The sequence below is a fragment of the Microcoleus sp. AT9b-C3 genome, assembly GCF_036705485.1.
Classification (GTDB): domain Bacteria; phylum Cyanobacteriota; class Cyanobacteriia; order Cyanobacteriales; family Microcoleaceae; genus Microcoleus.
The window spans coordinates 14,401-72,071 of sequence record NZ_JAUBUR010000002.1; the positions used below are offsets into that span (position 1 = coordinate 14,401).

Consider the following 57,671-nt stretch of genomic DNA (forward strand, 5'->3'; position numbering starts at 1 on the left):
GGAGTCGGAGTTGGAGTTACTACCGGAGTTGGAGTGACAACTGGAGTCGGAGTTGGAGTTACTACCGGAGTTGGAGTTGGTGTTGGCGTCGGATCGATCGCGTCATCAGTGAAAAACGCAATATTACCAACACTACTAGAACGCGGAAACGACTGCGATGTAATGGTAGATTGTCCCGTTGTAATTGCACCCGCCGTACCGTTGCTAGCAGCATCGCCCACCACAAACGGTTGAATTGGCGTCCCTCCATCTCCCCCAGCGTGTGTAATTGCGATATTTCCGCCACCTGTGCCGCCAGCAGTAGAAATACTAGCAAATCCCGTCGGCGAAAAAGGTGTTGAAAAACCACCCGTAGCCCGGAAAAAATTGCCTGTTATTGCTGTGACATCGCCACCGGTGCCGCCTGTACCGCCTTGGGCATTGATAAACTCTACTTGAATATCGCCGATCGGATCTAAGAAGACATTGCCGGCATTTCCGACTATAGCGCTAGAGTTAATTTGTCCGGTGGTAATTGAAGTTATCGCCTTAACAGTTATGTTGCCGCCGCTGTTGGCCGATGTATTCAAATTGCCTGCGGTGAAATTGTTACCGCTTGTAAATAGAATTTCTCCGCCATTAGTAGTAATATTTTTAACGCTTATATCGCCCTTGGCAGTAATATCGACTTTGGCGGCGGTGACATCTCCCGATAAGTTGACTTTTTCCGTGTTAAGTGCTGTCAATTGTTGCGCGTTAATTGTCGAGTTGCCTGTTACATTGCCAGCATTATCGATCGCAAGATTTCCTAACTTGCTCGTAGCGCCAACCGGACCGTTGAAAGTGATGCTGCCGCTACCTGCATCCAGATTTAGGCTGCGGGCCGCATCAATACTGTCGATCGCACCTCCAAAGGCAATATTCCCCCCGGCCGTACTCAATATCGCATCTTTCGTCAACCCGAGAACACCGTTAATATTGATATTGCCATTATTAGTAGTAACATTGCCACCCAACTTAGTGCTGGCCGCAGCAATATTAAAACCAGAATTGCTCGCAATATTACCGTTAGTGAATTCCGCCTGCGTTGCCGTAACATTCACAACAGAAAGTGGTGCTGTTCCTCCGATATTTCCTTGTACCAGCACATTGCCTGTAGCCGCATCTAAGTTCAACAAATGATTACCGTCTATCGCACCTGTTATCTTAATATCTCCGCCGCCGGTACGGAGATTAATATCGTTGCCGAGGTTGACAGTGCCGTTGAGAGCGATCGGATTTTTATTGGTATTGATGCCATAATTCAAATTAATTGTGGCAGCGTTGAGAGCAATGCTGCTGTTGTCATTGCCGGTAAGAGTGCCATCAAGTGCGATCGTACCAGTACCCGTTTGAATATTTACTGGGTCTAAAAATGTAAGATTATAGGGAATACTAATATTGGCACTGCTATCCGATCGCCCGATCGCGATCGAGCTAAATCCATTTTGAATCAAATTAAGTTCCGATGCCGTCAAATCTAAACCGCTAGTATTGTTATCAATTCCGCCAACAGCAATGTTTTGTCCGGCTGTTGCGGGTTGCAGCGTTAACGCGCCCGTACCCGAAACATTCCCAGAAAAATCAATTTCACCTGCAGTTAAATTCAGCGGGTTACTACCTGCCGATAAACTCGAACCGAAAGCAATAGTTGCATCTCCGAGTGTAAAATTTACAGGAGCTTTTAATGTCACCGGACCGCTAAAACTAATGTTATCATTAGTTGTGGCGATATTTCCCTTAACCGCCACAGTTCCCACGCCATTTTGAATAAATTCACCGTCTAAATTCAGGTTTTTCTCAATATTGAGATTTACCTTATTGGTGATTGTGAGCGCGCCGTCATTGGTGGTTGTTACAGTTTCTTTGAGATTGACAGTATCAGCCACAATACCCAGATTGCCAGCTACGTCAACTGTCTTGTTGAAAGTAATCCCGCTGCCTGAAATAATCGAGTTTGGGGCAACAGTGACAGCATCTGCATAAGTTTGACTGCCAGTTGTAGTGACATTGCCCCCTAAAGATATCTTGCTGTTGGCAGTTAAATTAGTGAGAGGAGTTGTTTCGCCGATCGTACTTTTGAAGGTAAGATTACCGCTAGCCGCCTTCACAGTCAAATCGCTGGTACCATCAACAGTCTTATTGAAAGTAATGCTGTCGCCTGAAAGAATCGGATTCTTGGCAACAGTGACAGCATCTCCATAAGTTTGACTGCCAGTTGTAGTGACATTGCCATTGAGTTGAGTTGTGCCGCCATCTGTAGTCAAACTCGCGGCCTTGACTGTTTGATTAAATGTGGTTTTTCCTGTAGAGTTAGCTTTTAAATTGCCCATCCCACCAGCACCAACTGCACCATTGAAGGTAACATTACCGTTAACCGCTTTCACAGTCAAATCGCTGGTACCATCAACAGTATTATTAAAAGTAATGCTGTCACCTAAAAGAATTGGATTCTTGGCAATTGTAACTGCATCTCCATAAGTTTGACTGCCAGTTGTAGTGACATTGCCATTGAGTTGAGTTGTGCCGCCATCGGTAGTCAAACTCGCGGCCTTGACTGTTTGATTAAATGCGGTTATTCCTGTAGAGTTAGTGGTAATTTTTCCTAAAGCTTTGGTATTGCCAAGTGTACCATTGAATGTAATATTACCTGCACCCCCATTTACAGTCAAGTCGCTGCCAATGTTATTGGCATCAACAGTCTCGTTGAAAGTAATGTCACTGCCTGCGAGACTCGGATTGTTGGCAATTGTAACTGCATCTCCATAAGTTTGAGTGCCAGTTGTAGTGACATCGCCCTTAAGTTCGGTTGTACCGCCAGCATTGGTGGTGAAACTGGTAGCCTTGACAGCATTAAATGTAGTGGAACCAGCACTGTTGACGGTGAGATTTCCTAATACTGTCGCGTCGCCGATCAAACCTTTAATCTCAATTTTTCCAGTACCTGTTTCTAACGTGAGATTACCAGTGCCATCAATGTTATTGTTAAACAGAATATTGCCACCTGCAGCAGCGCCATTGCTGACTAACACGCTATCTCCAACTAGGGTATTGCCGTTAATTGTGATATCTTGAGATTTGGTGGTAATATTGCCATTCAGCTTATTAGTTGTAGCAGTCAGAGTAATTGAAGCATTATCAGTTCCCGAAATCGATTGATTGGGATTTACAGAAATAGTGCCTTGAGTATTGAAACTCACAGGATCGGGAAAAGATACCGGCAAATTCTCTACAGTGATATTGCCTGTAGTAGTCTTCCCTCCGAAAACAATGGCACTAAAGCCATTACGCAATGAGGATAAAAACGGTGATCCTATATCGATCGCCTGCGGATCGTCAGGAAGTCCAGCCTGGAAGCGAATTCCTACATTGGGCGAAAAAGGCTGAATTGAAAAAGTGCCTTTACCCTGCGCGGAACCTGCTCCCGAAAAGCCAATCTCATTGCCGATAATGCTAATATTTCCAGTAGTGGGCAACCCATTAGCATCAATGCTATTTATCCCAACTTCATTGGGAGTGGCGATCGCGATATCTCCACCTGCACCGGAACTAGAGCTAGAATTAATTACTCCTGAGTATGCAAAAATGTTGCCTGTTTGACTCGTGAGTGTGATTTTTCCGCCATTACCACCAGTGGAACTGGAGTTAAGATTACTAGCGTTAATCGTATTGTTAGCACTGAGTGTAATCGGGCCACCATTTCCGGTACTGGGTGTCGTATCAATTGCCCCTGCACTCGTATTAATATCACCGTTAGTGCTGGTAAGAGCGATCGCCCGTCCGGGATTTGTGATATCGCCAGCAGTAATATCGCCTGTAGTTGTAATTGCGATCGGGTTCGGACTGGTAACATTGAGAGAATTTTCTATTTTCAGGGAACGCAATTGCTGCAAAGGAGGCGTCCCAATTGGCCCACTGAGATTAATAACGCCTGTTCCCGTAGTCAAAAATAGGTCGCCATCTCCCTCAACCGTTCCCCCAAAATTAATGTCGCCTGCTGCCTTTAACCCAGTATCGAGAGTGACATTAGAACCCGTACCGAGAGAGACGTTGCCATTAAAGGTAATCTTCTGTTCGTTGGTAAGAATATTTGCGTTTAAGTTAGTGGTTGGAGCATTAAAAGTAATTGAAGCGTCGTCTACACCTGTAATGTTTCCATCGACTGCAATTGTGCCAGCTTGCATTGTGACGGGGAAATTAAAAGTAACACCAGCGGGGTCAATTGCGATATTCCCCGTCCCATCCGTGCGCCCGATAATCATTTGGAAAAACCCATCATTTAAAAACTGAGGTGCGAGTTCAGCACTGCTGAGATTCAAACGATCGTCCTCAGTATCACCCCCCACAGTAATATCTAAACTGGGAGTAAGCGGCTCCAACTGGATAATTTTAGTACCTTTAACTTGAATTGTTCCTGACAATTGAATTTCATCGCCCGTCAAAGTGACATCGCCGCCTTTAGTCGCGTGAATCACACCTTCGGTGAGGTTAATTGGAATGGAATTGTTGTTAGCCTTTCCCGTGAGACTAATATTACCCGTTTCCATAGCTTGCACGCTGCTACTACCCTCGAACGTGAGGAAGTGAATGCCGTAGTTGCTAAGTGCTGCACCTACACCCGTACCGCTTAAAACAATATCTCCATTCTCCGATCGTACACTGCCTGAGTTGAGTCTGATCCCGGAATTACTGTCCGTGCCTGCACTGCCCGTCCCCGTCAACGTCACCTTTCCCAAGCCTGCGGTTTGGATAAAACCGTAATATATCTCTATACCCTCGTTGCTAAACCCAGTGCCACCACCTGTACCAGTCAGACTGACATTTCCAGAGAGCGCTTTCACTGTGCCGGCGATTAATATCCCTTCATTCTCATTAGTCCCATTGCCCCCAACACCGCTCAGAGTCACATTCCCGGTGCCTGTGGACTCCACCACCCCATCCACCAAAATACCCCTGTTGTTGTCCGCGCTCCCCTGACCTGTTCCAATCAGGGCGATATCTCCATTCTGGGATTGTACCGTACTGCCCAAATCCCTTATCCCTTGATTGTCACTCGTCCCATCTCCCCCTTTCCCGGTGATGGTGACAGTCCCGTTCCCCGCCGTTGACTCCACTGTAGCGTTGTTTAGATTAACGCCTCTATTTTGGATTCCTGTCCCCGCACCTGTTCCAGTCAGGCTGACATTTCCCCCAGCCGATTGCACTGTGCTTTTGTTAATAGATATCCCTTGATTACCATCTGTCCCGTTCCCGCCAGTACCCTTGAAAGTAATACTTCCTGTTCCGGTCGATCCTACTGTACTGCTGTCAATAGATATCCCTATATTATTAAATGTCTCGTTCCCGCCAGTACCGTTGAAAGTAATACTTCCTGTCCCTACCGATCGCACTATGCTGTTGGTATTAATGTTAATCCCGTTGTGGTCGCTTCCAGTTTTGTTACTATTTCCAATCCCAGTCAGGCTAATATTTCCATTAGCTGAAGTCACCTTAGACTCGCCTGTAACAACAATACCTTCATTGGGCGTGAATGCGCTGGTTCCGCCAGTACCGTTGAGAGTAATATTCCCGCTGCCAATAGTTTGTAGTGTGGCACCCGAAATCAAAATACCATTATTGTTTGCGGTCGCCTTTCCTCCAATACCATTCAGGTCAATGTTTCCACCCCCGGCATTAATTGTGCTGTTATTGATATTGATTCCCGGCCCCAACCCCAAATTCCCCTGACCATTACCCAGGAAATTACCACCATTAGTATCGATCGTCGAACCTACGATACTGACAGCACCACCCTTTAGATTATCACTATCAGCATTCAGAGTAATATTGCCTCCCTGAGTGGTGATATTGGTATTATTAATATTAATATTATTATTAGCAGTGAGAGTCAGGGAATTACTATTAGCCCAAGCAATGGGGGCGCTGACGGTAATATTACCTTGATTCGGAAAATCCGACGCAGTGGAAATAGTCACATTTCCCAAACCTAGCTGTGTTTGCAGCGTCCCATTATTAATTGTAGAAGTAGCAGCAGAGGGCGTAAATGCTCCCTCTGCTAAAGTGCCGCCTGTATCCGCACCTGTACTAATAGTAATATCAGTAGGATCTAATAATAAGGTGCCAGCAATCCCAAAGGTCGATCGCAAATCAACTAATCCTTGAAAATCCAGCGATTGCTTTCCCGACACTTCCACAAAGCCGCCATTCCCAGAAAATAAGCCACCTCGGGCCGTAATATTCCCGTTAAAGCGAGTAGTTTCATCAGCCCAAACTATTACTCGCCCGCCATTCCCGTTACTAATAGCATCAGCATTAATCGTCGAATCGCTGCTGACAAAAGTCCGCGAAGCATTGGGCACAGTCCCCAAACCCTGATAATCTCCCCCAATCAGTACATTACCGCCACCGTTAATCCCAGAAGCATCGATCGTGCCTGCAATAACTCCTACTTTGTCGCCTAAAATATTTACAGTACCGCCAGTGTTGCCAGAGACATTGAGACTGCCAGAGGCGATCGCAGTTCCCGCAGTTACCGGCACAGCAACATTCCCCGTCAACACAACTTCGCCATTAGGATTTACCGTCAAACCCGTCGCCTGTGCCACACCTTGTCCAGTCAGCAACTCCGGCAAAGATAACACTGGCTGCGTCCAATTGTTGGGCAGCGAACTTTGATTTGCTGTCGGCCCAATTTCCAAGCTCAATAAATTTCCCGCTTGACTAATTCGCACCAAATTGTTACCCGGTACGGCGGTGATGAGAATATTGCCCCCCGGCGCATTTACCTGACCATTATTGACAACCGTACCCCCGATCAAACTTAAACTTTGACCTGGTGTCACCGTCAGATTGCCTGCATTAACAATGCTTCCCCCTGGCAAATTTGTAAACGCAAAACTATTCGGTGTCCCGATTAATGTTGCCCAATTGTTATTGCCGATCGCACTAAACCACTGATTATTCCCAAAACCAATCCCTGTCGCCGTATTAGCATTAAAAGATCCAGGCACGTTGAGACTGGCATTCGGCCCGAAAATTATGCCGGCCGGATTCATCAAAAATAAATTGGAATTGCCGCCCGTAACTTGAATTAAGCCATTGATTAAAGAAGGATTACCTCCAGTAATCCTTCCCAAAATATTTTGAATATTGGGATTAGTCAAAAAGTTAGCCGTTTGAGCCTCGCTGAGCCCAAACTGAGTAAAACTATGAAAAAGATTAGCCCCATCTCCGCTGAAAGAGCCCCCGGAAATGTCGTAGCGGTTGCCGTTGGGAGTAACAACTGTGTTAGTGCCGTCTGGTGCGGGGACGATGGGTTGCGCGTTTGCCGAACCCGCCGCTGCACTCAGCCAGCTAACAATGAATAACCATCCGAGCAAATGTAGTCTGTTGGCTGTCATTGTGTTTAAAGATTGTGCTTAAAGGGCGATCGTATTTCTTTCTACTATTTTTACTCATAAAATTTTTTCATGTCAATAGGAGCAGCCTATTTTTGCTGGTAGAATAATTAGAACTGAAAAAGGAAATGTATATTTTTAATTACTATGATTTACTTAAAAACATTTTTTTTACTAGAAGTCAGGCGCGGGAAATGAAACTTAGTTTCTTTTTTGACCTTCATCATGCAGGATACAAGCCCCCGGATTCATTCCAACGCGCAGACTCAGTATCCAGAAATAAAAAACCTGTATCCGATGAAACTTGCCCCCCGAATTTATCCGTGGGGTCAATTCTAAAATCTAAAATCTAAAATCTAAAATCTAAAATCGATTGACACAATTATCTTTAAAAACCGGGTTGATGCGTCCGGGAATGTGGGGGAAAATATGGCGCGGAATGCGACGGTTAGGGGTTTAAAAAACTCGGAATTTTAGTCAAAATTACGTAAGTACCAAATGCCTGTTAGACAGCTTGCTTAGAGTGGCAAAAAACTCGATCTAGTCCCTACTCGCGGTCGCCGCCGCTGCTTTCTCCATAGGCAGAGCACCTTGCAGCCCGCTTTCAGGATAACGAACCGACCAGCAGACTTTCTCTCCAAAACTTTATATTTTATGGATGAACTTTACCAAAACTTTATAAAGGTCGAGTAAAATTTTTATGTATTTTTGATGAAAGCCAATATTTGCAAGTCTTGCACTCAACTTTAGACCGTTACCGAAACCAAGTAAATGTAGTAGGTTGGAAGTCTAGGCAGGATGAAAATCTTGCTCTGACAGATTAAACTGTGTCAATCTGGTGTCAGTGAAAACTCTTAGAAGAAGCACTCATTTACTCCAAAACACCCTTAAGTAAGATCTGTATATAGATTCACTGGTGTGGAGCCTCTTCTTTAGGTTTGACGATCGCCCTAAATATAGCAGGCTCGCGATCGTCGATTCGCGTCACGGCAACATGGCATTTAGGGCATTTTCCGCCTTACTACCTAACAATACTGGAGGAATCAGGGTTATGACTACCTTAACGCTAGTCAAAAAAACATCTTTTACAATCGTCAGCTTGGCAACCACAATGTTGCTCAGTATCTGCACCCCCGTCCGAGCTTTCATGTTTGGCACCAACGGCATCCAGTTCGATAAAGATACAAAGATCAACTTTAGATTCAATAACTCTCGCAGCCGTTACCAGTCAAGCTTGTGGGTGGCCCAAGCTGAGTCAGGAAACAATGGCTACACTAACGTCGCCAAACTGTTTGAGGAGACTAAACCCTCAGATAACGGCTCTGCCAACAACTGGGAAGCAACCTTCGGCAACGCAGTCACGTCGGACAACGGCTCCATCACCCAAACCTTCACATTTTTGCAGGATCAAATTTATGCCCTGCTGCTGTGGAGCGACACGGGCAGCGGCAAGCCTCTCGAGCAATACGTCTCGTCGAGTACCTTCATGAACAGCACCCTATGGTGGACCCCCGAAACCCAGTTCCGAAGAGATGAATGTGGGGTGGAGGGATGTCAGCTTGCTGTGTTTGGTAACTTTATGCTCAACCCCAACTCCAACGACTCATTTACAAACATCAACGGCGGTAAAGGCCCAGAGCAATTTTCATCCCTCACAATGGCCGAACTGGCTAATGGCACACCAATCTCCTTCGACGATTTCGACAATGCCAAACCAGGAACCGAGCTTGATTTCAAAGCCTTCACCGTGTCGGCTGAGTTAGTCCCCGAACCAGGCCCCGAACCAGTCCCCGAACCAGTCCCCGAACCAGTCACAGTGTTCGGGACGATGCTGGGGATTGGGGCTTTGGCTGCAGCTCGCAGGAAAAAAAAGCGAGGGCAGTAACCATAAAAATGACTATTAACCAGCCCCATACAAATCTAAATAGTGCGTCTGTTCAGTGGTACTCTGAGAAATAGCATTTCTAAATGTTAAGACTTTTTCCATAACGGGAAAAATAGCATCCTAACAAAGGCACTATTCATGGTATCCACCGCAGAAAAAACGAACGTAGGCTACATCACCCAAATCATCGGGCCAGTTGTAGACGTAAAATTCCCAGGCGGCAAACTGCCCCAAATCTATAACGCTCTCACAATTTCCGGCAAAAACGAAGCAGGTCAAGACGTTGCCGTTACCTGCGAAGTTCAACAACTGCTCGGAGACAGCCAAGTGCGCGCCGTTTCCATGAGTACCACCGACGGCTTGGTGCGTGGCATGGAAGTAGTAGATACCGGGGAAGCGATCCAAGTTCCCGTCGGAATCCCAACTCTCGGCCGGATTTTTAACGTCATCGGTCAACCCGTAGACAACCTCGGCCCGGTCAATACTTCCGAAAGTATGCCCATCCACCGCGACCCGCCGGCTTTCACCGAACTGGAAACCAAGCCTTCGGTGTTTGAAACTGGGATCAAGGTGATTGACCTGCTCGCGCCCTACCGTCGCGGTGGCAAAATCGGTTTGTTCGGCGGCGCAGGCGTCGGCAAAACCGTGATTATGATGGAACTCGTGAACAACATCGCTAAGGCTCACGGTGGCGTGTCCGTGTTCGGTGGTGTGGGCGAGCGCACCCGCGAAGGTAATGACCTCTACAAAGAAATGATCGAGTCGGGGGTTATTGACGAAGAAGACCGCAGCAAGTCGAAAATTGCTCTGGTTTACGGTCAAATGAACGAGCCGCCTGGTGCTCGGATGCGCGTGGGCCTGTCGGCTCTGGCGATGGCCGAATACTTCCGTGATGTCAGCAAGCAAGACGTGCTGCTGTTCATTGACAATATCTTCCGGTTTGTGCAAGCGGGTTCTGAGGTATCGGCTCTGTTGGGTCGGATGCCTTCGGCTGTGGGATATCAGCCGACTCTCGGTACAGACATGGGCGACTTGCAAGAACGGATTACTTCGACTACCGAAGGTTCGATTACTTCGGTTCAAGCTGTGTACGTACCTGCGGATGACTTGACTGACCCCGCACCGGCTACGACTTTTGCTCACTTGGACGCTACAACTGTGTTGTCTCGCGGTTTGGCTGCGAAGGGGATTTATCCTGCGGTTGACCCGCTGGATTCTACGTCTACGATGTTGCAAGTTAGCGTTGTCGGCGAAGAGCACTATGGTGTTGCTCGTCAGGTGCAGTCTACTCTGCAACGCTATAAGGAATTGCAAGACATTATTGCAATTTTGGGCTTGGACGAGCTGTCTGAAGATGACCGCTTGACCGTTTCTCGCGCTCGCAAAATTGAACGGTTCTTGTCTCAACCGTTCTTTGTGGCTGAAGTGTTCACTGGTTCCCCCGGCAAGTACGTCAAGCTGGCAGACACCATTAAGGGTTTCCAGATGATTTTGGCTGGCGAACTTGATGAATTACCTGAACAAGCTTTCTATTTGGTGGGCGATATCAACGAGGCGATCGCCAAAGCTGAAAAAATGAAAGCTGAGGCCAAGTAATTTTAGTCATGAGTCAGTAGTCAGTAGTCATGAGTCATGAGTCAGTAGTTATTAGTTATTTGTTATTAGTTATTGGTTATTGGTAACAACTGACAACTGACAACTGACAACTGACAACTGATAACTGACAACTGACAACTGACAACTGACAACTGACAACTGACAACCGACAACTGACACTTTATGACATTAACTGTGCGCGTAGTGGCCCCAGACAAAACTGTTTGGGATTCTAATGCTGAAGAAGTAATTCTGCCGAGCACCACAGGCCAACTGGGTATCTTGAGCGGTCACGCTCCAATGTTGACAGCTTTGGATACCGGAGTGATGCGCGTCCGTCCCGGCAAGGAATGGGTGTCTATTGCTCTGATGGGTGGCTTTGCAGAAATCCAAGAAAACAAAGTTACTATTCTTGTCAACGGCGCTGAAAAAGGCGAAACCATTGATAAAGAAGCTGCTCGTACTGCTTACACCGAAGCAGAAGCTCGTTTGGAAAAGGCTACTAGCGGCACTTTGCAAGAGCAAATTCAAGCTAAGCAAGCAATCAAACGCGCGAGAGCTCGTTTCCAAGCTGCCGGCGGCACGCTCTAGCTCTCAGGGTAAGGACATAGTGCTTTTGTAGTAGCGACACAACAATGTTGTGTCCCTACTCTTTTGCTCGCGTTGTGTCCCTAATGTTTTGCTAAACTCCCGCCTCGGACAATAGAGACTGCATTGTTTCCCAAGATAACCCTTGCTGAAGATAGCGGGGGTTATTTGGATTGTAGGGGCTCTCCACGCGATCGACACTGACAATTGTTGCTTCCTCCGGCAAAACAGGAACCTCTGGATCGAAAGCGGTCGATCGCGTCAGGGAGCTAGAAAAGCCTTTAAAAATAGCAATTTCATCGAATTCGCCGTCAATTTCGGCCTTGACGATTAAAACTTCGTGCGATCGTTTTACCGTGTATTTTTCCAAACGGCGAGCAATAGAGTCAGCCATAGCAAATCTCACTTTCCTGAAATCTGCTATAATATAGCTTAATTTTCTGGCTAATTTCAGGGACAGACAGCTAATTTTTTATTGTTAATTCAACCGTTTTTAATAGCAGCAAGTAAGCGCACATAATATAATTTATCTAAATAAAACCAACCATTTGAATCAGGAAAAGCCTACTTTTCCGATATTTGGTGAGCCACAGAAAGACTATGTTTTAATTATCGTTGTCCCGTAAAAATTTGATGAAACAGCGTTTTGCTTGGGATATACGCTGCTATTTATGCTAGTTTTTTGTTGGAAATCAGCTCTGGTAAGTTGTAACTCAAAGCTAATAAATAACTGTTTAAGCTGTTCTGTATTTAAATTGTATGTCAAAAAAAATCAAAGTCTTGTGGGGAGTAGGGGTTGGGCGTCCCGCCCGCCCTGAATATACAATTTAAATGCGCGATAGCTTAGGGGGCGGGCATTTTAGTTAGTGACTCAATTCTAGAGCGTTTGGGCGATCGAGAAAAATATATGTGCCGATTTGTCGATTCAGTCACAGTAAAAGGCAAAAAATCTGCCGTGTCGGTGTTGGAAATTTATGATGCAGAAACAGAACAAAGCATTGAACTAAAACAGGAAACTGCTGCTGAATTTCAAAAAACTCTGGACTTTTATTTCGAGCAAAATTTTACTGAATCGCAAAAATTATTCACTAAGATTTGCGAAACCAATCCTCAACCTAACTTAGCAGCAATTTACTGCCAGCGTTCTCTAAAGAATGGAATGTATGGAGTGCCTGAAGGATGGTCGAGGATAGAAGCTTTGGATGAAAAGTAGGAATAGGGGAAGGCTTGGCATGGCGCGGGGACAGGGCGAACGCATCTAAACTTTATGTTAACAGAATCTGATATCTTGGAGAAGAATTATTGAGTACCTAAAAAACATTTAATTATAGTTTACCCTGCAGGAGACTCAAACCTAAGATCAGTATTGCTGACCATTTTTTTGACTGAGAAGAGCCAAGAATTGAGCGGACGAAACAGCATCAATTAATTGATATTATCACCAACCATCTCAATTTGTGCCGTGATTTGCAGTGCTGATACATGGGTGGATATCGAAAGTTAGGGGTGCAGCTCAATACGAATGGTTAAAGAAAAATTTAGAATTGCCGAAGGGCATCCCGACCCATAACACAATTGGGCGAGTATTTTTTCCCCTAAAACCCGAGGAATTTCAGAAATATTTTTTGATTTAGATTCAATCTATTAGTGGCTTCAATCCCGGAGAAGTAATCGCAATTGATGGCAAAAGAATTCGCCATTCTTACGAGCGGAAGGAGATAACCAAAAAATTTATATGGTCAGTGCTTTGGCGACCCGTAAAAGATTAGTTGTAGGTTCAAGTTGAGGTCTATAAAAAATTAACTGAAATCACAGCTATTGCGGCTTTACTAAAAGTATTAGAATTAAATCGAAGCATTGTCACATTGATGCGATGGGCTGTCCGAGGTCAATTGTGAAGTCAATTGTCGAACAAGAAGGAGATTATGTAATCGCCTTAAAAAAGAACGACCCATCTCTGTATGCCAGAGTATAAAAGTGGTTTAAGCAAGCAATTATATGAGGATTTTCTGGATTTATACATAGGGCTTGTTCGACAAAAAATAACAATTACGGTCGCTTAAAAATCTGATAAAACTTTATACTAAGTGGAATTAAAGAGCTGATTTATTCCGACAATCTATGGGAAAATTCTCACAGTACAGGTCTGATAAAATCCGTGAAATAGTGAAAGTAAAAACAACTATTGAACCTCGTTATTACATTAGTAGTTTACCAAAATATGCTCTCTAGTCTTGGTGAATTAGTCAGCAGCTATTGGGGAATTTCAATTTATTTACATTGGTATTAGGTGTGGTTGTCGTGAAGACTATTGTCGGCTTATAAAAGATAATTTTCCGCAAAAATTTGCTATAACTAGACCGATCTTGCTCAATTTTTGAATCAAGAAGAAACCTCAAAAATCGGAGCAGCAAATAAGCGAATTCTAGCTGGGTGGGATGATAACTATTTGACTAATATTCTCGCGGTGGAAGTTAAATAAATTCTCACAAACAACTCATTACTAACTATTATACAAGTTGTAAAAAGTGGTTATCATCTTTTTATTTGTCAAATTTAATTTTAAGTAAAAGCCCCCCTTTATCAGTTATTTTTATCTAAAAAAATCCTCACAAAGCGTATCGGTAGCTTCTAATAATGGTGAATTTATATCAAAATATACTGATCAATGATGAACAGTGTTCAATAAGATGCGTTCGCCCTGGTTGAGTACCAAAGGGGCGAATAGTTCGGCTTCGAGGTTAAAGAGTACCTACTTCAAAAATGGGGTATGAAATGTGCTTACTGTAGCGTTGAAAATGTCCCCTTCGATCTCGAACACATTCTTGCAAAAAGCAAGGGAGGTTCTCATCGAGTCACTAACCTCTGTCTCTGTCTTAGTTGTCACTCTTGCAACCAAGCCAAGGGAAACAAACCTGTCGAGGAGTTTTTGAAAAAGAAGCCAGAAGTTCTCAAGCTAGTAATGGCTCAAGCGAAAGCATCTCTCAAAGATGCCGCTGCTGTTAACGCTACTCGTTGGGAGTTGTACAGAAGGCTTCAATCTACTGGCTTGTCTGTAGAAGTAGATTCTGGTGGGGGAACAAAATTTAATCGCAAGACTAGAGGGATTGAGAAGCGGCATTGGACAGATGCAGCAAATGTTGGTGCATCTACTCCAGAACGACTTCTTCTCAATGGGATGAAACCCTTGATTGTCAAAGCTAAAGGACATGGCAGAAGATAGCGTTGCGGCACTGACAAGTTTGGCTTTCCAATTCGTCATGCTCCAGCTCAAAAGTTTTTTATGGGATTCCAAACTGGGGATTTAGTAAATGCCCATGTTCTTACTGGGAAGTATGCAGGAAACTACACGGGTCGAATTGCCATTCGATTCAAACCAAGTTTCAAGTTAACAAGAGGAGGTAAAAGCTTTGACGTACATCCCAAGTATTTGAAAACCATTCATAAGGCTGACGGATATGAATATGCCTCCTGACTCAAAGGATTCGCTGTCGCTCAATTTATTAGTAGGCGGCAATTCCCCAGACGCGCTCACCCTTGGCGGTACTCGCGGCGCTCGATATATCCGCCTCGGTTATAGCGTCTGGGGAATTGCCGCATTCTAGGTGGGCCTCTTGACCGACAGTGGTGATAGGCTATAAAACATAAGTAATTTAATATCTGTAGCTGTCGCTCAACAAACCACTACCAACCTGTGACGAATCAAGCGGGAGCCTTCAAGGGGAAAGAAAGATGAAAAAATTAGAATTTTTGCTACAGAAAGAAGGCGATCGCGCCTGGTTGCCCCTAGAAACCTCCGACGTGGAAATTCTAGAAGGTAAATACCGTGTTGTTGCTCGCATTCAGCACCCGAACACCGACATCGAAATTCGCGTTACCCATACCTCCTTCGACCCAGGGGCGCAGCGGAAAGTCCAAAGCCGATCGGCCCGCACCAACCCCGAAGGATTAGTCGTGATCATTCCCTACACCAGGCTCAAACCCGGACTGTGGGAACTCTCCTGCTTGCCAGATCCCAAAGCAACACCATTAAAACCTTGGCAGTACGGCGTTCAGTTGGAAGTATTGCCCGCAGAATCGGAAACCTCCGAACCCCTACCGCCGATCGACCAAACCGAACCCGCAGCTTCCCCCGCACCAAAAATAGCAGCACCAGTCGATCGCCCCCCACCAAAAATCGCAGCACCGGTCGATCGCCCCGCACCAAAAATCGCAGCAGCCGATTCAGCAGCGCAGCAAACCAAAATTTACCAATTCCCAATTCCCCAAACCCCCGAACCCAAACCGGGCGTCAAACTCGAACTCGTCCTCGATCAAGAAACCTTCGTCACGCAACTCGGTCGCCCCTTAATCATTTCCGGCAAAATCGACATTCCCCAACCCCCCCAACAAAGCAGAAAAACAGCAAGTCTCATCCCCGAATCCGAAGCGATAGAACTCAAACAACTGATCGGTTCAGCACAACTGCAAATTTATCTGCGCGACCCCCAAACCTCAAAAATTCTCGCAGAAATCCAGCAGCCGATGCCAGAACAAGTTCCCCCCTGCATCTTTGCCTGCGTCACCTACATCCCAACCGAGTGCAAAAGCCGCCTCATTTTAGGAGAAGCAATTCTCAGCAGCGGCGGCGTCACCCTAGCCACCAAACTATTCACAATTACAGCCCGTTTAGAGCACCTTCTACAGGAAATTAAAGACAATTTCATCGAAGAAAAGCATCAAGCCGAACCCTCCCCAACAGCCTCAAAACCGTCTGGAAGCGCCAAAAATATATCCTTCCTCAAGCTAGTAGAAAAATCCTTAGACCCTCCATCCCCCGCCGAAGTCCCAACCACTGAAGCCTTACCCCCTCTACTGGCTTCGCGTCACACCCCAAGTGGAGGCGGTCTAGAACTGCCCGCATTTGGCAATAAACTGCCCGACAGCAGCCGATCGCAATTGCTGTCGGAAATTTCCAATTCGCCTCGAACGGTCGCAGAGTCGATCGACCCACAAACCAAACCCTCAGACATCCCAACTTCCCCTAAAACAGCGGAAATCGGAGCGATCGACCAAAAACCCGAAAACAGCCCCGAATTAGAAAAAACAGCCCCAGAAACCCCGCCAGCACCCACAAAACAGGCATTTCAAACCTTAAACGTCGAAAGTCGATTTTGGTCGCGACTGAGTTCCTTAGCCAGCAACGGCGAATCCCCCGACTGGCTCAAAGCAACCACCCTGTCACCAACTCCCACAGCCGCCGCAAATAGCAGCGACGAAATTGCCGTTGTGGAAGAAAGCAGCTTAACCCAACAGCAACCCGAAACCAGCGAAACAATTTCCGATCTCAAATCCACTAGCCCCGAAGCCAGAGAATTTGTGGTTTTTGACGAACCCCCGCAACCGAAAAAAGTTGGTCAAAAAACCACAACTGTCGCCGCAGAAGTAACTCCTCCGACTCCTTACGTCTTGCCAGAAGACGAGTTAGTACCGATGCCAATTTTGGAATTGCCGCGCGCCGAAATCATCGCGGGCCAGGCTGTAAAAGTGCAAGTGCAACTGCCGGAATTAATGCCCCGGATTTATGTGAAAGTTTGGGTGTACGATCGACAAACCTACCTGATTCTCGACGGGCCGCGCTGGATTACCGAATTTAAATCTAACGGGTTGGGAAATGTTCGAGCAAGTGTCGAGTTAGAGATTCCCTACGGCTGCATGGAAGTCGAATTTGAGGCGATCGCCGTCGAAATGCAAACTCAGCGGGAAAGCCACAAAATAAGCGTTCACCGCCAAGTTTTACCCCCAGCAGGGCCAACTTTACCCCTCGAGGGGTAAGCCCAAATCCGCGTTCATCCGCGTTCATCCGCTGACATCTGCGGTTAAAAAATCCTACTTACTTACCAGTCAACTGCCGAAACTTCTTCTTAAACTTATTCTTATACACGTAGATCAATCGCTGTAAATCTTCAACTTGCAACGTCCTCTCAGCAGCCAAACCCGTGCGGTTCCAAACATCCTCCTGACACTTGCGACGGCAGAAATTCATCGGTTCCGAGTAAACTGTCCCACTAGATAAAGTTGGCTTCGGGCCGCACCAGTGAATCACAGTCGCCTGAGTGCGATCGCCCGCAGGCCCGCTTTCTTCCACCGGAAACTGCTTTCTCAGCAAATCCTGGTCAAAATCCGGCACCAACAACTGCATATCAACATTCTGCACCCGCAGTCGATTTTCTTGTGCCGCCCGGAAAATCATAAAATTCAAAAACCCCATTTCTCCGTACTTAAATATCCCCGGATTTGCCGCCGTAAAATCTAAAATTTCCACGTATTCTTCCAAGCTAAAAACGCCGCGTTTAGCAAAGAAAGTACCCGTGCAGAAATAGTTCGATCGCGACTCCGACCAACGAAAATTCGGGAAATGCTTCTCAACGCCCGGAATGTCAAAGAAAAATTCCGAAACATCCGCATCCGGGTAATCGTAACAAGGCTTGTCTACAATAAAATCAAAATCTTGAAAATTAGCCAATTTGAGAACATCGCCCCAGACGATCGTATCGGCATCCAAAACCATAAAATTTGACCAAGGACTTTCCCAGAAAGCAATCATTTTAGTTTTGCCCCAACCAAAACTTCTTTTTCTGAGAACTTCTTCAGAAACAGTTGTGCGGTTGATAACTCGCACCCCATATGATTTTTCCAAAGCACTCACAGAAAACGTACCGTCAATCAACAGACAAATCGGCACATCTCCCAGGAAATAGCGGATGCTAGCACAGCAACCCTTAGCAAACAGATAATCTTGGTCGCAGCAGGCAATAATAATACCAAAATCTTCCATAAACCCTCACTCTTTTACTAATATCCAGTTACCCAAAATAATGCGACTGTAGGCAAGCTCCCAACCTTTATGTCATAAGTTATTGCCAATTATTTAATCTAAAATGGTATAACTTGCTTACCCCCAGCGTTTGGGTTTTTTGTTCTGACAGCAGCTATATTTTCGAGTTCTGCTTTTTCGCCAGCTTAACACTAAACTCCTCCGATCGTCCGTAGGCAAAAACATCGTTAAAACCGCTAGGAATCTTGGGCATAGTTGGTCTGTCAAGCAAGTGAGCTTTCCTTGGGCCAAAAGCGGGTCAAGCACCACCAGTTGCAGTTGCACTCAAACAACAAAAAAGTTGTGTTAAAATAGCGGGAAATTAAACCCGCCGGCGGTTAGTCTCAAAAAAGACGATCGTCCTGGCAAGTCCCGACGGCAGGGGGCATCAAAAAACCCAAATTGGTCAAGCCTGAACTTTAGTTTGGATCGGGTCAATCTACCAGCCTTTAAATCTCAGTTCCCCACTCAGGGCGGGAAAATAGCCCCTGCCGGGTCGCGAGGTTTAAAGTTAGGTTAAAAAGCTTGACATTATAGGATATAACGCTGTATAAGGGATGCGACAAGCAGCCACAATCCTACCTATAACTGTCTGTTAAGTCTGGCGTAACCGAGGACTCTGGGCAGTTGTCAGTTAGAGGCAGATTGTGGTCGAACCCATAGAACCAGTTGTCGATCGCCTGCAGAGCAACTCAAGCAAGTCTGGCGATCGAGAGATGAAATTAGCACGTGATGGTATAATCAACTGTAATGTAATGTGGGCTTGACCTGAATGGATGCCTGGGCGGTATAAGGGATCAGCTCCCTACGTTCAAGCATAAGTAGACACGCCTACTGTGAATCAACTGTGAATCAACAGTTATGGATAGGTTCTATTTTGGCAGTTATTGTCAACAGGCAAGCAACCACAAAAATTAGCAGTTGGGAATTGCTGCTCGTCGAGTTGAATAGAGTGTGAAGGTGTGAGGAAAATGAACAGAACTTTTTGGAATTTACTGCTAGTATCCCCGGCAATTCTGGGGCTATCATCAGTCATGAGTGCCACTGCGATCGCCGCAGAAGTGACCGCAACCGCTGAAGCCAACCAGCTAGCTACAGCTCAGTCATCTGAGTCAAAAATTGCAGAAATAGTTGGAGAAATAGTTGCAGAACCAGTTGCAGCAGCCCCTGCTGCCCCAGAAAACCTGGCTTTAAACAGCAGCGTCGAAGCGGCCCAAACCCCGGTCGTTAACGAAGCAGACGCTGAAAAAATCGCCTCAATCGAACCAGAAACCAGCGCAGCAGCACTGCAAACAACACTGCAAACAACAGGGAGCGACATCGGGTTAGCAGCCCCAATCGCTCCGGCCAGCGCAGCAGCGACTGAACCCCTAGCAGCAGCAGGCACAGCCGAACCCTCGCCCCAAGCATCAGACTTGGCAGTGCAAAGCAGCCAGACAGAAGTAGCTGGGAAAATTGAAGTGCCAGCAGTCGCCAGCACCCCAGCTACTAAGGTAGAAATTGCTCAGACACCAGCCGCCGGAATGGGCGGCCCCATCGTCCCTGTCGCTCCCCAAGCGCTGCCGGCTCAACCGTCGGGAACCATGTCCCAGGTGACATCAGTCACTCAGCTCTCCGACGTGCGCCCGACAGATTGGGCATTCCAAGCCCTGCAATCCCTAGTCGAACGCTACAGTTGTATCGTAGGTTATCCCGACGGCACCTACCGCGGCAACCGCGCCCTGACTCGCTACGAATTTGCAGCCGGCGTCAACGCTTGCTTAGACAGCATAACCCAACTAATTGGGTCAACAGGTAACTTGGTTACCCGAGACGACTTAGCCATCCTGCAACGCCTGCAAGAAGAATTTGCAGCCGAACTCGCTACCCTGCGCGCACGAGTAGACGGCCTAGAAGCTCGCAGTGCAGAACTCGAAGCCAACCAGTTCTCCACCACCACCAAATTGAATGGAGAAGCCATTTTTGCCGTCAGCGACACCTTCACCGGAGATGATTTCAGGCTTGAGGACGACGAAACTGTCACCAACTTCGGCTACCGGGTGCGCTTGAACTTATTGACAAGCTTCACCGGTCGAGACTTGCTCAGAACCCGCTTGCAAGCAGGCAACGTCGCCCGCTACGACAGAGCCACGGCTACCGGTACCAACATGGCTCGCCTAGCCTTTGATGGGTTTGAGAGTAGCACTTTCCAACTGGAGGAGCTGTACTATCGTTTCCCGGTCGGTAACGCTACATTCTTTGTGGGTCCTAAAGGACTTGACCTGGATGAAATTGCAGAGACGGTAACACCCTTTAACTCTACGGGTACTGGTGCAATTTCCAGATTTGGAGTTCGCAACCCCGCCGTATTCCGCGGGAACCAGCAGGGAAGTGCTGGCGCAAGCATGACTTACAACTTCGGCAACTTCCGAGCTACCGCAGGCTATCTGGCCGGCGACAGCAATGCTCCTAACCCCGCAAGCGGCAGGGGCGTTTTCAACGGTTCTTTCACCGCTTTGGGTCAGATAGGCTTTTTTAGCAAACCGTTTGATTTGGGCCTGACTTACACCCGGAAATACAATCGCGCAGGCGATGTTAACATCATGGGCGGCGTCGGCAGTGCCTTGGCGAACCGGCCCTTCGATCAATCACCCACCGCATCAGATAACTTTGGGGTGCAAGTTAACTTCAAACCCAGCAGCCGCTTTCAGATTGGCGGTTGGTACGGTTATACGAAGGCTGAGCAACTGCGGGGGGGCAACAATGACGCCACGATCCAGAATGGTGCTATCACTTTGGCCCTGGCAGATTTTGGCCGGCAAGGCAACCTCCTCGGTTTTGTCTTCGGTGTACCGCCAAAAGTTACTGAGAGTGATGTCGCCAGAAACCGCGACACCTCTTATCACTTAGAAGGTTTCTATCGCTTCCAAGTCAATGATTTTATTTCGGTGACACCGGGCGTTTACGTGATTCTGAATCCCGAACACAACAACAACAACGAGGATATCTGGGTCGGACTCCTCCGTACTACCTTTAGTTTCTAAGGTTCCCAGACATCTAGTTACAGCTAAAAGCGGCAGGCGACTGCCGCTTTTATTTATTGGTCATCAGGCGATTTTAGATTTTAGATTTTAGATTTTCAACAGTCATCAGTCAACAGTCAACAGTCATCAGTCATCAGTCATCAGTCAACAGTTCACAAATTATGAATTTTGGCGGCAAATCCCGAATACGGAGGTGTAGCCGTGCAGAAATGTGCTACCGCCGACGGGGCCGATTTCGCCGTTGCAGAAAAAGCCGCTCAAGGGGATGTTTTTGAGGTATCGGCTAAACAGTCGGGAGTCAAAGTTCGACTGGCCGTAAAGCCCTTCACCGCGCCCCAGACAAGAGAACATTAAGGCGCCGGCGCTGGATGTACCACTGTACTCGGCGGCCCGCTGATAGCGATTGAGCAGCATTTCTAGGTCTTCTGCGGAGGTGCGCGCGTCCCGCAGGTGAAATTGGATGCGCTGTCCGGGGCGGACTCGATCGCCGATCGCAATTGCCCCCACTTTCGGATCTACTCCCAACAGATTGCGGATTAAAAAATCTCCCGGCTCTAATGTCAGCTTGAATTCATCGCTGACTAAGCCTACAAATAACGAGTGCTGAGCTAATTCTCGGTCTTCTTCGCTCAAAGTTTGAACTAACTCTCGCAAGGCCTCTAAGGGCGATCGCTCGATGCCTCCGCTGCCGATATCGTCGGTTTGTTCTTCGAGTTTCAGCAAAATATTGCGATCTCCTTCCGTCACCCGATAAGGATGCCCGATCGGCCTGCAGCCTTGAGCGACGATCGTTTCCAAAACTATATTGCCGCTCAAAGCTACCCCAACCGTCCCTTCTCGGTAAAGCTGATAGTCGCAAAACAGCGCCGCGCCTCTGCCCGCACCGTCCCCCCCGGCGAGCCCCCCTACCTTCGCCGCACCCGGATAGGCATAATCTAGCCCTTGCAGCAAATCGTTAATTTTTGCCGAAAAGGGGTCGGCCAAGATGATGAACTGCGGTTCTTCCTGGGCCGGCACGCCCAAGAGATCCACCCAAGTATCCGGGGGACTGTCTAAGTCCGGCAGTTCTTCTGCACCGACGTGAAAAGTTCTGACATTCACTCCCGGCAAGCGCGCCAGACTGAGGCTGACTGCGGGAGATCCCTCGACTTCTTCGGTGAGGCCGCCCCGGTTCGTGCCGATGACTCCTCCCCCGCCACAACCTAGGATCGCGGGTACTGGCAGCAGTTCTCGGAGTAAAGGCATCAGCCGAGAGTACTCGCTGGCAAAGGCAGATGAGATAAATATCAGCGCTAAATCGGCCGGGCCTTCTAGGTCGCGATCGGCTTGTTCTATAACTTCTTTGAGCGCGGATTCCAAAGAGGGACGGGTTGATAAAGCGCTGACCCATTGCATTTGGTTTTGGGTGTACATAAGGCAAACTTCTCTATAAAACTATCTCTATACATTACGCTAACCGGAACTGGCCGCTGGCCTTCTCGGTTTTCTGGGGCGATCGATTCCCCCTCGATTGCCGTTGTTGTGTTAACATAAGTTAACATGAGAGGCCCATTAATCTGTTGTGTGTTAAATGCCGTGTTCAGCTAAATCTTAAAAGATAAAGCTCAATACAGTTTGACACACCAACCTCGTGTAATGTTTTCATCAAAAGTAAGGTCAGCTCCACCTACATTGATACCTGTGGACTCTTCTCCCGCCCACGGGGTAGAGTAAAGCAGGAAGTAGAGACGGGCTGCGATCGCAGTTATGGATGGTTTCTATCTGGGCTGCTGCAACAGCAGCGCATCTCAAGCTATTATTAGCTGGGGTCGCCAGACCGAAACAGCAAATCCAACCCAAACTAACATCCAAAAAGAAAACCTTTCTTACTTAATAAGGTCAACGACCCAGGTCTAAAGACACGCTCGCTTCGAGCCTAAGACTTAAACCACTGTTGACCCGCCGTATACTTTAGAAGTCTACGTTTTTTGAGTTATGACACCAAGCGGCTGCTTAGCTAGTCCCTTGCTCTGTCGTTAACGGTTAAACATCTTTATTTGGGTTAAGGACGTGCCGTTAGCCGAACAAGCTCACTAAACAAAGGCCCGTGCTAACATTACCTAGAAATAGGTCGGGGACAACCATATTCTCCTACACTTTCCTACCAACAAGTTTTATGACAACAACACCCGCAGGCAACATCCAAGAAAAAATTGAAGAAGAACTAGAAAGCGCTCGTACCGTCTGTGACCTCAAGGGCGCCACTTCCGGGGAATGCGCGGCGGCGTGGGACGCAGTTGAAGAACTGCAAGCAGAAGCTTCCCACCAAAAGCAAGTCAAGCCTAAGAATTCTTTTGAAAAATTTTGCGACGACAATCCTGACGCTGCTGAGTGCCGCATCTACGAGGAATAAACGAGCCATTTAGCTCTATCCCTTCCCTCCCGCGCCGAAATCTAACTTTTGGCGCGGGAGAATTTTATTTTAGGGGTTGAGCCTTGAAATCCTGGCGAGATTTGCCCTCTATCCCAATACGGTTCAAATCCGCCAGCTTCCCCCTCGCCCCCCAAGGAGGACAATAATTTGCTCTTGCATCCCCCAAGGGAGGCGAGGATGGGAAGGAGATATCTGAGGAATAAACAGTTTTAACTCAAGGGTATTGCCGTCTATCGTGTCTCAAGTACCTTTCAAAGCGCGCCAAGTACCTTAGAAAAAATAGCAGTAACTAAAACATTAAGACCGTGTTCTGGTTGCTGATTTTTTAGCATTTTTGTAGTAAAATTTGTGACAAATAAGTGAGTATATTTTCCCAAAGATGTTGAGTCTTTTATTGGCAGCCACCGGGCCTTGGTTTCAACCGCTAGTCTGGATGGATTACCGGTTGTCTGTGTTATTAACAATTTCGATCCCGCTGGTAGTGCTGATTTGGGCTGTTGTGGCAAAAGCTGAGGCGATCGTCCGTTTGTCGATTATTTATTGGCGGGTGGCGAGTTTGCTGGCAATTACACTTTACCTGATGATGGCTGCGCTGCCTGTGAGCTTTGTATCGTCGGTGATTGGGAGAGCCTTAATTCCTGCTAGTCTGTGGTTTTGGGAGGATTTAAACGAAGAAATTGCCGATCGACCGCAGTCGCCCCTGAAACTGGCTTTTACAGCTTGGAGGTGGGCGATTACTGTTTACAGCGGTTTGGGCGCTCTAGCTCAACTTCCCTTCTTAAGCTGTGCTTTTAAATCTCAAATTCAGATAATTGACGAACCTTTTTGCCGCGTTTGGTTAGACCCACCTTGGCTCTACAAACAAATGTTTCACCCTACGGCAAACCCTCAATTTTTGGGATTGTTGGGTCTGATAGGTTTAGCAATCTATGTAATTTACTTGTCATATTTTGTGCTAATTAGACTAGGAAAACAGGGGAGGTCAGCTACCGGAAATTAAGTGTAGTTTAAGTTAGTATTTCCCTCCTAAATTGCAGCTAAATTTTTCCACAAAAAGCTCATAAATCTCAAATAAAAACTGCCGGGGCGCATCTAGGACAAAACCAAACTAACAGCAGGGTGGCTGACGTGACCCCCCAAAAACGGATACAAGCCGTGAACTCCAGTCGTGGAGATCTAAAAATTTTAGACTAAGGTTCCAGCTTCCAGATTCATCTGTGGAGTAAATCTAAAATCTAAAATCTAAAATCTAAAATCGACTGACAGCAATGTTATGGGGAAAGACTGTGATGGATAGCAAACAAGCCTACTTACAGTGCTTAGAAAGGCTGATTTGGGCGCTCGATCGCCTGGAAGCAAAAGTCGAACCAAGTGAACTCGCTCGGATTGCCGAACTGATTGTTCAGCCGATGGTGGGGCCCTGGCGGTTTTTTCACACTCCCGAACATATTTTTGAGGTGGGGGGAGATGAAGATGCGATCGAGGTTTTGGCAGCTTTATTTCACGATACCGTCTACGTGCAAGTCGATCGCAGCATTAACTTTAACGTCAGCTACTACATCACTCCTGTTGCAAAAGAGGTTAACAAACAGCTACAAATTAGAGATCAATTTGAACTGTCTGCGGATGCTATCTTCGAGATGGTAATGCTGGTATTCAATTTTGTACCGGGCGAAGTCCTCAATCCTTTCGCCGGACAAAACGAATTTCTCAGCGCTGTCGTAGCAGCAAAAGCTCTAGAACCATTTCTCAAACGCGAGCAATTGCTTCAAATTGCAGGCTGCATTGAAGCAACCATTCCGTTTCGCGTCGCCGAGTCGGGAGTAACAGTAAGCCAGCGCCTTTATGACCGCTTGCAAGCAATAAATAGCCGATTTAACCTCAGTTTGAATGATGAGGAAATGCGGGAAACGGTCAAAAAAGCTGTGCGAATTTCTAACCGGGATGTGATGAGTTTTGCTCACCATAGTTCAGCCCATTTTTTGGCAAATACCTGGAATTTACTGCCGGAAACCAATCACAATCTCATCTGCTGCGGTTTTTACACGATTCGCGACTACCGAGTTGCTTTGCTCAAGATGGAAGGTTTTCTGAATTATCTCAAGCCAGAAATAATTTTCCGGCAGTTTGAGGGATATCCAGACGATCGCACCTATCAGCGCTGGGAAACTACTGCTAAGTACAATCTCGAAATTGCGAAGCTTTATTTGGGGTGCAAACTGGCTGCCCTAGCCCTGCTAGAAGCTCTTTCTTCGGATTTGGGGATTGAGGTTTCTCTGGCGATGATGATGGGAGGAATTCCGGATCAAGCTGCTAACTGCGTGCGTTTGGAAAGCTTTTTTCCAGAAATAGACAAACCTTACCAACCTAAAATTGGTTTAGAAGCGGAAGTATTAAATTTATTAGAAAATGGGCGGGCTAAAAGCACTTCTAATACCGATTTGGAGAGTTCGCCCTTGACAACGTTTGTGGTAAAAATTGTTGGCTTTGACGAAATGCGCTATCAGTGCGATCGAGCTAAGGAATTTTTTCGAGAAAATCTAAACGCCGACGACTTTATTTCCGACTTTAACCCGATAGTTACAGAAATTGTCATTGATTCAATTCTCAAGTTGTTTGACAGCCGGAAATCTACTATCTACCGATACTACGATATCACTTCTAAGTTAAAGTCCCAACCCCAGAGCCATTTTCTCGATCGTCCTTTTCGCTCAAATGGTTAACTAGCTTTAAATACAGTATTTTTGCCTCCTCTATAGAAAAGACCCTTACTCAGCTTATACAACAGTGGAGCGATTGCACCGTGACAGGATTGATTGCCTCGCTTTCTCTACGTCAATCAGCCTATCCATCCCGACACTAACAGCCGTACAGGTAAATAAGTAGACGGAATTAAACCGCATAATGTAACACTATGTAAACAGGTTTAAGTCACCCAGTAGAGAGCCTGTGGAGACTTTGCCCTCGTTTACATAGGGGCGTTTTTTGGCGCCGACTTACTTATGGTGTGGGGGTGGTGGCAAAGATGCTAAAAGTTGATAAACAATAGAAATTCGCTGCTGTTTGCCTTTGACAATTATTTTATACAAAACGGATTTGATAGCTGCCTGTCACTCATCTGAGCTACCCCAAATAAGCGTCACTATAAAAAGCGACTGTTAAAGCACTTCCCCCCACAGCTACAACTGGGGAATAGCAAGTTCAAACGACTTGCAAACCACTAATCCCCAATCAAACCATGCAAACCACAAATTCGATTTACGCTCAATTGCCTCTTTGCACTTCACTGCCCACACTGAAACGAAATAATAGCACCACTGCCAATAAAGACGTGCGCTATCTCCAACAATCCTTAGTTAAAAACGGATATGCCGTCGCAACTGATGGATTCTTCGGCCCAAAAACTGAACAAGCAGTCATCAAATTTCAAAAGGAAAATAAGATTGCTGTTGATGGCATTGTCGGCCCTCAAACTTGGAGTCTATTAGGCGCTTGTTATACAGGTGAACCCGGATGTTAAATCCCAGTTAACTAATCCTAGGCGCACGGGTAGCAAGAAACTGGGTTTTTTCACAGCAATACTTCCTTGACGCCCCCAGAAACGCTAAACAATCTGGTGGTTGAGCGAAGCCTAAACCTCGTTTATGCCCGTCAAAACTGCATCCAGGACTATTAATTAACATCTTTTCCGCACTTCTGTGCTTTTAAACAACTTGCAAACAACCAATGGAGAATCAAACCATGCAAACCACAAACGCCATTCGCACTGAATTACCTTCCTGCCGTTATTTTCCCCTCCTGAAACGCAACGATGGCGTCACCCAAAATGAGGACGTTCGCTACCTCCAGCGACTCTTGAACGCCAGCGGATTTTCTTTAAATACTGATGGAGGATTCGGCGCGAAAACCGAACAAGCAGTCATCAATTTTCAAAAGCAACAAAAAATCGTTGCGGATGGCATTGTCGGCCCCAAAACTTGGAATAAATTAGGAGTTTGTACAACTATATTTTAAAGTTGGTGCAAGCATCTTTTAAAGAGATTAGGGCGGGCAGTGCGCGCCCTATTTCTCCGTCGAAGTTTCCACGCCGGACCACCCCTCTGGGGCTCCGTACATTCGATACTTGCGAGCTCGTTTGAAATACAGCATTGCTACCCGATCGTCAGGATTGATTTGTAAAATGTTTTGAAATACTTTTTGGGCGGCAACAAATTTTTGCTCGTAGTAAAAATTGAGAGCTTCTTGAAAAACCTCCGCAGTTTGCTGCTTAAGTACAATACTCTGCTCTGTTTCTGTCTCGTAAATTTCAAACACCGACACAGCATTTGTCTTTCCTTTGACCATTACTCGATCGACAAATCTGTACTTATATTTTTCTGGATCGTCTAGGCGATCGATAATTGCACCGCTAACTAGAATGCCCGCGCCGTAAACCTTTGTCAATCCTTCCAAACGAGACGCGAGATTCACCGCATCAGCAATCACCGTACTTTCCATCCGTTCTCGCTCGCCAATTGTACCCAACATCAAATTGCCCGCGTGTAAACCGACGCCGATCGCGATCGGACACAAATCATTTTTTTCTCGCTGCTGGTTGTAAATATTCACTTCTTTTTGCATATCAATTGCTGCTCTGACGCCATCCTCAGCAGATGTAGGAAACAGTGCCATGACTGCATCCCCAATGTATTTGTCAATAAACCCGTTATTTTTCCTGATGGCCGGGCTAACACTTCCTAAATAAGTATTAATAAAGGCAAAATTTTCTGGCGGTGTCATATTTTCCGAAAGCGCCGTAAATGAGCGAATATCAGCAAACAGCACTGTCATATCTCTTTCCTGATTGTCGCCTAATTTTACTTCAATAATACTCGGTTTTTCAAGCAAGTTTAGAAAATCGTGGGGCACAAACCTGCCGTAGGCTGCATTCAGTTTAGCAAGGCGAATTTGCGTGTTAATTCTCGCCAACAACTCCTTTTTTATAAAAGGTTTAGTTACATAATCATTTGCTTCTAAGTTAAAAGCTTCTACCAAGTCAGTAGTTTGATTTTTAGCCGTCAGCATCAGAATCGGCATTTCTAAAGGCGAGTATTTTTTGCGAACTTCTCGACACACTTCATAACCCGTCATCTGCGGCATCATTACGTCGAGTAAAATTAAGTCTGGCTTAAATCCTGATTCTATCAGATTTAAAGCTTCTAAGCCGTTGCTCGCTTGAGTTATCTCATAGTTGGCTAGAGAAAGACTGTTGATAATGACCTGAATATTAATGGGCTCATCATCGACTACCAAAACTTTTAGTTTTTCACTTTCTAGCAAGTCGCTATTGTCTGATAGCTGAGAATTTATTATAGAGGATTTGCCCGCGAATTCAGGAGTGATTAAAATGGGATAACCGTCGGTTAAACGCGGCTGTATGCTACTAAAATCGGGCTGACTCTCAGATACGGGCAAAGTAAAAATGAATTGGGAACCGACGCCTACAGTTGAAGATACCCCAATTTTCCCTCCGTGCAATTCAACTAATTGCTTGGCAACAGTTAACCCTAAACCAGTGCCGCCATATTCTCTAGCAGTGGAACCGTCAGCTTGTTCAAAGGATTCAAAAATTCGGTCTAATTTATCTTCGGGGATGCCAATGCCAGTATCAGATACAGTAATGGCTAATTGGGAATTAGACGGTGATTGTGCGTTGCCCGTTACCAATTCAGCGGAAATTTCTACTCGGCCACTCTCGGTAAACTTAATCGCATTGCCGATTAAGTTGTAAAGTATTTGCTGCAAGCGATTCTCGTCGGCTGCTATTGGCGGCAATTCAGGAGTAACTGAGTTAATCAATTGCAAGTTTTTTTTGCCTACTAATGGCTGAGACAAAGTGACAATTACAGAGACTATTTCTCGAAGACCGACGGACTTAATTTGCAGTTCTATTGTTTTGTGCTTGAGCTGCGAAAAATCCAGAAGATCGTTAATTAAAGAAGACAATCTTTTGCCCGATGAGGAAATCAAAGCTAAGTTAAAATTTGTAGATTCTGGCAGTTTTCCGGTAGCACCGTCTATTAAAGATTCTGCAATCCCAATAATGCCGTTGAGGGGAGTGCGGAGTTCGTGGGAAGTATTGGCTAAGAATTCGTCTTTCAGTTTGTCGAGTCGCTGCAATTCGGTATTTTTAGTTTCTAAGGCAGTAAATGATGCTTGCAATTGTGCTGCCATGCTGTTAAAAGCAGCGGCAAGTACGCCCAACTCGTCGGAACGATCGAGCTTTACAGTTTGGTCAAATTGTCCTTCAGACAAAGCTATTGCTGCATTTTTTAATTTTAAAAGAGGTTTGATAATCCAGCGAGAAGTGAGAAGTCCTAACACACTTGCCATGCCCAAAGCTGCCAGACATAGTAACACTGTAGTTCGGTTGCCTGCATTGATTTGTTCCATAAAGTCGGCTTCGGGAACGACAACGACAATCAGCAAATCTAAACCCTTGTCGTCTTGGAATGGCAGGACTTTTAAAAATTTTTGCTGACCGTTTATCTCAACATTTATTTGCTGCGATTTTGTAATTTGGTGCAAGTTGTGAAAGTGATTTTCTAAATATTTAGCTGTAGTTTGCGTTACGGGATCGCTGCTTTCTGTAACTTTAAATAGTTCTTTTTTACCGTTTTTAGTGCGGAAAGGTTTTTCGGGTGTGGAAGTTGCCAGCAGCGTGCCGTTTCTTTCGATAATAAAAGTTTGACCAGATTTGCCTATTTTGAGGCTGTTTAAAAATTGACCGATACTGTCGAGACGCAACGCAGCAATTAATACTCCTTCTAGTTGTTTCTGGCTGCTGTAAACTGGTTGCAGGGCGCTGAGGATTAATGTGGGTTCTAGGAAGGATATATAAACTGAACTCCAAGTTGGTTTGATTGCTAAAGCTGCATAGCTGTAGGAAGGGTGCTGCCGGATGTCGAAGTTTTTAACGGAGGCGGCTACTGTAGTACGATCGCCCGTATCATTAGTATTGTAAGAATAAAAATCAAAATTTGTAGACGGGCCCGATGCGTTAATCAATAAAGTGCCGTTCGACATCTTTTCGCCGGTGCGATATTCTCCATCTTGATTAGCGATCGACGTAAAATTGATATAAGGATATAATTGCACTTGTCGCCACAGATACTTTTCCCAAGCTGACAAGTCTTTCATGTTCACAAAACCCAGTTTCACCGCATCCAGCTTGCTTTGATTGATTTGGTGGGGAGTTTGCAGATAAGTTCTCAAATTTTGCTCGATGCGATTGCTCACCTCGCCCATCAACTGATCCGCAAGGTCATTCACTGCTCTTTGAGAGTTCCTAAATGATAAGTATCCTACAATACCCACCGCTGCAAATACTTGCAAGACAAACGGAACTATGAGTACGGTTTGCAGCGTTGCTTTTCTTGAAAGTTTTGCCACTAAGTGCTTGAGAGAAAGAGTGGACATAACATTAGTTTAGGTTGAAAAACCCAGTTAATACTTGGAGCGAAGGATGAGCGCTGCTAAAGATTATAAACCATTTTGTACTTAAACACAACTTACGCAAGGAAGACCTGATATCGTTTATACAATCCTCAATCTTATACCAAATTATGAAAAGTCAAAGCGAACCGTAGAGACATGAGAATACCCATTGGTGGCAACTTAATGTACCACCAATAATTCGGCTCTTGTTGAAACCCCTGCCTCAGAACTGCGAGTCCTGTTGCATAGGACTAATGAGTTCTTCAGTCCTCTTTGAGAGAATTTTAGCTATAAGCCCGATGGAATTCATGCCCTGGCGGACTGGTGGTTGAGTGGGAGGAGTGGCGGACTAAAAGCTTAAGTTGACAACACCAATGGGGAATGCCGTGTCTTACTCCCCGCGCCCAGGGGGAACGCATCTTATTGAACACTGTTCATCAGTGGTGAGTATATTTTGAGATAAATTCACCATTCTTAGAATCTACAGACACGCTTGGTAATGACTTTTTAGATAAAATAGGAACTGATTAATGGTGTTTTTTACTCCCTGCTAATTTTGATAAAAAAACTATTACAACCACTGTTGAAAACTTGTATAATAGTTAGTAATGAGTTGTTCGTGAGAATTTAGTTAACTGCCACAGCGAGGATATTAGGTTTGAGTCTCATGCAGGGTAAACTCTAATTAAATATTTTTTATGTACTCAATAATGCTTCTCCAAGATACCAGATTCTGTTAACATAAAGTTTAAATTCGTTCGCCGTGCTCCCTTTGTCCAGTAGTTCTATTGCCCGTGTCCGATGGCAGGGGTCAAGAGGTTTCAAATTAGGGTCTAGTACGAAAACGCGCATTACTGCTGCCTTTCATTGCTGGTAAAGTTGGCCTCGCTAATGTTATAAGAGCTTTTTAAGCCTGAAGCACTGGTTTTTCCTATAGCCTGTTTAACTTCAGACGACAGAGCCGAAAACTGGCAGGCATTAAGCAGGTGTCATAACTCAAATAACGGAGTTCCTATTAGGAGCTAAAGCTGGTCAATAAGGCTTAGGAATGAAAAATAAATAAGGTGACGAATGGAGCAATAGTTTACCTTGGATCAAGGCTTCTGGGGTTTAATTGTGCAAGTTATTGATTTTTCATTCCTTACAGTTTCCTGTAAGCCTACACGCTCACCCAAGGTCAGTGTAAGTAGTTGACTTACCAAGGACTGCCAATTATGCTGAAAGCTGCCCAATAATACGGATGGGATAAATCTTTGCTGTCGAGTTTGGAGATGGACGGGGGCAAGGGAATTTCGCCTCGGGAACTTCGCAGTTGACCGCCTTCGATCGTCACTTTGCCTTCGATCGCGGCAATTTGTGCTTGCCTGAGAGCTTCAGCTTTAATGATTGGAGGGTCGTTTGGCCTGCGGATTTTTAATTGCTGGTAAAACTCTGTCATCAGGGCGAGAGTCCCCGCGTCGCTGACGTACCACAAGCTGGCGAGGGCTGATTTTGCTCCTGATTGCAGTGCTAAACCTGCAAATCCCAGTTCTGCTTCTTTGTCTCCCAAGGCGGTTCTACAGGCGCTTAATACTAATAGTTCGAGGGGCGGATTGTTCCATTTTAAATCTCTCATTTGATCGAGACCCAGTTGGGTGTCCCAAAATTGAATGTAGGAGTTATTTGGGGTTCCGGGGCGGAATTCTGCGTGGGTGGCAAGGTGGATGATTCCGTATTTTTGTTGCAGTCGCTGGGATTGCAAATTTACTATGGTGAAGTCTTGATTGAGAAAGGATTGACCGGGCCACTGTCGGGCGATCGCGCCTAGTTCTAACGGCACTGCTGGCAGCGGTTCTTTGTTCGCTGTTTCTGCGAAATCTGATGCTCCCATTGCTAGGACTTGCACGTTTCTGAGGTCGGCGTAATTGATGTCTGTGAGTTTGAATGCCGGGATGCGGGCGAGGCTGTATTTTTGGATCAAAAATTGCTTTCCGTCGTGCATTGCTGCTAGGGGTACGGTTCGCAAACCTGCGCCGACGCAGAACAGCAATGTTTCAATTTTTGCTGTTTGCAAATCTGTTTCTAGGGGTGCAACTATCCATTTGTATAGTTGTTGCGCTGGTTCTAGATAGGTGGTGGTGTTGAGTTTTACGGGGTTGGTGATTTCGCTGCCGAATTCTTGGACTACTGAGAGCAGTTTCTCTTGTTTGGCTTCGGGGACGCTGCGGAGAATGGGCGGGCGATCGGGCAATATTAAGATTAATTCTAGTTGGTCGGTGCGGGGGATAGCGTAAATTAAAGCGGGTTTTTTCTTTGTTTGAACTGCTAGGCGGGAGAGAGTTTTTGATATTGCTTCGGCGGTTTTCGCACGAGTTCCAAAGTCTTGTTCAAAGTATGTTTGATAGTCTTCTTCCCAGCTTTCTTCGATTCTGGTTACGGCTTCGGTGAGGTTTCCCCGATCGAGCAAATTTCTCATTTCTTGCCCGTTAAGCCCTCCCTGGTCTGCGTTTTGGGCAATTGTAGCGAGGTTCGCGGTGCTCCAGCAGAAAAATATTGCTGTCAAACAGTAAAAAATAGCTTTTTTAATTTTTTTCTGAGTCGTGTGTTTTTGGCGTTGCTGCTGAGATTGGTAGTGCATGATTTTGGGGCGGTTAAGGGCGCCGTGGGCGGCAGCAGTTGGCAAAAGTTGGGATGTGGGTGGAAATTTTGACAAGCGAATTTCTTGATAGTACCCGCCACGTGATTTATCCGTGGAATCAATCAAAAATCAAAAATCGAAAATCCTCAAGCCCCCGGATGTATCCGTGGGGTCGCCTCTAAAATCTAAAATCTAAAATCTAAAATCTAAAATTGATTGAGTGTGCTGGCGATCGCCGCACCATTATAGCATTCAAGACCAACCGCAAATATCTACCGTAGGGTGTGGATACCAGCACCAACAGACTCCCCGCACCAAGAAATTCGCGATTCATGTAAAAGTTTGTAAATTATGCAGGGGTTTTGCATAAACAGGACTTACGCAAAAACCAGGTTTCTTCACGTAGTAAGTCCTGTTTTTTACCTAGCAGCCAGGTGCATTTAACAGGCATTACCTCTAGGGGCGTCTTTGATTTTTTGCGACACATCCGCATTTCTCAGTTTTAATAGGGTTTTGTCTTGGTATTAAGTGAGGAATCCCCTGAATCGAGCGCCGATATATTTAGTTACCTCAGTAGAGATATTCTCTGTATTTAGTTATTTTAAAATACTTAATGTTTGGGGAACATCTCATATTTGTAAAAACACTTATTCTGGCTCCTTCCTTCTGGCTCCTTCCTTCTGACTCTTTCCTCCTGACTCCTGACTCCTGACTCCTGGCTCCTATTTCTAGCTTGGCTGCTTTCATTGAGATGCTCCCAAGTTTTTTCGCGCCAACTTACTTAAAGCTCGACTGGTTAATTTTTTTGCCTCGGATATCTGCCCGGTTATTTCGTACACTTCGCCCCGACGGCCTTTTTCCTAAGATTTTACCGGAAAATCTCCTAGTTTTTTATAATCATTGGTGGCGGTTGCCAAGAGTTGAGCAACATAAATAAAAACACTTAATTATTTAGAGGATTTTACGCTATGCTGTCGATCGCTTTTTCCTTCTTTGTTCTTGCTTCTCTCGCGACGATAACTGAAGCCTGCTTCCTTCGGCTATACATTGTGTGCGATCGCACTTGGCACGGTGCGCTCGCGATCCGATTGGGGAATATGTCTTAGTATTTCTTCACATATCGTGCTTTCGGTCTATGATATATGCCTTATGGCGTATTTGTGTTTAAAGCCCGTTACCGCGTACCGCTGATGAGTCAATCAACCAATTCACCGCTATCCCAACCAGTTTCTCGAAGAACCGCCCTCAAATTCCTCGGAGTCGGTGCCGCCGGCGGGCTGCTGGGCTACTCTCGATTTTCCAAGCCAGAGCCCACCATTTTTGTGCAAGATTCTCTTGACTTGCCGCGAATGCTGAATAACCGCAAAACCGTTGCAGTTGTGGGGGCAGGCTTGGCCGGGCTCGCCTGTGCTTACGAACTCTCCCAGCGAGGTTTCGCCGTAACATTGCTCGAAAAATCGCCCCAACTCGGTGGCAAAATTGCTAGTTGGCCGATTCAAGTCGGGAACGAAACTTTTATGATGGAACACGGTTTCCACGGTTTTTTTCCGCAATACTACAACCTCAAAAGTGTGGTTCAAGAACTAGAAATTACTGATAACTTTGTATCTTTAGAATCCTACGCCGTTCTGTTTCGAGATGGCAAATACAAACCCGAAGTTTTCCGTCCAAACCATTCAGCTTTTCCCTGGAATATAGTTGACTTGGGGATATCTTCTCCCAATCGGCTCAAGTGGGGAATCAATCTGACAAAACCGGCTCACTGGCAAGTATTTCGAGAAATAGGCGGTTTTCAAACTCAAAAAAGTTTCGATCGCCTCGACAATATATCCGTTGCCGACTGGGTAAAAGGTGAATTTCCGCGCGGGCTTTATGACTTGTATTTTCTGCCTTTTGCCAAATCCAGCCTCAACGCTCCCGACGAATTGAGCGCGGGAGAATTAATGCAATTTTTCCACTTTTACTTTTTCGGAAATCCCGAAGGTTTGGCCTTCAACGGCACGCGGCAAGATATGGGCACGAGTTTGGTGCAGCCTATTGCCCGATCCATTGAAAGCAAAGGTGGCAAAGTATTAACAGATGTCGCAGTCAGTGACATTCGCTGGGAAAACGGTCAGATTGATTCTTTGACTTACCAGTTGGGAGATGTGCAAAGTAAAATACCTTTTTGGGTTAAGCGAAACGCGCTGTTAACTGACAGCAACTCTACCGAATATTTCGGCGCTGGAGACAGCGTATTTGCCGCCGCACCGTCGGGTAAAGAGGCAATTTCTCTGAGCTGCACTCACCAAGGCTGCACAGTTAAGAAACAGAACGACGGTCAATTTCACTGTCCTTGTCACGGGGCCGTTTTTGATGCCGAAGGGCGAGTCGTGAGCGGGCCTGCTCAGCGAGACTTGCCTCGATTTAAGGTAGTCGATGAAAAGGCAGATGAAATACAGTTAGCAGCAGCGGTTAACCAATCGCAGCCGCAAAATTTGGGGGAAACATTAAAGGCTGATTACTATGTTTTTGCGGCCGATGTTCCGGGGATGCAGCATTTGTTTAGTTTAGCCAGCGGTGAGGTGAATCCGCAAGTGCAGAGTCGGATAGAGAGCTTGAAAATAGCCGATCCGTTTGCGGTGGGCCGCTTTTGGTTCGATCGCGAATTTCCCTGGGAGCACAGCAATTTCAGTTCGCTTTCTGGCTACAAACTGACTGACAGCATTACGCTTTACCACCGAATTCAGGATCAGTTTATCGAGTGGAATCAGAAAACTGGTGGTAGTGTAGTGGAATTGCACGCTTATTGTTACAAGGAGAAGGAATTTCCGAATCAGGAAGTTTTGCTGGCGACTTTTGAGCAAGAATTGTACGAAATTGTGCCGGAATTAAAAGAGGCAAATATGCTGCACCGGGAATTGGTAAATCAAAAGAATTTCTCTGGATATCCGCCCGGTAGTTATGCGGAACGACCAGAAACTTGCTGCGCTGTTCCCAATCTTTTGTTTGCGGGAGATTGGGTAAAAATGCCGTTTCCTTGCGGTTTAATGGAAAGGGCAGTTAGCAGCGGTTTGTTGGCAGCTAATGCTATTTTATCTCAGGAGGGTTTGCAGAGGCGATCGCTCTTGACGGTGAATCCCGAAGGCGTGTTAAAAATCTAAGGTTTGCAGTGGGGCGGGTTTTATAAATTGTCAATTATCGGCTGCTATTCTCGGTGAAACCCGCCCCCAGCCATACGATTTTAGATTTTAGATTTTAAGGAAGGAGAAGGACTGATTCCATAAGGGTTGGGAGGTTTTCTAGAGTTACATTTTTTTTGTTAAGATGAGTTACGGTTTGTGGGTGTGGTTTCCCTGAAGAGAAAAGGCAGAGCTTGCAAACAAAAAAAAATCTGCGTTGAGGGGGATGGATATGCGGTTAAAATATTAATTATGGAATTAGTATAAAGCAATAATAGATGCTGAAGAGTAACTGCAAAATTCGCAATAAATCTGTAATGTTTGATGCTTTTGCAACAGAATACGATTTCGCCGCCACCTTGCAAAGCCAGAACGATTTCTTTACTAAAAATTTATCGACCAGCAAAGGTGCAGTATTAGATATTGGCTGCGGTTCGGGAATTCTTGCTTTTGAATTAGCCAAGTATTACGATCGTGTAGTCGCCGTCGATTTGTCAGCGAAAATGCTCGACATCGCCCGTCAAAAACGCTCAGCCCCGAATATCGAATACATCCAAATGGATGCCAGTCAATTAGCGCTCGATCGCAAATTTGATTTAATAGTTAGTGCTGCTACTTTTCACCACCTGCCCAACCTCCCCGTCGCCCTCCATGCAATTAAAAACTTGTTAAATCCGCACGGAAAAATCGTCTTTTTAGATAATATATCGGAAGTGGAGACACCTGCTACAATAGGCTACATATTAGGGGCAGCCAGAGATTTTAGGCCCGACTGTTCGACCTACGGATTTCGCAATGCTTTAAGATTATTAAGATTTAGACTTTCGCCAAGCTGGTTGAAACATTTAGCTAGCGACAGGTATTTGTCAGAACGGAGATTTATAAAAATTTACGGTCGTTGCTTTCCGGGCTGTTATTTTGTAAAATTGGGTTGTTTTATGGGCGTAATTTGGGAACATTTGTAATGCAAAACAACGCGATAAAATCGGTATCTGCAAGGGGAGAAAAAACTCACATCCGCGAGTTGGGCATTAATCTCGATCGCTGGTATGCCATCGCCCGCACGACAGAGGTGCAAACTCAGCCCGTCGCTGCGAAAATCTGGCATCGGGCGATCGTACTTTTCCGCGACACGGCAGGCAAAATCAACGCTTTAGAAGATAGATGTCCGCACCGGCAAGTTAAACTCAGCCACGGTCAAGTTAAAGGCGATTTAATCGAATGTGCTTACCACGGATGGCGGTTAAATGCAAGGGGAGAATGTGCCGAAGTCGATTATTTAGCAGAAAATCAAAAGCTACCTAACTGCAAAATTCGCTCCTATCCAGTCAAGGAAAAAAACGGTTTTATCTGGCTGTTTCCCGGCGACGAAATGCAAGCAGAAAAAATAGATTTACTGGATTTGCCCGAGTGGGAACATCTCAATTATATTGCCACAGTTTCAGTCATCGACTGTCAGGCACACTATTCATTTTTAATAGAAAACTTGATGGATATGTACCACGGACACTTGCATAATGATTGGCAAGCTTGGGCAAATCCGGTATTAGATGCTTTAGAAGAAAACGAGCATCAAGTAACTGCTCGCTATCAGGCACAAAGTTATTACAAAATAGATAAAATATGGTCAATTTCTCAGTTGTTTTTTAAATCTTTGCGCCGACTGCACCCGGAACCGTTAGAGGTGAGTTACGTTTACCCGCATTGGGTTTCAACTTTGGGGAGCGACTTTAAGATTTACTGCTTGGTTTGTCCGGTGAGCGAGACAGCTACACGCGCTTATTTAATTCACTTTACCTCATTAAATGCGTTTTGGCGGCTGCACAAATTGCCTGTTTGGTTTCGCAAGTTTATCAAAGATATTTGTTTCGGTGCTGCTCAAAAGTTATTAGATGGTTTGGTGCGGCAAGATGTGTTAATGATTGAAGAAGAACAGCAGGCTTTTTTGCAGAATTCAGAAAGAAAGAGTTATGAATTAAATCGGGCCTTGAGTAGTGTACAAAAGTTGATGATAAGTCAGGCAGAAAATGAATAATTCAGTCACAGATTGAAGCCTAAAGCGGGACGAATGAAAGCAGCCTGCACAGGGTAAGTTGAGAGTTCGCCTTTCCAAGCTTGAGCATGGTATTCTAGCAACAGGTAACATTGACTTTCGGGAAGCAATTACCAACCACACCTAACCCAGGAACCAAGCATGAACCGTGTCAGCATCAAGGGCGAGGAACACCCCATTAAGAAAATCTTTAGCGATGACTTTGTGTTCACCATTCCCCTCTACCAGCGTCCCTATGCTTGGACAAAGGAGGAAGCTGGGGAACTGCTGGAAGACCTGCTAACATTCTTGGGAGAGGGTAACGAGACGATTGGTGAACTCAACCCCTACTTTCTAGGCAGCATTGTTTTAATTAAATCGGAGCAACCAGCCGCTGAAATTGTAGATGGTCAGCAACGTCTAACCACCCTCACCATACTACTAGCTGCTCTCAGGGCATCATTGCCAACAGAACACGCCAATGACTTGACCACTTTTCTATACCAAAAAGGCAGTTTAATTGCGGGTACTCCTAATCGTTACCGTTTGAATTTGCGCGAGCGAGATGCAGACTTTTTTAAGGCATATATTCAAAATGAAGGTGGTATTAAAAAGCTCAAACAATTGAACAGTGCTGAGCTGATGGAGAGTCAGAAGCTGATTAAAGAAAATGCACATTTATTCTTGCAACGTTTCCATGCGGTAGGCGAAGAGTGCTGTATACGCCTTGCCCAGTTCATCATTACTCAGTGCTTCTTGGTAGTGGTTTCTACGCCTGACTTTGACTCTGCATATCGTATATTTTCTGTGTTGAACAATAGGGGATTAGATCTCTCGCTAACTGATATCTTGAAAGCTGACATTATTGGAAAAATACCCCAACAGCAACAAGAAAAATATACTAAAAAGTGGGAAGATACCGAGGAGGATCTGGGACGCGAGCTATTCAAAGACCTGTTTTCTCATATTCGCATGATTAAGGAAAAGAAAAAACTCAACAAGAGCGTCCTTAAAGATTTTCAGGAAAACATCAATCCTGCGGCGGCGCCTCAGCAATTTATTGATGAGATTTTAGCTCCTTATGCTAATGCTTTTTCGGAAATTGTGAGCTTAAGGTATGAAAGTGTCTGGCGTGCCGAAGAAATAAATCAACTGTTTAAATTTTTAGAGAAAATTGATAATTTCGACTGGATACCGCCTGCTATTTTCTACCTATCGCGCCATCGTAATAACCCCGAGAATTTGGTGCGTTTTTTTACTGATTTAGACCGCCTAGCGGCGGGTTTAATGATTCTCCGCTCTAATATTAATGAGCGCATTGAACGTTACAGCCGATTGCTAAATGCTATTGAACAAGAGGAAGACTTATTCAATTCCCATTCACCGCTGCAGTTTACTCCTGAAGAGTCCAACAATATCGTTAAAGTCCTCGATAGTGACCTTTACCTAATTAAAAAAATTCGTCGTTATGTCTTGGTGCGCTTAGATGCTGCTCTCTCAGAAGGTGAAGCATCTTACAACTTCTCCAATATTACTGTCGAGCACGTACTTCCTCAAAATCCCGCCGCTAATAGTGAGTGGATGAAATGGTTTCCTAGTGAGCAAGAGCGCGATCAATATGTGCATCGTCTTGGTAACTTAGTTTTGCTATCTTCTGCGAAAAACACTCAGGCACAAAATTATGATTTTGATGTGAAAAAGCAGAAGTATTTCACCACTAAAACAGGTGTTTCACCCTTTGCACTTACTACCCAAGTGCTGCGGGAACAGGAATGGACGCCAGAAGTAATCGCTCGACGGCAGAAAGAGCTGATTAATGTTCTCAAGAATCTTTGGCGCTTATAGGAGAATTGAATTTGATATCAAATCGCTCTTATCTGTCCATCAGCACAAAACCATCTGCGTCCATCTGCGGTCAAAAAAATCCAACTCCCGCAGCACAAACCTTACTTTTTAGCCCGCTGCTGCTGGTAAACGCTGACAACTTTATCCGCATAAGTAGCAGTTGCGCCACTTTTGCAAGCTGCGGAGTCGCCTGTCATCCACCAGCAAGCGGCGCGGCGTACAGCGACGGTTTCATTGTTGCTGCTAGCTTTGTATTCGTCGCGCAGCAAATCGCCCACGATACAGGTAACAATTGATTTGGCTTTTGTCGCGTCGGCCTCAAATTGTTGGGGTGTTAAATCTTGTTTGGTACAGAATTTTGCCCAGCGGGAAATATTGCCAGGTAAAACTTGCCACTGACTGTACATTCCGTCATTTGCAGTTTGTGGCGGTGCGGCTTGTCGCATTGCTTCTACGAGGGCGGAAACTTGCGCGTCGGTGACTGATTGCGCTGCTGCTGGAAGTGATTGCAATCCGAGGCTAATTATCAGGCTGCCGAATAGTAGATTGGTTTTTGCGATCGATTTAAAATTCATTCACAATGCCCTGTTTGATTTAAACTTTGTTTCCTCAAACAAGGTTTACTATTTTGTCTATCGAATACCTCTGTCTTAAGTATGATTTATTTGCCCACTTAATGCACTGTCGATCGCCCTACGATAGAAATTGTTAATCAAGTACGATAAAATCATGGAAGTACAACCCAGGGAAATTCGCAACTACCTGAGAGCAGATGGGACAAATCCTTTTGAAGATTGGTATAACTCGCTCCGGGATACCACAAGCAAAAACAGGATTCGGTTAAGGCTTAAGCGAGTCATGACTGGTAATCTAGGAGATTGTAAGCCCGTCGGAGAAGGAGTTTTTGAACTCAAAATAGACTCTGGCCCTGGATATCGGCTTTACTTTGGACAAGTGGGGCTGACAATTGTACTTCTGCTAGTAGGTGGAGATAAGAGCACTCAAGAGCAAGATATTGGCAAAGCTATTCAATATTGGAGAGACTATGAAAGACGTGAAAGCACCAACGAGTAGGAGTTACCAAGAATTTCTGATCGAATCTCTGAGAAATGCCCAAGAAGCAGCAGGTTATATCGAGGTGACATTGACAGAAGCCAGCGATGAACCTAAATTGCTCCAAATGGTACTCAAAGATGTTGTTGATTCTCGGCTAAAGTTCAACAATTTATCAGAGTCAGCTCAACTTCAATGGGAAAAGCTTGACAAGATGTTGACAGAAAGTGCAGGTTCGGAAATCTATAGTTTGGTAGCACTGCTCGAAGCATTAGGATTTAAACTAGGAATTACTGTTGAAGATAGTGAGTTGTCTGCTGAATGTACTGTCGATCGCCCTACGATAGAAATTGTTAATCAAGTACGATAAAATCATGGAAGTACAACCCAGGGAACTTCGACGTTACAGTACAGCAGAGGGTACGGCACCATTCGCCGAGTGGCTTGATGCCCTCCGCGATCGGAATGTTAGAGTTAGAATCAAATCTAGGCTTGACCGAAGTTGAGCAAGGTAATCTCGGAGATTTCAACTCAGCGGGACAATGAGTTTTTGAACTCAGAATTAATTATGGCCCGGGCTACCGCCTCTACTTCGGCCAAGTCGGCTTGACAATTGTGGTAATCCTCATTGTTGGGGATAAAAGCACCCAAGAATATAACATTCGATAAGCTATAGAATACTGGACAGATTATGAAAAACGTGAAAGCACCGACAAGTGATAGCTACCGCGAGTACCTAATTGAATCTCTCCACGAGCCGGAAGAAGCTGCTGGTTTTATCGGCGCTATTTTGGAAGAAAAAGACCCTGAACCCGCCCTTTTGAGAAATGCCATCCGAAAGGTGATTGAGGCTCGAATCAGGATGAATGCTCTTTCGGAGTCAGCAAAACAGCATCACGAAAAACTCGACAAGATGCTTGCTGAAAGTGCAGGTTCGGAAATTTATAGTTTGGTAGCACTGCTCGAAGCATTAGGATTTAAACTAGAAATTACTGTCGCAGATACTAAGTTGTCGGCTGACTCGGAATCAACGGATTTTGGGGAATCAGAATTATCGCCCGAACCAGTAGTAATTAATCCCAGTTAATGAGTAAATCGCGGCCTCACCCTTCCCTCACAAAATCTAACAATCGGTGAGCCATTTCTAGCTTGCTGCAAGGTGCTATTTCTACTTGCTTGCCGGCGGCATTAATTAATATTGCTTGATTGGTATTGCTGCCGAAACCTGCACCTATTCGATCGATCGGGTTTGCGGCAATTACATCTAGTTTCTTTGTCCGCAATTTCTCCAAAGCTGGCTTGACAATATCCCCAGTTTGTGCTGCAAAACCGATTAATTTTTGGTGCGGCTGTTTCAATTTTCCCAACTCTGCCACAATATCCGCTACCGGTGCCAACGGTAAACAATTCGGGAGCGATCGCTTCGGCAGTTTCTCACTACTGTACTCAGCCGGCTTCACATCCGCTACCGCTGCGGCCATCACCGTCAAATCCGCCTCGTGAAAGCATTGCAGCATCGCCTGCCGCATTTCTTGTGCACTCGTAACGGCGATCGCCCGCACACCTGAGAGCGGCAATTCGCCAGTTATACTGTGTACCAGCGTCACTGTCGCGCCGCGGTGCTGTGCAGCTTGCGCCAAAGCTATACCCATTTTCCCACTGGAAGGATTGCCGATAAACCGCACCGGATCGAGGTGTTCCCGCGTTCCTCCCGCACTGATCAACACCCTAATGCCCGCTAAATCTCGATCGCCCTTCGCATACAACAGCGACTCAATATGTGGCACAATCTCACAAGGTTCTGCCATCCGGCCAACACCCGCGCGATCGCACGCCAGCATTCCCGCCCCCGGATTCGCAGCATGATAGCGCCGATAAGTCAACACTTCCCGCCAATTCCGCTGCACCGCCGGCTGTTCCCACATATCCGTATTCATCGCCGGTGCCAGCAAAATTGGGCAAGTAGAAGCTAAGACAGTATTAGTCAGCAAATTATCAGCAAAACCCCCCGCCAACTTAGCCAAAGTATTAGCTGTCAAAGGAGCAATAACAAAAACTTCCGCCCATTCTCCCAGTTGAATGTGCAGGGGGCGGCCGTGACTTGCTTGCCAAAAATCTTTGTCAGTAAAAGCAGGATGGCGGCACAGAGTAGCAAAAGTCAAAGGCGTTACAAACTCCCCAGCCGCATCAGTAAGAATAACTTTAACTTCCGCTCCCGCTTTCGCTAAAGTTGAAACTACTTCGCAAACTTTGTAAGCCGCAATCCCGCCACTAACGCCGATTAAAATTCGTCTGCCTTTCATGATTTTTGGTAATACAGCAACCTTCGAGGTTATGAGAACTTGATGAATTCCTGAAACCAGTGCGAAGAATTGCCCGATCGCATCTCCTCATTCTTTCTTCCTTCTTCCTTCTTCCTTCTTCCTTCTTCCTTCAGCCATAAAAAAGAATCAAGAAAGAAATTAAGATAAAAACAGGCTAAAATCCCTAATTCATCTGTTTAATCCGCAACAAAATATGCTGCTAACTTCTTCCTCAATTCCGTCGAATTTTTTGAGCTAGATTTTTAAGGCTATGCTTCGTCGTAGGCTTCCATATCCAGAAGGTGGAGATAAGGTTCAACCAGCTCCGGCCGCTGAAAGGCAAGCGATCGCAACAAATGCCAATCATTCAATCCCTCAAAAGGATCTGTATAATCGTCAACTTCCAAACGGACAGCCAACTCTGCCACGTCCTGAGAAGTAAGTACAGCAATATCGCGCGATGCTTTGGTTAAAGTTTTCATTTTTTTCCCCTGCCCGAGACTTCCGCCATACTATATACTAAACCTTTAATCAGATTTCGACACAGTTTCTACAACAAAACTTCGCATTACATCTATAACTTCCGGCAGAATCTCGTGTCCCATGTTAAATTCTCGATACTGCACCGCAGCTCCCCAAGCCGTCAAACTCTCGCGCGATCGCACAGCAGCACTAACAGGCACAATAGTATCTTGAGTACCGTGCACGATTAAAACAGGTGGCAAAGCACTCCCAGCAACTGGCGAAATCGGGTGTAAATAACCGCTCAGACAAATTAAACCGGCTACGGGCAAACTCAATCCCACATCTAGAGTCATCGCTCCGCCTTGAGAAAAACCACCTAAAATCGTGCGAGACAAAGGCACGCCCGTGCTGCTTTCCAAAGACAGCAAAAATTCCCTCAGCAATTGCCGGCTTTCTACCAATCCCTGAGCGTCTTTGCTTTGAAGGTTATACCACGCTTTGCCGCTGCTTACTTGCGGATGGGGAAAGGGGGCATCGGGAAACACAAACTGATAATCCGGCAAATTGAAAGCCGGTGCTAAGGGAGTCAAATCGCGAGCATTAGCACCCCATCCATGCAAAGCGACAATCAAAGCAACAGGTTTGCGATCCGTTGTGGGCGGAATGCTAATAGATTGTAAAGACATCGTAGTTAATAATTGGTAATCTGGCATTGCTACAATTATAAATTGTCACGGGGAGTCAAACCCCAAATATTTGTTTTGGGCGATATTTAACTATAAATTAAGACGCGCTTGGCAATAACTCTAACTCAGGACAGTTGACTGTTAATTGTAGGGTGCAACCTAAGCACCGGGAGCATCTTTCACTGGAATGCAAACCAAATTCTCGCTAGGTATATATATAGCCGAGTCTCATTAAGAGTGAGGTATGTCTGGTAATGGGTAATGGGTAATGAATAATGGCACTACCGTGCTTTTGAACAGCAAGCTTTTTCATGATTAACTTTTTCCCGATTCCCGATTACCGAACACCGACAACCCAAGCGCCCACGAACTTTTTTGAGAACTACTATATGTCAATCGAGTTCTCGGGTTCCCGCTCCTAAAAACTATTTTTAAAAAATCAAATTATACCAATTTATTCACCTAATTTCACTTGATATTAGTTCTCAAAAAAGCTGCAACTGTAGAAGAAATCTAAACCATTAAACAGTAATTTATCCCCACTTCTAAAATCTAAAATCTAAAATCTAAAATCTAAAATCGATTGACACTTACCGCAGGTGAAACCTTAGAAACAGATTGCTCGGACTGTTGCCGCACCGGCACCTCAATCCAGAATTCAGTTCCCTCTCCCGGAGCCGATACGCACCTGAGCGAACCTTGATGTTTGTCTACTATTTGATAGCAGATCGACAATCCCAAGCCAGGACCTTTGCCTACAGGCTTGGTAGTAAAAAACGGATCAAACAAACGCTTTTTGACATTTTCCGTCATCCCCGTTCCATTGTCAGCGATTCGCACGCATACACAATTAGAACTTAAAAGTTCAGTGCGAATCCGAATAGTAGGTAAAAATGCAGAATTCGAGGCGTTTTTTTCGAGCTTGTTTTGATTTGCTGCATCATATAAAACATCAATAGCATTGCTCAAAACATTCATAAATACCTGATTCAATTGTCCCGCCCAGCACTCCACTAATGGCAAATTTCCGTATTCTTTGATGAGTTTAATGCCAGAAAAATCAGCTTTTTGTTTCAGCCGACTCTCCAAAATCATCAAGGTGCTGTCAATGCCTTGGTGAATGTCAACCGACTTCATTTCGGCTTCATCCAAGCGCGAAAAATTCCGCAGAGAAAGCACGATCTGGCTGATCCGTTGAGCTCCCATATTCATAGATTGTAGGATTTTAGGCAAGTCTTCAGTGATAAACTCTAAATCAATATCTTTTAGTTTTGCTTGCACTTCGGGCGTTGGGTTCGGATATTGCTGCTGGTATATTTCCACAAGTTCCAGCAAGTCTCGAGTATATGCGCCTGTATGGATAAGGTTGCCAGAGATGAAGTTCACAGGATTGTTAATTTCGTGGGCTACTCCAGCCACCAACTGCCCCAAGCTGGACATTTTTTCAGTTTGGATGAGTTTAAATTGAGCTTCCTGCAAATTTTTTAGTGCTGTTTCTAGTTCAGCGGTGCGCTGTTTTAGTTGAATTGTACGATCGTACACTTGCTGTTCTACTTTTGCAGTACGTTCTAGAGACATCAACAGGTAAATCGTCAAGCTGCCAGTCATCAATAGCCCGATCGCGCCAATTGCCATCGAACCCTGATGTGTCCTCATACTGTTGTACCCCTTCCCAGGCAAAACTAGCAGCCTCCACTGGCGGTCTGCTACGTTAAATAAGCGAGTGCAAGCACTAGGATTTTGACAGATTTTTCCCCGGATATTAGCTAACTCTGGCTTTTCGTATTTTGGGTTATCTATTAACTGCTTAGCTTGTGAGTCGTAGCGCACCAGAAAGCGTTCTTTCTCTATAGCAGAGTCGTCATAGAGGTAAAAATTAATCTTGTCTAAATTTAGCGATTCTAAAGAGGAATCGACCATACTCGTGATCTGAAACAGACCCGCAATAACTCCCATGAGGTTTTGGCGGCTGTTAACCGAGTCACCAGAAGTTGTGCGGCGGGGTACTGGCAGAAATACTTGCAATCCCGGTTGATTGTTGCTGACTAATCTAATCCGCGCGGAAGCCGCTATTTTCCCGGTATTCACCGATTTCTCTAAAGCTGTTTTGCGATCGGGGCTGGAGGCAACATCAAAACCGATCACTTTGTTATCTTCTTCTAATGCTTCTCTGTAAATAATGGGAAAGTATTCCGATCGCACTTTTGCTTTGACCTGCTTTTTGTCAGGCGTTCGTTCGTAAATTTGAAATGCCGGAAAACCTTCGGCTCGAATTTTCCGTTCGTAAGCTGTTTTTTGGGCAGCCGGCACGCGCCGAATCCAGTTAACAGAATGTATAGCAGTATTTCGGGCAAGTGCAGGTTGAGTGAATTGCTTAAAATCTTGTCTGCTAACTTCAGTAGATGCGCTGTAGAATGCTTCAAGTGAGTACAGAAATTCTAAATTTTTGTTGATGCTTTGCTGCAATGCCACATTCAGGCGATCGGCTTGCTGATGAAATTCAGCTTGCATTCGGTGGTTTTCCGAATGCCACACGACGGCTGCGGCTGCCAATGACAAACTCGTACCAGTGCAAAGAGTCAGCGCTGCAGGAATGTAACGACGGTGCGACAGTAAACTTTGGGTCAGCGAATTAAACCAATTGCTCGCAACATTCATATTCCCACACCTTCTGCCACCGGAGTGCAATTGTTTAAAGACTTGTGAAGTTCCTTGATAGCACGATCGACAGCGCACAAACCAGATTGTTTAAAAACTTACGATCGCAGGAATAGGACTTACCCTGAGAAACCCCATTTCTACGAAAATATTGCTGTGGTAACGAGAAAGTTGGGAAGAAACCGGCTTTTTACGAATAGTGCATCCACGACTGAGGAATTGAAAGCAATTGTAACTAAGTGTAACGAAGCCAGTTCCCATCTGGGCTATCCCCAAGTTACTTCCCCGGAAGCACTTGGGAACGAGAAAAAACCTTGAGCTGGTGGGGCGGGTAATCAATACCCGCCCTAGACAGCTAACTTAAATGTGGAACAGCTTACAAAACAGTCCCTATTTCCTTCAAATAAACCCGTGTAAACGGTTCATCATCTCCCAGAGTATACTGTTCGATCAACCCCTGGCGCCGAATAGAAATACTATTTCCTTCCCTCACCACAACAGTATCGTCATCAGTGCTTTCTCTGACCAACATCATCTCAGTTTCCCCCGGATTGTCCAGCACCACCATATTGCTTCCCCGATAAAACATTCCCTCAGCTTCCAAAATATTTCCTGGATATTCAGCAATTAACAAATCGAGCTTGGGATTCCGCAGCAAACTTTGCACGTTAAGATTGTAACTATTATTCAAAACTTTCTCAGAACGGTTGACAAAAAGTCCCCCGCGACACACAGCACCGATCGTCCAATCGGGATGCTGCAACAGAATGTGGTCGATTGTTTCTTGCAGATCGTGCACCGAAATTCGGTTGAAAGTAATAATCGGAATTCGGGCGGATTTGCCAGAGTCAAAGAAAGTTTCGATAATATGCGAAGGCACATCAACACCTTCGCCGACAGCCGGGTTGAGGTGCATAAAAATTCCCGGCGCGGCATTGATTTCGAGAATCCCAAAATTGCCTGTTTTCCAAGATTTGGCGAGAGTTTCTGTTATTACATCAACCCCCAAACAAGCTAACCGAAAATGTAGGGCGATATCTTGAGCCAAAACAATGTTATCCGGGTGAATATTGCGGGTAGCGTCGATGCTGACGCCGCCTGCGGAAAGATTGGCGACTTTGCGTAGATACACAATGCGATCGCACTCTAGGACACTATCCAATGACAGCCCTTGTTCTGCCAGATACATTTCCATCGCTTCGTCGGACTGAATTTTGCTCAGGGCCGAAGTTGGCGTATCCAAACGTTCTGCTTTGCGGTTTTCACGGCGGATCAATTCGCGAACTGTTGAGTCGCCATCTCCTGTTACCCAAGCGGGCCGGCGTTCAGTTGCAGAAACAAATTTGCCGTCAACGCACAACAGCCTAAAATCCGATCCTTTGATGCTGTTTTCCACAATTACTCGCACCGGTTCTGTTTCGGGAATGGCCTTAACTGCTCTTTTAAAAGCTGCCTGCAATTCCTCACCATCTCGGATATCTGCTGTGACGCCTATTCCTTTATGACCCACTACTGGTTTGACAGCAACTGGATAGCCAATGTCTCTAGCAACTGCTAGAGCTCCGCTTTCTGTGGAGACGATATCGCCTTTGGGGACAGGAAATCCTAATGTAGCGAGAAAAGCTTTACAATCGTCTTTGCGCGTGGTAAAATCTGAGTCTAAATGGCTGTCACAATCAAAGGTAGTTGCAGAGCCGCGAACAAGTTTTTTGCCGTACCCATATTGCATTAGTCCTTCATCCCACAAATAAAATACGGGAATGCCTTTTTGGGATGCCGATCGCATTAACGAATAAACTGTCGGGCCTCCGTAGACTGACTGCCGGAACATATTTTGCAGCGCGCCCATTTGTGCTTCCAAGGGAAAGTCTTGATTTTGATTGATGGCTTCAAACCAATCCCAAACTGCGTAAACAACTGCTCTGCCGGTGCGGGCGTGAAGTGCTTCTATGCTGATTCTGTTAAAGTGAGAAAATGGCTTGATGTTCCAGTGTTGGAAGTGCAAACCCATGTCTAGTTTTGCTACTTCTGAGGCGGTACGGCCGAACAGTTGGGCATGGTTCGAGAAAGTTTCGTGCAGCAGTTGCGGGTAGCGATCGCCAATAATTTCCTGGTAATGCGCGATCGGCAAAGGTTCGCTGGCGCCCGTCAACGCTAAATCGAAAACTAAAGCTGCTGTGTCTAAATAAGGGTTTGGCCCCATATAGTGTTTGAAGTTGAACACATCAAAAACATCTGTTTTTCGAGCATTGACGCGGGCTGTTTCGGTGCTTTTTTCTTGCAGCATTTTCTAACCTCCTTTTAGCTAATTTTTAACGGTAACTTTATACTCGGTGCAGGGGATACTACCTGCGGGCATAGATATTCCAGCAGTGAGACAAATACTCCGACCAATTCTGCCTTCAGTATTGCCACAGAGGGGGAGTCGGAGAGTAGGGGAGATGGGGAGAGGGGGAGAGGGTGAGAGTGGGAAAATATGCCTTCTTCCTTCAAGATCTGACTAAGCATTGATAACTAAGCATTGATGACTAAGCACTTATAACTAATGACTACTTCTTTCCCCCCTCCCGAAAAAAGCTATAACTTTTGAGAGGTACACTGTGTACTTATAATTGTTTATGACAGTGAAAGAAAATTTAAGAGGCAGCAAATTATGAAAATCGCACAAACTGCTCTCAGGGACAAAGTTCACCACTTAGCTGAGGAAGCCTTTCACCGGAAGCTAATTTCTGGCTACGGCGACGGTCAAAACAGCAACGAATATCAGATTGTCTGGAACGGCAAACCCAGACACCTGCCTTTAGAACGGGCGAGTACCATATTGAGCAATTTGATCGAGCGATCGCACTAACGGGCGATCGGACTCATTGAGGACTGACGCTCATCAATCCGATTTCTACGAGCAATCCGAGGAGGATTAGCGAAGAATCTGGTCAGAAACCGGATTGATCGCCCCGCGCGCGTGGGTCCTGTAATTTAAGCTCATTTCTTGACCCCTCCTATCTCCGGTTAGGGGGGGTAAGTTTCTTTTGTCGATCGTCGAGGATGAGTTAAATAGATAGTTCTAGACGCAGAAATCGGTTTTTTTTATCAGTCGCGGACGCCAAAGCTCTCTCAAAAACCGGGGTTTCTGAGTTAAGTTTTTCCGTTCAAACGTAGAATTTTCGTTCCTATTCCCGGTTTCTTTAGTCTAGTCCCTCCTGGACTGTTTACAAAACCATCGTTACAGCCCGGAGCAAGAGTAAAAAACAACCAGAAAGCTGGATCTGTGTGCGTCCTAGAGGGGTAGGAGTCTGAAATGTTTTTGGTATCTATATATACCTTTGGGCAGTTTTCGGAAAAAAGAAGTTTGTGTTTTAGTGAAATTAAATAAATTAACAGTGGAGATATTATGGCGAGCAACGAAGTTCAGGGGAAGTTGCTAATTATTGGTGGCGCGGAAGACAAAGAGGGGGACTGCAAAATTCTGCGGGAATTCTTGCGCTGCGCCGGAGGCACTAAAGCCCGCATTGTAGTGATGACCGCTGCAACAAGCCTGCCGGGAGAAGTAGGAGATAATTATATCCGAGTGTTTGAGCGACTAGGCGCTGAAGATGTGCGAGTTGTTGACACCCAGAGACCCGAAGATGCCAGCGATCCAGATTATTTAGAAGCGATCGAACAAGCCACTGGCATATTCTTTACCGGCGGAGATCAAGCGCGGATTATTAGCTGCTTGAAAGACACAAAACTCGACGCAGCTATGCACAAACGCTTCTCTGAAGGGATTATCATTGGTGGCACCAGTGCCGGCGCGGCAATGATGCCAGACATGATGATTATTGAAGGAGACTCAGAGACAAATCCCCGCGTTGATGTGGTAGCAATGGGCCCGGGAATGGGCTTCCTTCCAGGAGTTGTGATCGACCAGCATTTCGCCCAGCGAGGTCGTCTGGGACGCTTAGTTTCGGCACTCTTACTGCAACCTGCCGTGTTGGGATTTGGTATTGACGAAAATACAGCTATTTTAGTCAGCGGTGACGAGTTGGAAGTGATTGGCGAAAGCGCTGTAACTGTCATCGACGAGTCGGAAAAACTCCACGACAATCTAGATGGACTTTTGAAGGATGAGGCTTTGGCGATTTGCGGGGCTAAGTTGCACATCCTCCCCCACGGATACCGGTTTAACTTGAAAACTCGCCAGCCGGTGCTGGATAACGTAGCAAATACAGCCGAGAGAGAAACGGCGATCGCCTAATTTACTTGCAACTGGCAAACATCTCCAAATTATGTAGGGTGCGCACTGCGCACCTTACCGCTTCAACGAAGTATGAGGATGAAAAACCCAGTTTCTGTCTCCAAAACTAATAAAAAGAAGAGGATTTTTCCTCTTCTTTTATTGCTGCGGTTTCGGGTTTTTTAAGCACTTTTCTGTTCGCCAAAAATCGACTGCTGCCCTTCTGCGGTCGATATTAAATTCCACCCTTGAGTTCTCAGCTTCTGAAATGTTGCCCATCCCTTAGAACCGCCCGGTTCCCGGTAGTCGGATACAGCCAACTGCGGAAAAGCTGTATAAGGCCGCCACCCCTGACGGGCATCGGTGCGTAAGTGCAATATCTTTTCTTCCTTGCCTCCGAGTCTGGGCAACCAACACATTTGTTTTAGCATTTTTAACACTCCAGAGTTTTACAGTAACGGTAATTCGCCAACATCCCACATTAAACTTTTAGAGCCTTAGAGCTACTGCTCGGAATATCTAACGGGTAACAGGGACGAATGAGATTTTCACCGATTACCAATTACTGAGGTAGCAGCAGTCGTTAAAGCTGATTTTGATTCTACAAAGTTTGCCAGTCAAAAACTATAAAACAAGTGCTGCCAAGACATAAGCAAAAATAATCATTGCTATTCTCGGCTGAAACTTGGCTTAAAGTCCCAGGAAAACCCAGTTGAATAAAGGATTCATCTTTCTGGTTTCCCTTGCCTTATAATTACACGCTCATCCTCGCTGTTTCCGCATAAAATGACATCTTTCTACGGTATTATTCCTGCCAGCGAAAAAATGTTTCTTTAGTTACAAATGTTAAATTTTCACCACGATTTATCTAGTTATCAAAAGTTAAATTACTTTTCATACAATACTTGGGACAGTTTTTGATAGCCAACCGTAGAATAAGGGTTTCAAGGCTCTAAGGCAATCAAGCTATCAACGGAAAATCAAGGCTTTCAGACTACGAACTCAAAACAGTCCGCACTATTGTTCATAAACAGCGTTTAATAATTTTTAGTTACTTTCACTACATTTTTGATTAAAATCTGGTTTCCGGGTGCCTAGGGGTGCACCTTACTCAATCGCTAGGGTTCGCACTACTAAATCTTCCGGCTGCGCCCCCAAGTACCTTACAACATAAGAGTTAGAGGTTTAACTCTTAAGAACGATGGCGACAGATCTACCAAATTGTAAAAATCAATACTAATCAAACTTATAAGTTCTGAAAACAAGGTATTCATGGCCGCTGCAATTGAATTCAAACTCTTCGCTCCCAACAACAAAGCAGCTACACTGCTCGGCTCGTTTTCCCAATGGGAAGAAATTCCCTTAGAAAAAGATGATACAGGCTATTTCCGCACTAACATTAAGTTAGAAGACGGTAAGTATCAATACAAATTCCGAGTTCAGTCGCAAAGTCCCTGTTATGAACCGGACGAATGGGTAGAAGTCAATGACCCCTACGCTACTGAAATTGACCGCACTACTAATACAAGTACAGTTCGCATCAAAGCAGGCGCGCGAATTATTGATACCTATGTTTGGCAGCACGACGACAAAGAACTCCCTAATAATGAAGAATTAGTCGTTTACGAACTGCACGTTGCTGATTTTTCCGAGTCCGATGGTTCCGACAGTTGCAGTAAATTCCAGCAGGTGAGGGAAAAATTAGATTATCTGTGCGATTTGGGGATCAATGCGATCGAACTAATGCCAGTTAATGAATATCCGGGCGATTATAGCTGGGGCTACAAAGTCCGCGATTTCTTTGCCGTAGAGTCCAGCTACGGTGCAACCGCAGATTTGAAGCAATTGATTGACGAGTGCCACGGACGGGGCATTCGGGTGATTCTGGACGGGATTTATAACCACTGCGATGAAGAATGTCCCTTATTGCTAATCGATCGCAATTATTGGTACTACCGCGACAAACACTATCCCGAAGATCCCGCTAACTACTGGGGCCCGGAGTTTAACTACGAAAACTTCGACCCCAAACTAGACATTCGTCCCGCTTGGAAATTCATCGGCGATGTCGTTAATTTCTGGATTCAAGAATATCATATCGACGGCATTCGCTACGATGCCGTGCGGCAGTTGGACAATCGAGATTTCCTACACTGGATAACTCGTGAAGCGAAAAAAACCGCCGGTAACAAGCCATTTTACAACATAGCAGAACACATTCCCGAACTTCCCGAACTCGTCGCAGCAGACGGGCCGATGGACGGGTGCTGGCACGAAAGTTTTCGCATTTTTGCCATAGAAAATCTGGCGGGGAAGACTTTCGATATGGAAAAGCTCAAGCAAGTTCTAGAACCCAAACAACAAGGCTATCAAACCACAACTAATGTGATCAATTATTTAGCCAGTCACGACCGTGACCACTTGCTGGCCGAAGCCAGCTTTCGCGATATCGATCGAGAAGCTGCTTTTAAACGCGCTAAATTGGGAGCGGTTTTGTTAGTGACAGCAGTAGGAATACCGATGCTGTGGATGGGCGAAGAGTTTGGACAATCCACTGGACAAACTCCCAACCAGCCGAATAAACTACAATGGTCTTTGTTGAAAAATCAGCCCAATCATGAGTTGTTGGAATACTACAAACACGTGATTCGGCTGCGGCAACATTTGCCGGCACTTTATACCGAAAATATTGAATTCATCCACGAAAATCCCGAAGCCAAAGTGCTGGCTTACTATCGCTGGAGCGATGAGGGAACGCGAGCAGTAGTTGTCGCTAATTTTTCGGATACTTATCTATCTGGTAACAGCATTCCTAAGTTTCCGGCGGGAACTTGGCACGAGTGGATGTCTAACAAAATAGTAGAAGTTGGGGAAGAAGGGTTTAAGTTTGATTTGCCAGAATGGTCAGCGCAAGTATTTGTTTGAGAGCGGAAGAATTATGTCTGCAGGCAGATGATCGGCACAGTTGTACAACAGTAAATTGTATTTAGGATGGGCGCTCCAAACTCAACAAACTGGGGTTTTTTACCTAGGTGGATGGCTGTAACGATACTTTTTAGTAAAAAAAACTCGGTTTCTGCATCCAAGAGTGCGATCGTAATTCCTGGTATTGAGAATAACAATTACAGGGCGACTTGCCAACCGTGAATTAACACGTCAATTAACACGTCAATTAACACAAACTTTGTCGGAGGACAAACTCTATGGGCTGGCTAAAAAGATTGTTTGGTTTAGAAAAACTTGAAAATCAAGAAACAGTTGACGCTCCTGCTTACCAAGCGCCTGTAGCTCAATCTCAAGCTCAAGCTCAACCTGCTGCGAGCGCTCAGACAATCCCGCCGGAACGCATGGGCTTGAATGGAGAATACGATCAAAGCGGTTTAGCTAAACGGGTGGCTCAGGCTTTCGATGCAAATCCAGATGTTGCGGATATTGACACTGTTTATGTGGCTCAACTTGGCACTACGGTGGTTCTCAAAGGTACAGTTCCCAGTCAGGAAATTGTCAACAAGTTGGTGACAATTGCTAAAGGTGTTAAGGGTGCAACTGGGGTGGAAACTAATGAAGTTACTGTCGGATAACGCGACGATTATTTCTAATAGCTAGCAGTGAGGAGTTAACAGTTAACTTAACTGCTAAATGTTAACTCCTAACTGTCTTTTTTATCTCTCATGGTTTCAATAAAAAATATGACAGGGGAAACCTTAGAACCTACTCGCGGGAAATTAGAACGGACTCTTTCGCAGGGAATTCAAGCTTTGTACCGCTCTCAACTCGGACACCCAACGAGTCAGGCGCTCTGCAATCTTTTGGATAACAAATTGATAATAGTTGTCGAAAATGGGCTGACTCAACCCGAAAAACTGCTAGCTCAGAACGGTCAGCAAGATTTGGCGTTGCAGGTGCGGACACAATTAGAATCAGTTCTGGAATTGCCACTGAAAGAATTAATCCAAAAGGTTTTGGGCGTGGGAGTCGTTGATTTGCTCCGCGATGCGACCTTGGAGACGGGCCGCACTGGAACGATCGCAATTTTGGACTCTGCACCTCAAGTTCGTGATTCTAATTATAAATCTAAAACTCAACCAAAACCATTTGAGAGTTGAGATGCTGGCGGATAACTGTTTCTAAATCTTTGATGTTAAAAGGTTTGGAAAGGTATTCCACGCAGCCGGCTTGGAGAATTCGAGCGCGGTCTTCGGGTTTTGCTAGTGCTGTGACAGCAACAATCGGAATATGTCTGATTTCGGGGTTTTGTTTGACGCGCTTTACTACTTCGATACCGTCTATATCCGGCAGGCAAATGTCGAGTACGATTAGGTCGGGAAGTCGATCGACCGCTGCTGAAATAGCTGCGTACCCGTCAACTGCTCCCACGCAGTCGCAGCCGAATAAATCGAGTATTTGTGTCAGCAGTTCTAAGTTGTCCGGATTGTCGTCTACAGCCAGCACTAAAGGGCGCTTGTCAACCGGGGGTTGAGCGCTAGTGAAAGACGAGGATTCCAATTTATTGTTCCAATGAGGGTAGTTCATAAATGCCGATCGAAACGATCAAAAAAGTTGTCTCCGAGGCATTCTTCAAGTGGCGCTGCGGCACTTGAAACAGATTGGCTCGTATTTGTTGTAGCTTTCCGATGACCCATTTTTGGTCTAAGGGGATACAATATCGCTACAAGCTGCGGGCGAAACGACCGCAGTTGATTAACCCGATAGCATCTGCTTAATTCTACCTCTCCTAGCGCCAATTACAAACAGAGGCGCTCTTGGTGCGTCAGCCTTGGTAAAACTACGCAATAACTATGAAAAGTCTTACCAATAAAGCATCCTCGCTTAATAGCATTCAATAGTGGCGACAGCTTTTTAGGATATTAACCACATTAGATGTGGGTGCCAATACGTGGATCTACCTAAAGGAAGATTCTAACGGAAACTTAATTTTCCTAACTTCCACCTGCTGAGAGATACTTGATTACTCTACTTTAGACTTCAATGTTTTTAAGTAGTAATCATCACAATTTAAGCCAGTAAAAAAATTCAGTTTTTACATGAGCTTTACCGGATATTAACCTAGGAGGTTTTAATGACAATTCCAATCAGAGACGACCTGACTTACATTTTGCTCAAAAAGATTGGCAGCGGCAACGGCAAGGGAGAGTCGGAAATTAGGAACGCAGCGGAAGAATACGTCGGTCACCCGGTGGCGGAAGCGGAATTGCTCGGTCATTTGGACTACCTCAACCAAAGAGAATTTATCAAAGCTCAGTTTAGTGGCGAGCCTTATGGAGGAACTGAGGTATTGCCGCCTTTAGTCGCATTTCAAGAAGCTGAGTTAACAGAAAAAGGTCGCAAACTGTTACACAAAATGGAGACGAATCCTCCGACA

The 57,671-nt window shown here is 45.5% G+C and carries 40 protein-coding genes and 3 pseudogenes (1 of these 43 running past the window's edge); 29 read left to right on the plus strand and 14 right to left on the minus strand.

Features of this window, described 5'->3' with window-relative positions; genetic code table 11:
- On the minus strand, window positions 1-7,418 hold a 7,418-nt coding region (locus QUB77_RS01880; protein ID WP_333322809.1), incomplete at its 3' end, for a two-partner secretion domain-containing protein.
- Between the two features lie 1,048 nt (window positions 7,419-8,466).
- On the opposite strand from QUB77_RS01880, the gene QUB77_RS01885 reads away from it, so the two are divergent.
- From QUB77_RS01885 to atpC, 3 genes are all read left to right on the plus strand, one after another.
- Entirely contained in the window at window positions 8,467-9,300 is an 834-nt protein-coding gene (locus tag QUB77_RS01885; protein ID WP_333173149.1) for a PEP-CTERM sorting domain-containing protein, read from the plus strand.
- A gap of 138 nt (window positions 9,301-9,438) precedes the next feature.
- Entirely contained in the window at window positions 9,439-10,896 is a 1,458-nt protein-coding gene (atpD, locus tag QUB77_RS01890) for a F0F1 ATP synthase subunit beta (RefSeq protein ID WP_333173151.1), read from the plus strand.
- Between the two features lie 183 nt (window positions 10,897-11,079).
- Complete coding sequence (gene atpC, locus QUB77_RS01895; protein ID WP_006635885.1) at window positions 11,080-11,487, plus strand: ATP synthase F1 subunit epsilon; 408 nt, start codon at window positions 11,080-11,082, stop codon at window positions 11,485-11,487.
- A gap of 91 nt (window positions 11,488-11,578) precedes the next feature.
- Here the strand turns inward: atpC and QUB77_RS01900 are convergent, their stop codons facing one another.
- Window positions 11,579-11,878 carry a DUF7734 family protein gene (locus tag QUB77_RS01900; RefSeq protein ID WP_333173154.1) on the minus strand — a complete coding sequence of 100 codons (300 nt, stop codon included), beginning with the start codon at window positions 11,876-11,878 and terminating at the stop codon, window positions 11,579-11,581.
- 513 nt (window positions 11,879-12,391) lie between these two features.
- Here QUB77_RS01900 and QUB77_RS01905 point away from each other — a divergent pair.
- The 6 genes and pseudogenes from QUB77_RS01905 (at window position 12,392) to QUB77_RS01925 (ending at window position 17,298) form a co-directional block, all read left to right on the plus strand.
- Window positions 12,392-12,697 (plus strand): hypothetical protein, encoded by a 306-nt coding sequence (locus QUB77_RS01905; protein ID WP_333173156.1) that lies wholly within the window; start codon window positions 12,392-12,394, stop codon window positions 12,695-12,697.
- A gap of 188 nt (window positions 12,698-12,885) precedes the next feature.
- Window positions 12,886-13,966 (plus strand): annotated as a pseudogene (locus QUB77_RS01910) (ISAs1 family transposase).
- Window positions 13,967-14,254: 288 nt separating this feature from the next.
- A pseudogene (locus tag QUB77_RS31645) lies at window positions 14,255-14,410 on the plus strand (HNH endonuclease); the annotation flags it as partial.
- A 3-nt stretch (window positions 14,411-14,413) separates the two neighbouring features.
- Entirely contained in the window at window positions 14,414-14,707 is a 294-nt protein-coding gene (locus tag QUB77_RS31650) for a hypothetical protein (protein WP_445251711.1), read from the plus strand.
- A 241-nt stretch (window positions 14,708-14,948) separates the two neighbouring features.
- Entirely contained in the window at window positions 14,949-15,089 is a 141-nt protein-coding gene (locus QUB77_RS01920; RefSeq protein WP_333173158.1) for a hypothetical protein, read from the plus strand.
- A gap of 127 nt (window positions 15,090-15,216) precedes the next feature.
- Window positions 15,217-17,298 (plus strand): hypothetical protein, encoded by a 2,082-nt coding sequence (locus tag QUB77_RS01925; RefSeq protein ID WP_333173160.1) that lies wholly within the window; start codon window positions 15,217-15,219, stop codon window positions 17,296-17,298.
- A gap of 58 nt (window positions 17,299-17,356) precedes the next feature.
- Here QUB77_RS01925 and QUB77_RS01930 read toward each other — a convergent pair whose 3' ends face one another.
- Window positions 17,357-18,301: a hypothetical protein gene (locus QUB77_RS01930; protein ID WP_333173162.1), complete on the minus strand. Its 945-nt coding sequence runs from the start codon at window positions 18,299-18,301 to the stop codon at window positions 17,357-17,359.
- A gap of 1,010 nt (window positions 18,302-19,311) precedes the next feature.
- Here QUB77_RS01930 and QUB77_RS01935 point away from each other — a divergent pair.
- Complete coding sequence (locus tag QUB77_RS01935; protein ID WP_333173164.1) at window positions 19,312-21,363, plus strand: iron uptake porin; 2,052 nt, start codon at window positions 19,312-19,314, stop codon at window positions 21,361-21,363.
- A 159-nt stretch (window positions 21,364-21,522) separates the two neighbouring features.
- On the opposite strand, the gene QUB77_RS01940 is transcribed toward QUB77_RS01935, so the two are convergent.
- Complete coding sequence (locus QUB77_RS01940; protein ID WP_333322811.1) at window positions 21,523-22,776, minus strand: FIST N-terminal domain-containing protein; 1,254 nt, start codon at window positions 22,774-22,776, stop codon at window positions 21,523-21,525.
- Window positions 22,777-23,518: 742 nt separating this feature from the next.
- On the opposite strand from QUB77_RS01940, the gene QUB77_RS01945 reads away from it, so the two are divergent.
- The 5 genes from QUB77_RS01945 to QUB77_RS01965 all read left to right on the plus strand — a co-directional run bounded on the left by QUB77_RS01945 (window position 23,519) and on the right by QUB77_RS01965 (window position 27,790).
- Window positions 23,519-23,755 (plus strand): Calvin cycle protein CP12, encoded by a 237-nt coding sequence (locus QUB77_RS01945; protein WP_190662788.1) that lies wholly within the window; start codon window positions 23,519-23,521, stop codon window positions 23,753-23,755.
- Between the two features lie 400 nt (window positions 23,756-24,155).
- Entirely contained in the window at window positions 24,156-24,776 is a 621-nt protein-coding gene (locus QUB77_RS01950) for a DUF3177 family protein (protein WP_333070126.1), read from the plus strand.
- 268 nt (window positions 24,777-25,044) lie between these two features.
- Window positions 25,045-26,499 (plus strand): hypothetical protein, encoded by a 1,455-nt coding sequence (locus tag QUB77_RS01955; protein WP_333322813.1) that lies wholly within the window; start codon window positions 25,045-25,047, stop codon window positions 26,497-26,499.
- 515 nt (window positions 26,500-27,014) lie between these two features.
- A complete protein-coding gene (locus QUB77_RS01960) occupies window positions 27,015-27,296 on the plus strand; it encodes a peptidoglycan-binding domain-containing protein (protein ID WP_333322815.1) in 282 nt (93 codons plus the stop codon).
- 221 nt (window positions 27,297-27,517) lie between these two features.
- Window positions 27,518-27,790, plus strand: coding sequence for a peptidoglycan-binding domain-containing protein (locus QUB77_RS01965; protein WP_333173179.1), 273 nt, complete (start codon window positions 27,518-27,520; stop codon window positions 27,788-27,790).
- A gap of 48 nt (window positions 27,791-27,838) precedes the next feature.
- On the opposite strand, the gene QUB77_RS01970 is transcribed toward QUB77_RS01965, so the two are convergent.
- Together QUB77_RS01970 and QUB77_RS01975 are read right to left on the minus strand one after the other, a co-directional pair.
- Window positions 27,839-31,234, minus strand: coding sequence for an ATP-binding protein (locus QUB77_RS01970; RefSeq protein WP_333173182.1), 3,396 nt, complete (start codon window positions 31,232-31,234; stop codon window positions 27,839-27,841).
- A gap of 1,213 nt (window positions 31,235-32,447) precedes the next feature.
- Window positions 32,448-33,869 (minus strand): CHAT domain-containing protein, encoded by a 1,422-nt coding sequence (locus QUB77_RS01975; RefSeq protein WP_445251710.1) that lies wholly within the window; start codon window positions 33,867-33,869, stop codon window positions 32,448-32,450.
- Between the two features lie 1,142 nt (window positions 33,870-35,011).
- On the opposite strand from QUB77_RS01975, the gene QUB77_RS01980 reads away from it, so the two are divergent.
- The 4 genes from QUB77_RS01980 (at window position 35,012) to QUB77_RS01995 (ending at window position 40,907) form a co-directional block, all read left to right on the plus strand.
- Window positions 35,012-37,012, plus strand: a complete 2,001-nt coding sequence (locus QUB77_RS01980; RefSeq protein ID WP_445251709.1) for an FAD-dependent oxidoreductase — start codon at window positions 35,012-35,014, stop codon at window positions 37,010-37,012.
- A 296-nt stretch (window positions 37,013-37,308) separates the two neighbouring features.
- A complete protein-coding gene (locus QUB77_RS01985; protein ID WP_333173187.1) occupies window positions 37,309-37,995 on the plus strand; it encodes a methyltransferase domain-containing protein in 687 nt (228 codons plus the stop codon).
- Window positions 37,995-39,065, plus strand: a complete 1,071-nt coding sequence (locus QUB77_RS01990; RefSeq protein WP_333173189.1) for an aromatic ring-hydroxylating dioxygenase subunit alpha — start codon at window positions 37,995-37,997, stop codon at window positions 39,063-39,065. Before QUB77_RS01985 ends, QUB77_RS01990 begins: the two co-directional genes overlap by 1 nt.
- Window positions 39,066-39,224: 159 nt before the next feature.
- Window positions 39,225-40,907: a DUF262 domain-containing HNH endonuclease family protein gene (locus QUB77_RS01995; RefSeq protein ID WP_333173192.1), complete on the plus strand. Its 1,683-nt coding sequence runs from the start codon at window positions 39,225-39,227 to the stop codon at window positions 40,905-40,907.
- 101 nt (window positions 40,908-41,008) lie between these two features.
- Here the strand turns inward: QUB77_RS01995 and QUB77_RS02000 are convergent, their stop codons facing one another.
- Window positions 41,009-41,482 carry a hypothetical protein gene (locus tag QUB77_RS02000; protein WP_333173195.1) on the minus strand — a complete coding sequence of 158 codons (474 nt, stop codon included), beginning with the start codon at window positions 41,480-41,482 and terminating at the stop codon, window positions 41,009-41,011.
- Window positions 41,483-41,636: 154 nt separating this feature from the next.
- Here QUB77_RS02000 and QUB77_RS02005 point away from each other — a divergent pair, with 154 nt between their 5' ends.
- From QUB77_RS02005 to QUB77_RS02020, 4 genes and pseudogenes are all read left to right on the plus strand, one after another.
- Window positions 41,637-41,981, plus strand: coding sequence for a type II toxin-antitoxin system RelE/ParE family toxin (locus QUB77_RS02005; RefSeq protein WP_333173197.1), 345 nt, complete (start codon window positions 41,637-41,639; stop codon window positions 41,979-41,981).
- Window positions 41,953-42,330, plus strand: a complete 378-nt coding sequence (locus QUB77_RS02010; protein WP_333173199.1) for a transcriptional regulator — start codon at window positions 41,953-41,955, stop codon at window positions 42,328-42,330. Before QUB77_RS02005 ends, QUB77_RS02010 begins: the two co-directional genes overlap by 29 nt.
- 4 nt (window positions 42,331-42,334) lie before the next feature.
- Window positions 42,335-42,629, plus strand: a pseudogene (locus tag QUB77_RS02015) (type II toxin-antitoxin system RelE/ParE family toxin).
- Window positions 42,630-42,651: 22 nt separating this feature from the next.
- Window positions 42,652-43,047 (plus strand): transcriptional regulator, encoded by a 396-nt coding sequence (locus tag QUB77_RS02020; RefSeq protein WP_333173201.1) that lies wholly within the window; start codon window positions 42,652-42,654, stop codon window positions 43,045-43,047.
- Between the two features lie 16 nt (window positions 43,048-43,063).
- Here QUB77_RS02020 and coaBC read toward each other — a convergent pair whose 3' ends face one another.
- From coaBC to QUB77_RS02045, 5 genes are all read right to left on the minus strand, one after another.
- Window positions 43,064-44,263, minus strand: a complete 1,200-nt coding sequence (gene coaBC, locus QUB77_RS02025) for a bifunctional phosphopantothenoylcysteine decarboxylase/phosphopantothenate--cysteine ligase CoaBC (RefSeq protein ID WP_333173203.1) — start codon at window positions 44,261-44,263, stop codon at window positions 43,064-43,066.
- Between the two features lie 269 nt (window positions 44,264-44,532).
- The gene (isiD, locus tag QUB77_RS02030; RefSeq protein WP_006632739.1) at window positions 44,533-44,745 is read right to left on the minus strand and encodes a protein IsiD; all 213 of its coding nucleotides are present in this window, start codon (window positions 44,743-44,745) and stop codon (window positions 44,533-44,535) included.
- A 45-nt stretch (window positions 44,746-44,790) separates the two neighbouring features.
- Window positions 44,791-45,414 carry an alpha/beta hydrolase gene (locus QUB77_RS02035; RefSeq protein ID WP_333173421.1) on the minus strand — a complete coding sequence of 208 codons (624 nt, stop codon included), beginning with the start codon at window positions 45,412-45,414 and terminating at the stop codon, window positions 44,791-44,793.
- A gap of 573 nt (window positions 45,415-45,987) precedes the next feature.
- Complete coding sequence (locus QUB77_RS02040) at window positions 45,988-48,072, minus strand: CHASE domain-containing protein (RefSeq protein ID WP_333173204.1); 2,085 nt, start codon at window positions 48,070-48,072, stop codon at window positions 45,988-45,990.
- A gap of 376 nt (window positions 48,073-48,448) precedes the next feature.
- Window positions 48,449-50,359: an ATP-binding protein gene (locus tag QUB77_RS02045; RefSeq protein WP_333173206.1), complete on the minus strand. Its 1,911-nt coding sequence runs from the start codon at window positions 50,357-50,359 to the stop codon at window positions 48,449-48,451.
- Window positions 50,360-50,725: 366 nt separating this feature from the next.
- Between QUB77_RS02045 and QUB77_RS02050 the strand changes: the two genes are divergently transcribed.
- Together QUB77_RS02050 and QUB77_RS02055 are read left to right on the plus strand one after the other, a co-directional pair.
- A complete protein-coding gene (locus tag QUB77_RS02050) occupies window positions 50,726-50,923 on the plus strand; it encodes a hypothetical protein (RefSeq protein ID WP_006632734.1) in 198 nt (65 codons plus the stop codon).
- A gap of 540 nt (window positions 50,924-51,463) precedes the next feature.
- Window positions 51,464-52,309 carry a cyanophycinase gene (locus QUB77_RS02055; protein ID WP_333173208.1) on the plus strand — a complete coding sequence of 282 codons (846 nt, stop codon included), beginning with the start codon at window positions 51,464-51,466 and terminating at the stop codon, window positions 52,307-52,309.
- Window positions 52,310-52,470: 161 nt separating this feature from the next.
- Here the strand turns inward: QUB77_RS02055 and QUB77_RS02060 are convergent, their stop codons facing one another.
- Entirely contained in the window at window positions 52,471-52,719 is a 249-nt protein-coding gene (locus QUB77_RS02060) for a hypothetical protein (protein WP_333173213.1), read from the minus strand.
- Between the two features lie 841 nt (window positions 52,720-53,560).
- On the opposite strand from QUB77_RS02060, the gene QUB77_RS02065 reads away from it, so the two are divergent.
- The 3 genes from QUB77_RS02065 (at window position 53,561) to QUB77_RS02075 (ending at window position 56,394) form a co-directional block, all read left to right on the plus strand.
- Window positions 53,561-55,213 carry an alpha-amylase family glycosyl hydrolase gene (locus QUB77_RS02065; RefSeq protein WP_333173216.1) on the plus strand — a complete coding sequence of 551 codons (1,653 nt, stop codon included), beginning with the start codon at window positions 53,561-53,563 and terminating at the stop codon, window positions 55,211-55,213.
- A 278-nt stretch (window positions 55,214-55,491) separates the two neighbouring features.
- The gene (locus QUB77_RS02070) at window positions 55,492-55,869 is read left to right on the plus strand and encodes a BON domain-containing protein (protein ID WP_333173219.1); all 378 of its coding nucleotides are present in this window, start codon (window positions 55,492-55,494) and stop codon (window positions 55,867-55,869) included.
- Between the two features lie 108 nt (window positions 55,870-55,977).
- Window positions 55,978-56,394: a DUF2294 domain-containing protein gene (locus QUB77_RS02075; RefSeq protein WP_333173220.1), complete on the plus strand. Its 417-nt coding sequence runs from the start codon at window positions 55,978-55,980 to the stop codon at window positions 56,392-56,394.
- Here the strand turns inward: QUB77_RS02075 and QUB77_RS02080 are convergent.
- Window positions 56,363-56,821: a response regulator gene (locus QUB77_RS02080; RefSeq protein WP_333173224.1), complete on the minus strand. Its 459-nt coding sequence runs from the start codon at window positions 56,819-56,821 to the stop codon at window positions 56,363-56,365. The two genes, QUB77_RS02075 and QUB77_RS02080, sit on opposite strands and share 32 nt — an antisense overlap.
- A gap of 547 nt (window positions 56,822-57,368) precedes the next feature.
- On the opposite strand from QUB77_RS02080, the gene QUB77_RS02085 reads away from it, so the two are divergent.
- Window positions 57,369-57,671, plus strand: partial view of a DUF2267 domain-containing protein gene (locus tag QUB77_RS02085; protein ID WP_333173226.1) — the start only. 501 nt of this gene lie beyond the right edge of the window; 303 of the gene's 804 nt are visible here — the first part of the coding sequence; its start codon is at window positions 57,369-57,371; the stop codon falls past the right edge of the window.

Bases quoted from the DNA above. Each gene is read 5' to 3' on its own strand.
- QUB77_RS02080 (WP_333173224.1), bottom strand. From the start codon at position 56,821: ATGAACTACCCTCATTGGAACAATAAATTGGAATCCTCGTCTTTCACT.
- QUB77_RS02050 (WP_006632734.1), top strand. From the start codon at position 50,726: ATGAAAATCGCACAAACTGCTCTCAGGGACAAAGTTCACCACTTAGCT.
- QUB77_RS01920 (WP_333173158.1), top strand. From the start codon at position 14,949: ATGCCTCCTGACTCAAAGGATTCGCTGTCGCTCAATTTATTAGTAGGC.
- QUB77_RS02040 (WP_333173204.1), bottom strand. From the start codon at position 48,072: ATGAATGTTGCGAGCAATTGGTTTAATTCGCTGACCCAAAGTTTACTG.
- QUB77_RS02055 (WP_333173208.1), top strand. From the start codon at position 51,464: ATGGCGAGCAACGAAGTTCAGGGGAAGTTGCTAATTATTGGTGGCGCG.
- isiD (WP_006632739.1), bottom strand. From the start codon at position 44,745: ATGAAAACTTTAACCAAAGCATCGCGCGATATTGCTGTACTTACTTCT.
- atpD (WP_333173151.1), top strand. From the start codon at position 9,439: ATGGTATCCACCGCAGAAAAAACGAACGTAGGCTACATCACCCAAATC.
- QUB77_RS02075 (WP_333173220.1), top strand. From the start codon at position 55,978: ATGACAGGGGAAACCTTAGAACCTACTCGCGGGAAATTAGAACGGACT.
- QUB77_RS01975 (WP_445251710.1), bottom strand. From the start codon at position 33,869: ATGCACTACCAATCTCAGCAGCAACGCCAAAAACACACGACTCAGAAA.
- QUB77_RS02065 (WP_333173216.1), top strand. From the start codon at position 53,561: ATGGCCGCTGCAATTGAATTCAAACTCTTCGCTCCCAACAACAAAGCA.
- QUB77_RS01930 (WP_333173162.1), bottom strand. From the start codon at position 18,301: ATGGAAGATTTTGGTATTATTATTGCCTGCTGCGACCAAGATTATCTG.
- QUB77_RS01925 (WP_333173160.1), top strand. From the start codon at position 15,217: ATGAAAAAATTAGAATTTTTGCTACAGAAAGAAGGCGATCGCGCCTGG.
- QUB77_RS01935 (WP_333173164.1), top strand. From the start codon at position 19,312: ATGAACAGAACTTTTTGGAATTTACTGCTAGTATCCCCGGCAATTCTG.
- QUB77_RS01945 (WP_190662788.1), top strand. From the start codon at position 23,519: ATGACAACAACACCCGCAGGCAACATCCAAGAAAAAATTGAAGAAGAA.
- QUB77_RS02020 (WP_333173201.1), top strand. From the start codon at position 42,652: ATGAAAAACGTGAAAGCACCGACAAGTGATAGCTACCGCGAGTACCTA.
- QUB77_RS01900 (WP_333173154.1), bottom strand. From the start codon at position 11,878: ATGGCTGACTCTATTGCTCGCCGTTTGGAAAAATACACGGTAAAACGA.
- QUB77_RS01885 (WP_333173149.1), top strand. From the start codon at position 8,467: ATGACTACCTTAACGCTAGTCAAAAAAACATCTTTTACAATCGTCAGC.
- QUB77_RS01940 (WP_333322811.1), bottom strand. From the start codon at position 22,776: ATGTACACCCAAAACCAAATGCAATGGGTCAGCGCTTTATCAACCCGT.
- QUB77_RS02005 (WP_333173197.1), top strand. From the start codon at position 41,637: ATGGAAGTACAACCCAGGGAAATTCGCAACTACCTGAGAGCAGATGGG.
- QUB77_RS02035 (WP_333173421.1), bottom strand. From the start codon at position 45,414: ATGTCTTTACAATCTATTAGCATTCCGCCCACAACGGATCGCAAACCT.
- QUB77_RS02010 (WP_333173199.1), top strand. From the start codon at position 41,953: ATGAAAGACGTGAAAGCACCAACGAGTAGGAGTTACCAAGAATTTCTG.
- QUB77_RS01950 (WP_333070126.1), top strand. From the start codon at position 24,156: ATGTTGAGTCTTTTATTGGCAGCCACCGGGCCTTGGTTTCAACCGCTA.
- QUB77_RS01980 (WP_445251709.1), top strand. From the start codon at position 35,012: ATGCCTTATGGCGTATTTGTGTTTAAAGCCCGTTACCGCGTACCGCTG.
- QUB77_RS01960 (WP_333322815.1), top strand. From the start codon at position 27,015: ATGCAAACCACAAATTCGATTTACGCTCAATTGCCTCTTTGCACTTCA.
- QUB77_RS02060 (WP_333173213.1), bottom strand. From the start codon at position 52,719: ATGCTAAAACAAATGTGTTGGTTGCCCAGACTCGGAGGCAAGGAAGAA.
- QUB77_RS02000 (WP_333173195.1), bottom strand. From the start codon at position 41,482: ATGAATTTTAAATCGATCGCAAAAACCAATCTACTATTCGGCAGCCTG.
- coaBC (WP_333173203.1), bottom strand. From the start codon at position 44,263: ATGAAAGGCAGACGAATTTTAATCGGCGTTAGTGGCGGGATTGCGGCT.
- QUB77_RS01990 (WP_333173189.1), top strand. From the start codon at position 37,995: ATGCAAAACAACGCGATAAAATCGGTATCTGCAAGGGGAGAAAAAACT.
- QUB77_RS02070 (WP_333173219.1), top strand. From the start codon at position 55,492: ATGGGCTGGCTAAAAAGATTGTTTGGTTTAGAAAAACTTGAAAATCAA.
- QUB77_RS01985 (WP_333173187.1), top strand. From the start codon at position 37,309: ATGCTGAAGAGTAACTGCAAAATTCGCAATAAATCTGTAATGTTTGAT.
- QUB77_RS01965 (WP_333173179.1), top strand. From the start codon at position 27,518: ATGCAAACCACAAACGCCATTCGCACTGAATTACCTTCCTGCCGTTAT.
- QUB77_RS01955 (WP_333322813.1), top strand. From the start codon at position 25,045: ATGTTATGGGGAAAGACTGTGATGGATAGCAAACAAGCCTACTTACAG.
- QUB77_RS01995 (WP_333173192.1), top strand. From the start codon at position 39,225: ATGAACCGTGTCAGCATCAAGGGCGAGGAACACCCCATTAAGAAAATC.
- atpC (WP_006635885.1), top strand. From the start codon at position 11,080: ATGACATTAACTGTGCGCGTAGTGGCCCCAGACAAAACTGTTTGGGAT.
- QUB77_RS01970 (WP_333173182.1), bottom strand. From the start codon at position 31,234: ATGTCCACTCTTTCTCTCAAGCACTTAGTGGCAAAACTTTCAAGAAAA.
- QUB77_RS02045 (WP_333173206.1), bottom strand. From the start codon at position 50,359: ATGCTGCAAGAAAAAAGCACCGAAACAGCCCGCGTCAATGCTCGAAAA.
- QUB77_RS01905 (WP_333173156.1), top strand. From the start codon at position 12,392: ATGTGCCGATTTGTCGATTCAGTCACAGTAAAAGGCAAAAAATCTGCC.